This is a genomic window from Aquirufa sp. (assembly GCF_044239315.1).
Classification (GTDB): Bacteria; Bacteroidota; Bacteroidia; order Cytophagales; family Spirosomataceae; genus Aquirufa.
In genome coordinates this window covers 1-57,671 of the sequence record NZ_JBIIBQ010000009.1, presented here as the reverse complement: position 1 = coordinate 57,671, position 57,671 = coordinate 1, and the positions used below count along the sequence as shown (strand labels likewise).

Genomic DNA, 57,671 nt, shown 5'->3' with positions numbered 1-57,671 from the left:
TTTCTCTTGTACTTTAGTGACAACGCATGTTCCGTTAGAACGGAAAACGATGATATCATCGATATCCGAGCAATCCATTACGTATTCGTCTTTCTTTATACCATAACCAATGAAACCATCTTCGCGGTTAACGTATAATTTTTGATTAGCTGCAGCAACTACAGTGGCTGAGATAGTATTGAAATTTTTGATTTCTGTACGTCTCTCTCTTCCCTTGCCGTATTTAGCTAATAAGTTTTTGAAGTAATCAATCGCGTAGCGAATCAAATTAGCTAAATGGTCTTCCACTTCGGCTAACTCGTCTAGTAAACGCTTCATTAATTCGTCTGCCTTGAAGCTGTCGAATTTTGAAATACGCTTGATACGAATTTCTAATAACTTTAAAATATCCTCTTCTGTAATCTCGCGGTAGAAATCTTTCTTATAAGGTTCTAAGCCTTTATCAACCGTTTGAATGACTAATTCGAAAGTTTCGCATTCTTCGATGTCGCGGTAGATGCGGTTTTCGATGAATATTTTTTCCAAAGAGCTAAATAGCACCTTTTCCATCAACTCCCCTTTCCGGATCTCTAATTCTTGGCGAAGTAGATCGACTGTTTGATTCGTAGATACACGCAGAATTTCACCTACACCCATAAAATGTGGCTTATCTTCGATAATCACACAGGCATTCGGAGAAATAGATACTTCACAATCCGTAAAGGCGTAAAGCGCATCAATCGTCACGTCAGGGGAAATACCCGGAGCTAATTGGATTTGAATTTCTACGTCCTTCGCCGTATTATCAATCACCTTCTTAATCTTGATCTTACCCGTATCATTTGCTTTGATGATCGAATCAATCAAAGAGGTGGTGGTAGTCGTAAAAGGAATCTCGGTGATAACAAGCGTCTTCTTATCTAATTCATCGATTTTAGCGCGAATACGGATCTTTCCACCCCGTAAACCATCGTTATAATTCGACGCATCCATCATTCCGCCTAATAGGAAATCGGGATATAATTCTACTTTCTTGTTATTTAAAATATCAATGGAAGCCTGAATAATTTCACAGAAATTATGCGGCATAATTTTGGTTGCCAAACCTACGGCAATACCTTCTACACCTTGAGCAAGTAGTAGCGGGAATTTAATAGGAAGAGTAACGGGTTCACGCTTGCGACCATCGTAGGACATCTGCCATTCCGTGGTCTGGTTGTTAAATACAACATCACTGGCAAATTTAGATAAACGTACTTCGATATAACGGGCCGCCGCTGCGCTATCGCCTGTTCGGTTATCGCCCCAGTTACCTTGACAATCAAATAAAAGCTCTTTTTGGCCTAAATTAACAATCGCATCATTGATAGATGCATCCCCGTGTGGGTGGTATTGCATCGTCTGTCCAATCACATTAGCCACTTTATTGAAACGGCCATCGTCCATTTCCTTCAATGCGTGCAAAATACGACGCTGAACAGGCTTTAAACCGTCCTCCACGGCAGGAACCGCGCGCTCTAATATAACGTAAGAAGCATATTCTAAGAACCAATTCTCATACATCCCTGCTACCGCAATTTGATTCTGTAGTGCGCCGTCCGCTGTTTCACTCATAGTAATAATCGCTATTATTCTTCTCCGTGGAAGAGTTGGTACATAATTAACGCTGTGGCTCCCCAAATTAAGTTCCCTTCATACACAAAGGAAGGACTCAGGATTTTATTTCCATCGTAGCTAACTTCATAAGGTTGTAGATTAGCCGGATCTTGAAAGAAAGACACAGGTATTTCAAAAATACGATTAATTTCTCTTTTATTTAAATCGTAGCTCAGCTTTTTATTGATGCGCACAGAAAAGGCAGTAATCCAATAATTAGAGACGTTTATCCAATGTTCTGTCACATAGTTTAGAGAAGCAGAATCGATCTCCACTCCTATTTCTTCCCAAACTTCCCGTGCTGCTGTCTCACGTAAATTCATATCCGTGGGATCCATCTTTCCGCCTGGGAATGCCATTTGGCCACTGTGGTGTCCGTCATATTGATTTCGTTCGATTAAAACAAGGTGTTGTGGCTCTAGTTCATCTTCTACAATGATGATAACGATTGCCGCTGGTTTTGCCTTTTCTTTTATTTCAGGACGATTCAGGACTTCTTGCTGTAACTGTTTGAAATGTTTGTAATCCATCATGATTAGAATGAATTAGCAATGGCTTCCGCACAACGAATGCCATCTAAGGCGGCTGACATGATTCCTCCGGCATAACCGCCTCCTTCTCCACAAGGGTACAAGCCCTTAATCTGTGGATGCTCTAAGCTTTCTTTATCCCGTGGTATTTTAACCGGTGACGAGGTACGACTCTCTAATCCAATGATCTGGCCTAAATTAGAGGAAAACCCAGGTATTTTCTTGTTGAAGTCCTGAAATCCTTGAGCTAAAGGTTCAGATATATAATCCGGTAAGAATTCCCGCATCTCGCCTGGCTCTAATCCTGGAACATAGCTAGTCGGATGAGCAGAATTACTCGCTTTTCCCTGTATAAAATCGAGGGTATATTGGGAGATGGCTTTTTGGGACCCTCCTACTAAAGTTCCTGCTTTTTGTTCAATCTCTTCCTGCATTTGCATACCTGCCAAAGCACCGAATTCCTTGTATCTCGATAAATCTTGCTCTACAATGCTTACCACAATTCCCGAATTAGCATACTTAGAATCTCGTCTTGAAGGCGACATTCCATTCACCACCACTTGATTTGGCGAAGTGGCTGAAGGTACAATAAAGCCACCTGGACACATACAGAAGGAGAAAACACCTCGTTGTATACCTTCGAAATTACTTTGAGTTACTAGACTAAAACTGGCTGGTGGTAAATACTCTGGGCGTTTTTTTACTTTGTATTGTGCTTGATCAATAAAGGATTGCTGGTGTTCAATTCTGACCCCTATGGCGAAAGGTTTAGCCTCGATAGCCACCCCTTTGTCTTGCAATAATTGGAAAATATCACGTGCAGAATGGCCTGTAGCTAATAATAATCGATCTGCCTGAAATTCTTCCTCATTCTTGCAAATAACTCCTTTGATAGATTTTTTCTCAATGATGAAATCAATTACCCGGTGATTAAAATGTACTTCACCACCTGCAGCAATCACTGCGTCGCGCATCGATGCAATAATACCTGGTAATTTATTCGTACCGATGTGTGGATGTGCTTCAAATAAGATATCGCTATTGGCACCATGGGCCACAAAGGTTTCTAAAACTCCTTTGATGTCCCCTCTCTTCGTACTTCTCGTATATAATTTACCATCCGAATAGGTTCCTGCTCCCCCTTCTCCAAAACAATAATTGGAATCAGGGTCCACTAAATTGAAGCGGTTAATAGCAGCAAGATCTCTTCTACGTTCTCTGACGTCCTTGCCTCGTTCGATGACGATGGGTTTGATTCCTTTTTTTACTAAGTCTATCGCGGCAAATAATCCAGCCGGTCCTGAACCGATAATCAATACTTTTTTAGCTGATTTGGGTAAGGATGGCAATTGAGCAGAAAGACTAAAATCGTAGTCTTTTTCGTAGAAACCTATGCGAAGGTTTACTTTGATTTGTCTGCTTCTAGCGTCGATTGACCTTTTTTCAATACGATATTTCGTTGATTCTAAAAATGCCGCACCCATTTCAGCTGTCAGAAACTCAGCTAATTTTTCAGGCGAATGGGCAATTTCTGGGCTAAGAACGAAATCTCTTTGGTCAATCATACAAGTATTTTGTGCAAATTTACGAATCTATTTTTACTATTTCGGATGAATAAGCTCGGCTCAGAAGTTTCCCCCTATTTATTGCAACATAAAAACAATCCAGTTCATTGGGAACCCTGGGGTCCTGAGGCTTTAGAACGCGCTAAAAAGGAGGATAAACCCATTTTAGTTAGTATTGGGTACGCCGCTTGTCATTGGTGTCATGTGATGGAGCACGAATCATTTGAAAATGAAGAGGTTGCTTCTATCATGAATGCGTATTTTGTCAATATCAAGGTAGATCGGGAGGAACGCCCAGATGTGGATATGGTATACATGGAGGCTTTGCATCAGATGGGATTAAATGGAGGATGGCCTTTAAATGTTTTTCTAATGCCTGATCAAAAACCATTTTATGGGGGCACCTATTTTAAACGCGATAATTGGATTCAATTATTGCATTCGATACATAATGCTTTCAAGAATAACCGGGAAGAATTAGCTAAATCTGCTGATGGATTTGCCGATAGCTTATCTGAGAACGCCACTTTCTTCGCTCATACGGATTTGAACGAGGTTTCACTCGTCATTCCAGCTGCAGTCAATAAAATTAAGATTGCATTGGATCCCATATTCGGCGGTATTAACAAAGCACCTAAATTCCCTCTTCCCTCATTAATTCAGTTTTTATATACGCTGCCATCTAGTCTTTCAGTAGAATTAGGAGTGCCTGTTTTAACCCAAACTTGGTTAGAAAAAATGGCACAAGGTGGTATTTATGACGCAGTTGGCGGAGGTTTTTCGCGCTATTCAGTCGATTCAGAGTGGTTTTGCCCTCATTTTGAAAAGATGTTATATGATAATGCACAGCTGTTAATGGCTTATACAAAAGCTTATAAACGGGAAAAGAATCCGCTTTATCAAGAAGTGATTTTTGATACCATTTTATTTATAAAACGCGAATTACAATCCCCTAAAGGACTATATTATTCTTCTTTAGACGCTGATTCAGAAGGTGTAGAAGGTTTATTTTATACCTGGACTTATAAGGAATTAGCTGCATTAAATAATGAAGAGTTTTTGAAGACTTACGCTATATCAAAACACGGCAATTGGGAAGAAGGACGTAATATTTTGTTTAAATCGAGCCCTGTTTTGAATGCGTATTTTAAGAAAGAGATGGCGCAATTATTGGATTGGAGAAAATTAAGAGTACGTCCAGGAACGGATACCAAAGAGATACTAGTATGGAATGCGCAGTTAGTGAGCGCTTTTTTAGAGGTTTATCAAGTATTTGGTCGCCAAGAGGATTTGACCTCAGCTTTAGAATTATTACATGCCATCGAAATAGAATATAAGTCTGGTTCTATTTGGCTTCACCAAGCCACCTATTCGAGAGAACCTATTTATGCCTTTTTGGATGATTTATCTGCTTTGTGCCTAGTCTATATTCAAACCTATCTTCAATATAAGGATTCCGCCTATTTAGCGAAAGCGGAAGCTATTTTAGGGAAAATTCAACAAGATTTTAGACATAACGAATTAGCTTTGTATGTTTATCGGTCGAAGAAAGCGGATTATTTAATTGCAGAAAAGGTGGAGGTGATGGATTCGGTAATGCCATCCTCTAATTCAATGTTATGCGAATCTTTTTTATGGATGGGAATTTTAACGAATAATACTGAATTTACCTTGGAAGGTCGTGATATGTTATCTCAAATCTTAGATAGAGCTATCGCTCATCCCGCCTATTTTGCCAATTGGTTACGCATCTATTCGGATTGGGTGGAACATCCAAAAGCTCTGCTGAAATATGGGAGTGCCGCTGATGGTTTAGCCGAATTTGATTGGTGTATTGATAAAGACCAGATCGTTTTTATTCCTTACGAAGGTATTGTGGGCTATTTATTGTGTATCAGAGATTATTGCTTCTCCCCTGTTAAATCTTTGGAAGAAGTGGATAAACAATTAGCAACACTTATTTAATTCGATTTGGATTCTCAGTGACAAAGGCTCCCCAGCCCTTCTTCGTCCCTTTGATTGTTGAGCTTATGTTTTTGTTGTGAAAATGATGGCAGATGGCGATACCGAGCGCATCGGTGGCATCATGTAATTTGGCATCTAATTTAATATTGCCAATGATTTCGACCATTTTAGCCACTTGCTCCTTCGAGGCATTCCCATTTCCGGTAACTGATTGTTTGATTTTTTTAGGTTCGTATTCGGCTATGGGTATCGATTTAGAGAAGGCCAAAGACATGACCATTCCTTGAACACGGCCTAATTTGAGCATTGACTGCACATTTTTGCCAAAGAAAGGTGATTCAATTGCTATCTCATCCGGCAAAAACTCTTCAATGATTCCCAGAACACGCTCATGAATCTTTAAAAATTTAGCTCCCTGTGTCGTGTATTTAGTCAAGTTTAATACACCATATTGTAAAATGGTCACCTTGTCCTGATTAATGCGCAATAAACCATAACCTAGGAATCGCGTCCCTGGATCTATCCCTAAGATTATTTTTTCTGAAGTGGAAGTGTTAATTTGCGTCATTAAATCAGCTCATGTTTATTCATCAAATTCCGTCGTTTATTCCTTCTCTTTTTCCCCGTTTTACGTGGTCAAAGGATTCTGAACGTGAGATCTATTTAACCTTTGATGATGGACCAACTCCTGAAATTACGGATTTTGTGTTAAAATGCTTAGCAGAATACAATTCGAAAGCTACTTTTTTCTGTATTGGCAAGAACGCAGCGGCGCATCCTACCATAATGGATCGAATTAAATCGGAAGGCCATAGTATTGGAAATCACACGATGAACCATCTAAATGCTTGGACTGTTGATTTTGCTGCCTATCAAGTAGATATGGAAGCATGTGATGTTGTTTTCAATAAACAAGGCATCCACTCCATCGGTTTTCGTCCCCCATATGGTCGTATTACAAGAAAAATGTACAAAGGCCTACCAAACGTAATTTTGTGGTCTGTCTTAACAGGTGATTATAATTCCTCACTGAGCTCAGAAGCTATACTTCATTCCGTTTTACCTTTATTAAAACCTGGGGCTATTGTTGTTATGCATGATAGTATTAAAGCGGCTCCTCATCTGAAAAATATTTTACCCGCTATTTTAGCGTATTGCGTGTCTCAAAATTTATCCTGTTCCGCCTTATGATCGATACGCACGCTCATCTGTATGATGTTCATTTTCAAGAAGATATAACCTTACATATAAAGGAAATTCAAGAGGAAGGTGTAACCGAAGTTTGGTTGCCTAATTGTGATCTTGAATCCTGGACTGACGTAAAGAATTTAAGTACAGCCTATCCTGATTTTGTACTCCCAATGATCGGATTGCACCCTACCTATGTAAAAGAAAATTATCTTGAAGAATTAGCTGCTCTTAAAGTAGAATTAAATCGAAATAAAGTGGTAGCTATCGGTGAGATAGGTCTGGATTATTATTGGGATACCGCATTTGCTGAACATCAAATGGATGCTTTCAAGCAGCAATGTCACTGGGCTTTAGAAAAAGGATTATGGGTTGATATTCATTGCCGTAAAGCGTATGCGGACTTGATAAAGACTTTTAAATTGCCTGAATTTAAAGAATTAAGGGGTATTATTCATTGCTTTTCAGGAGATGCTAGAGAAGCTAAGGTTTTGACTGATTTAGGCTTTTTATTAGGCATTGGTGGAGTTATTACGTATAAAAACACCACCCTATTTCAAGATATCAAAGATATACCTCTTAGCCATATTGTATTAGAAACAGATGCACCTTATTTAAGCCCGGTGCCTTTTCGGGGTAAACCTAATTCCCCTAAAAATATCCCACTCATAGCCCAAAAATTGGCTGATTTATTCGAAATATCTTTAAAAGAATTGGTTCAACAAACAAATCAAAATGCAAATAAATTAAAGGCTATCTCAGGTTATTAATTAGGACTTTCATCTGATCATCCCAAGAAAGAATCGCTTTTTTTAATCTAATAACAACCGAGTTAGGCGAAGTTTTAAACTTTTCCCAAGATCCTTGAAAGACCAATTTTCCTTTTTCCATGATGCCTACACGTTGACTTAATTGAAGTATATCGGTTAAATCATGGCTAATAAGTACACATGGAATAGCTCTTTCTGCAACCACTGAGGCTATTATTTGTGAAAACTCTAGTTTTTGTTCGGTATCTAATTGACTAAATGGTTCATCTAATACTAAATAAGAAATAGGCTGACTTATCGCTTCTAACAAGGCTAGTTTTTGTCGTTCTCCTCCTGATAGAGAGGCAACTTTTGTGTCTTTTTGTTTAATTAAATAGAAATGCTTTAAATACTTCGTTATAACTGAATCTTGCTGATTACTAGGTAAGTACTGAAACAATATCTGAGCGTAATCGTATACCGTATGATAGGGTTTTAGATGTAAAGTTTGGGGAACGTATCCTGCTTGCTTGAATTGGGGGATTAAGCGTTCTATTCCATCATTAAGTTCTTTGGAATTAATTTTTACGGAGTAGTCCGAGTCGATACTTAAGCCGACTAATAGTTTCGCGATAGTACTTTTTCCAGAACCACTTTTGCCGATTAATGCGTAGATTTCACCTGATTTTACCTTTATTTGAATATTGGATAAAGCAAAATGACTAGTAACTTGGTGTTTCTTTATGCCGATTGTTAACATTAAACCTATTTAAAATGATTCTGTGCGGAATTGATGTCGGAACTTCTTCCATTAAAGTTAGTATTGTGAATGCTGCAAACCAACAATTAATTTATTCATGCTCTTTTCCTGAGATTGAAAATGAAATATCTTCCCCTCAGCCCGGATTTGCTGAGCAAGATCCTGAGCATTGGTGGTACTGCGTTAAGCAAGGTATTTTAAAAGCTAATTCGACAGGATTATACGATCCTAAAAGAATAGGTGCCATCGGTATTTCGTATCAAATGCATGGCCTCGTGGTGGTAGACAAAGAAGCAAAAGTGTTGCGTCCGTCCATTATTTGGTGTGATTCTAGAGCTACACCATATGGAGATAAAGCGTATGCAGGCCTTGGGGAGTCATTTTGCCAAACTCATTACCTCAATTCCCCTGGTAATTTCACAGCTGCTAAGTTAGCATGGGTTAAAGAAAATCAACCTAATGTTTTCGAGAAAGTTGCTCAAGTATTATTGCCTGGGGATTTTATCGCAGGTAGATTCACGTCTCAATTTACAACAACAGCTTCTGCCCTATCAGAAGGTATTTTGTGGGATTTTAAAGAGAATCATCCTGCTAAAAATCTGATGGAGTTTTATGGATTTCCTGCTGAGATATTCCCGCCTGTTCATGATTTATTTTCTGATCATGGTACGGTAACATCAACGGTTGCGCAGGAATTAGGATTAAATAATAATGTAAAGGTTACTTACAAAGCTGGAGATCAACCAAATAATGCCTATTCATTAGGTGTTTTACATCCTGGTGATATTGCCACTACCGCAGGCACTTCTGGTGTAGTGTATGGTATTTCAGATGAATTAAAATTTGATAAAGAGAATCGAGTTAATTCATTCGCTCACGTGAATCATAAGGCGTCTAAAGCAAGTATAGGTGTTTTAATGTGCATTAATGGAACGGGGATTTTAAACCGCTGGGTGAAGCAGAATTTCTTCACGACTATGTCCTATACCCAAATGAATGGGCTAGGTGCTAAAGCAGCTATTGGTTCTAGCGGATTAGTATGCATGCCATTCGGAAATGGTGCTGAGCGTATTTTTCAGAATAAAACAATAGGGGGTAGTTTCCTTCACCTTGATTTTAATCGCCATCAGTCAGCTGAAATAATTCGGGCTGCTCAAGAAGGTATCGCCTTCTCCATGGTTTATGGAATTGAATTGTTAGGCAATGTAGGTGTTCGACCTAAAAAATTAAAAGCGGGTTTAGCGAATATGTATTTGAGTGATTTGTTTACTCAGGCCATCGTCAATGCCTCTGGCGCTTCTGTTGAGTTATTAGAATCAGATGGAGCGTTTGGCGCTGCTTTAGGAGCAGGTGCTGGTGTAGGGTATTATGCAAATGAAGATGAAGCTGTTGCTAACATTAAGCTGTTAAAAACAATCGAACCATCCGCTGCTTTGCGAAGAGAATACGAAGAGGCTTACGGGATTTGGAAAAATAATCTAGCCCACTAGAAAAGGCAAAGCCTCTCAATTGCTTGAGAGGCTTGTACCCAGAGCCGGAGTCGAACCGGCACGGGCTTGCACCCACGGGTGTTTGAGACCAGCGCGTCTACCAATTCCGCCATCTGGGCAATTCAAAATTGCATTGCAAAACTAGGCTAAATCATTCGCTTTCGCAAGAGTGCCTTGAATAAATTCTGTTTTACTCGTAGCGTAAAGCCTCAACTGGATCCATTTTGGAGGCCTTAAATGCAGGATAAATTCCTGAAAATAAGCCTACTAAAATGCAAATAATGATACCAGTCATCATCCAAAGCCAAGGAATAATAAAGCTGGCCGCTCCCGAACTAATGCCCTGTGCAATTAAGTTTCCAATCGGTATAGCTAACATAATCCCACCAATTCCACCTAACAAGCAAATAACAATAGCTTCAATCAAGAATTGCTGTAAAATTCTACCAGGTGTAGCACCCAATGATTTCCTAATACCTATTTCACGCGTCCTCTCGCTCACAGAAACCATCATAATATTCATCAAAGCGATTGCAGCACCCAATAAAGTGATAAAACCTATGACAAATCCTCCAATTCGTAGTGAACCTGTAATACTCTCAAAACTCTTAGCTATAGAATCCGATCGATCAATACTAAAGGAATCTTCCGTTCCTATTGGATCCATACGTACTTTACGCATCACACCTCTCGCTTCTTCCATAAAGTCATCTAGGTTATTAATCTTGGCGGCAGAGGTGGTAATGTCAAAAGTTAAATTTCTTCCCACGGCCATTTTTCGACCTGTCTCTAATGGTACAATCACTACGCGGTCATCACCACCACCCATCATGTTTCCTTTCTTTTCGAGTACTCCAATGACTTTTAATTTTATACCAGATACGATAATTTCCGTACCTATGGGGCTTTGTTTCTCATACAATTGATCAATAACATCTACTCCGAGAATACAGACATTAATAGCATTCATTTGTTCATTCGCTGAGAAATTACGTCCGGCTCCTACTTTGTAACCTTTCAATTCCATAAAGTTATCATCGATACCTAAAACGCGCGTATTCGGATTTGTTTTCTTTGAGGCGAATTTTGCAATGGCATTATTATTGACATTGGTTTTTAAGGAAACCTTTCCTTTGGCAGTAAATAAATACTTATAATATGAAGCTTGTCGGTAATCAATGTTTTTGAATCTTTTTTCCTTTTGTCCTTCTCTTCTTACTTGCATCATCGGTCTATTTCGAATATCAAAAGAATTCGCACCTAAACCGGAGAAAGAGTTATCAACAGAACTCTGTATTCCATCAATCGCAGTTAATATACCGACTAAAGAGGTGATACCAAGAGATATAATTAGCGCGGTTAAAACCGTTCTTAACAAATTCCCTTTGATGGATCGAAGACCCTCTAAAACGTTTTCTTTTAAATTCATATGCCCTTTTGACTAAGCCGGAATATTCCGGAGACTTTTTTGACTACGTCATGCAGTGACGACTATCGCAACGCGATGACAAAGTCACGCAGTGACGACTGCCAGAAAGCAACCGCAAGTTATCTTCTTTTTTACAGCATTAAAAACCAATGAAATAGGCTTTTAATCCGCTAGTCCTTTTTTTACCTGATTAATTCAATCCGTCCTCTTTCTTAAACGCAAAATCTTTGATAATTTAGTGTAAAATTATGTCAGTGGAAGAAAATCAACAAAACGCACCTATTTATAACGACGATAGTATTCGTTCCCTTGATTGGAAAGAACATATTCGGTTACGTCCGGGTATGTATATTGGTAAATTAGGCGATGGCTCGTCAGTGGATGATGGTATCTATGTACTCGTAAAGGAAATCATGGATAACTCAATCGATGAGCACATGATGGGAAACGGTAAGTCGATTGATGTGAAGATATCTGATCATAAAGTAGAGGTACGTGATTATGGCCGTGGTATTCCGCTAGGAAAAGTAATTGATTGCGTTTCTAAGATCAATACAGGTGGTAAATATGATTCAGGTGCTTTCCAAAAGTCCGTAGGTTTGAATGGTGTGGGAACGAAGGCGACTAATGCCCTTTCAAATTATTTTAAGGTACAATCCTACCGAGATGGTCAGACGAAATGGGCTGAGTTTTGTAAAGGTGAATTAACTGCAGAGTCGAAGGGAATTGAGGCGTCTAACGCTAAAAGTGGTACTCATGTTCAGTTTGAACCCGATAATACTATTTTCAAAAACTACCACTTTATCCCTCAGTATTTAGATTCTCTGTTTTGGAATTATGCCTATCTAAATGCTGGATTGACGATTAATTTCAACGGTGAAAAGTATTTTTCCCAAAATGGACTTTTCGACTTACTTTCAAAAAAGACCAACGCGGAAGAAAATCGTTACCCTATCGTTCATTTAAAGGGAAATGATATAGAATTAGCCATTACTCATAATAACCAATACGGAGAAGAATACTATTCTTTTGTGAATGGTCAAAATACAACGCAAGGCGGAACGCACCTAGCAGCTTTTAGAGAAGCGATTGTTCGAACCGTTCGTGAATTCTTTAAGAAGGATTTTGATCCATCTGATGTGCGCGCTTCAATCGTAGGAGCTATTGCTATTCGTGTGCAAGAACCTGTTTTTGAGTCCCAAACAAAGACTAAACTAGGTAGTACCACGATTTCACCTGATTCCAATTCTACCTCCATACGTACCTTTATAGGTGATTTTGTAAAAACGGAACTAGATAATTATTTACACCAAAATCCAGCTTCGGCCGATGCCTTATTAAAACGTATTCTGCAGTCAGAACGTGAACGTAAGGATATTGCGGGTATTAAGAAGTTAGCAAATGAGCGTGCAAAAAAAGCGAATCTTCATAACAAGAAATTACGTGATTGCCGTGTCCATTTATCAGATGAGAAGTCTGAAACACGTCATGATACAACGCTATTTATTACGGAGGGTGATTCTGCTTCTGGAAGTATTACTAAATCTCGCGATGTACAATTGCAAGCGGTTTTTAGTTTGAGAGGTAAGCCTTTGAATAGTTTTGGCCTAACTAAGAAAATTGTTTATGAAAATGAAGAATTTAATCTTTTGCAGCACGCTTTAGATATTGAGGATTCATTAGATAATCTTCGATACAATAAAATTGTAATTGCAACCGATGCTGATGTCGATGGGATGCACATTCGTTTATTGATACTTACTTTCTTCCTACAGTTCTTCCCTGATTTAGTTCGAAATGGTCACTTATATATTTTAGAGACTCCCCTCTTTAGAGTTAGAAATAAAAAAGAGACGCGATACTGCTATTCGGATGAGGAGCGTCGCAATGCTATAGAGGCGCTTGGACCTAAGCCTGAAATTACGCGCTTTAAGGGTTTAGGTGAGATTTCACCAGAGGAATTTGGGAACTTTATTGGTGAGGATATCAAGTTAGAACCAGTGATTCTTGAAAAAGATTTTACGATTCCTCAATTGCTTACCTATTATATGGGTAAGAATACTCCTGAGCGCCAAAAGTTCATTATAGATAATTTGGTCGTCGAAAAAGACTTAGAAGAAGTTTTATTAGGCTAATTAAAAATTCAATTCAAGGAGTTGCTTCAGTTCTTTCAAGGCTTTAGCATCTCCTTTTTTTTCTGCCATTTCAATTCCCTGTTTGATTATTTCTTCAGCCTTCTTCTCCTGCTCTTCTTCTAAAAGTGCGTTTGCATAGGTGTAATAGGAAGCAATATAATCTGGAAAATCAGTTAACAATTTAGTATACAGGCCAAAAGCTTCTTCTATCGCCCCCTCTTTTTGACATTCAATAGCCAATAAATAGTAATTAAACGGATCTTCTGGATCTAAATTAATCTCTTTTTTTATAAATTCTTTGCGATCCATTTTGCTAAATTAAAAACAAATTAGTATGCTTGCATAACAATTTTAATCTGCCATGAAAATACTAGTCTGTATCTCTTGTGTCCCTGACACTACCTCAAAAATAGCAATAGATCCGTTAACCTCCCAAATAAGTAGTCAGGGTTTAACATTTATTGTAGGTCCTTATGATGATTATGCGCTTTCTAGAGCTATCGAAATAAAAGAAAGCTCTGGGGCCGAAGTGATTGTTTTGCACGTAGGTGGCTCTGATTCAGAAGCGCTTATACGTAAATGTTTAGCCTTGGGAGCTGATTCTGCCGTCCGTATCGATGGCAATCCGACAAGTTCTTCCCAAATAGCTTCAGCCATTGTAGCTTATGTAGAGCAAAATCCGATGGATTTAATATTGATGGGAAAAGAATCCATTGATTATAATTCTGGGATCATTCATGGATTAGTGGCTGGTGGCTTAGGATATACGCATTTCAATCCGGTAATGCATTTAGATATTGAAGGTGAAGGTCTAAATTTGGAGGTTGAAATGGATGGTGGCAAAATGGAGGTTTATTGTCCCCTGCCAGCTGTATTAGGATGCCAAGAGCCAATTGCAGAATGGAAAATACCCTCGATGCGTGGTATAATGACAGCGCGTACAAAAGAAATAGTGGTTTTAACTTTAAATTCAGATAACCACATTCAACTTGTCAAAGCAGACATTGCCGAAACAGCGCGCAAGCATACGATGATACCCGCTGAAAATGCTGAGCAATTAATTGATTTATTAAGAACCGAGACAAACGTATTATAAGATGAATAAGGTAGCCATTATTGCACAAACAAAGGAAGGTCAATTATCAGATACTTCAAAACAACTGATTTCATTTTTATCTTCTTTTAAGCCTGAATCCATACTAATTTTAGCTATTGGTGATGTTAAGTTTACCTCTACTGCTTCTTCAAGGCCTGTGGATGTTATTCATTTAGCAGAGGGTCTTTGGTCAGACTCATCTACCGTTCAACCTTTATTGTCTGTATTGGATGGTTTTCATGTTTTTGGCATAAAATCAATACAAATAGACAATTTGCTCTCTTTATTAGCGGCGAGCGCTAAGAAAGAGATGGTATCCGGTATACAGCAACTCCAATTTTCAAACGGTACCTTTATTATAAGTAAATCTATTTTTTCAGGAAAAGCATCGCTTTCTTTAACTTCTCAATCAGCTACCTACTTTAGCTTAAATCGTAATTTCGATTTTAGTGGCAGTGTAGAATTATCAGAACAAAATGTAGGAACATCCACTTCATTAATACAATCAACTACTAGTGAGGCATCCATCAAAACATTAAAACCTATTACAGGCTCCATTCCTCTTCCAGAAGCTACTCTGGTGGTAGGAGCCGGTCGTGGTTTTAAGGATCCAGGTAATTGGACTATAGTTGAGGATTTAGCTAAAGCATTAGGTGCCGCTACAGCCTGCTCTAAGCCTGTATCTGATTTAAACTGGCGTCCACACCACGAACATGTAGGCCAAACCGGTGTAAAAATCTCTCCAAATCTCTATATTGCTTGTGGCATTTCTGGAGCTATTCAGCATTTAGCTGGTGTCAACGGTTCACGCATAGTCGTTGTAATAAATAATGACCCTGAAGCACCATTTTTCAAACATGCAGACTATGGAATAGTAGGAGATGTTAATGATATCTTACCAAGATTAACAAAAAAGCTTCAATCTCATTAAAATTAGCGGTCTAATTGGTACATTTGTATTTTACTATAGGCCTTTGAAAGAGTTTGTACCTTTGCGTATTCTATCTGTGAATCCTAGTTCTGCAGGAGCTAGTTCCTATATTCTATTATTAGAATCTGACAATTCACAGGCTATGCGATTTCCCATAGTCATTGGAAGCCAAGAAGCTCAATCTATCTCTGTTTATTTAGAGAATATACAGACCAGCAGGCCATTAACGCATGATTTATGCGTTAATCTTCTTTCCCATTCAAACGTTACTCTTCAGAGAGTCATAATTACTGACTTTAAGGATGGTATATTTTATGCGAATTTAGAGGTAAACAAGGATGGTGAAATCTTAGTTATAGACGCTAGACCATCTGATTCTATAGCATTAGCTATTCGTTTAGCTATTCCTATTTTGATTTCCAATAAACTATTAAGTGACATTTGTATTCCTGAAGAAGAGTTCTTAGATGAACTAGAAGATGATATGTTACTTCAGGAAAAAGTGCCAGTTATGCGATCTAAGTCCGAACTAGAAGATTTATTAAATAAAGCTTTATTAGAAGAGAACTATGAAGAAGCGGCCAAAATTAGAGATGAAATTGATAAATTATAGGTATGAAATATTCTAAAAGTCGTCCACAATCAACTCAATTGACATTGGTTATTTCCATGGCGAGTTTGGCCTTTATACTTGCTTTGTTCTTTCAATTATTTGTAAGTGTTAAATCTTGGGGTGATGAGATTAAATCTCAAATGAAGGTTTATGTATATTTAAGTGATTCACTTGAAACCTCTGATTTTGCTTCAGCGATTACTTATTTTAAATCTCGTCCGTATATAGGGATAAAATATTTAAAGCCAGATTTAGAATTTAAATCCAAAGCACAAATAGCTTCTGAATTTCTAAAATCCTCGCAGGAAGATTATAAAAGCCTTTTAGGGGAGGAAAATCCTTTTAAAAATTGCTTGATTTTAGGCATAAAGGAAGAGTACAAGAATGAAGCTTCATTTAAACAAATCGTTGCAGAGATTCAAACCAGGCCTGAAGTATATGAGGTGACTTACCCCAATACATTTATTGGGACCATATTAGGGAAAATGAAAGCAGTGGGATATGTTGGTCTTGTTTTAATCATCATTTTAGTTCTTTTCGTATACATTCAATTAGCCAATAATATTCGTTTACATATTCATGGAAACCGCGTTTTAATTAAGACGATGCAGCTACTAGGAAGTACAAATGGCTTTATTCAAAAGCCCTATTTGTTGAATTCTTTATTTGTAGGTTTCATGGGCGGTCTAATAGGATTTATTTTAGCTGATGCAGCCTTCTATTATTTTTCTACTTCAATTCCAGAGATATCTTCTTTGTTTTTTGAAGTTAGCAATCAAGTGCAGTTAGTCTTAGTATGTGTCGGTTTTTGCTCACTATTCAGTTTAATCGCTTCTTTCTTTTCAATTTCAAAGTATTTAAAAATTCAACATACAAACCTATTTTAATATGAGTCAATCGAATATGCCATTAGGTGCTAAAGACATTAAAATTCTTTTACTAGGTATTGTAATTATGTTAATTGGTTTTTTTGTGATGACCTTAGATAAAGAAGAATTTGGTTTCGGATTTTTAGGGCTAACTTTAGGCCCCATTCTTGTTTTAACTGGAATCATTATTCCTGTGTTCTCACTTTTTAAGTGGAAGCGTTAATGACAGAGATTCTTAAAACAATTATACTAGGATTAGTAGAGGGTTTAACTGAGTTTTTACCTGTCTCGTCTACGGCTCATTTAATTGTTTCTGAAAATTTATTAGGCATTGAAAATTCCAAGTTTCTTAATTTTTTCACTGTCTTTGTACAATTGGGTGCAATTGCCGCTGTCCCCTTTCTTTACTTCAAAAGGTTATTCGCCTCAGGATTATCCATTTACTATACCATTATAGCCTCATTTATCCCAGCTGTTATTTTGGGTGTTTTATTAGATGATTTATTGGAAGCCTTATTTCAAGGATACTGGTTTATTGCTGGATCATGGATTGTAGGAGGAATTATATTGATTCGGATTGATAAGTGGTTACCTACTAAGGTTGATTCGATTGAAATTCAATCAATTTCGTATTTTAACGCATTCAAAATAGGTTTATTTCAGTGTATTGCTATGATTCCAGGTGTTTCACGCTCTGGGGCAACTATTGTAGGTGGTCGAGTTTTGGGACTTAGTCATTCCGCCGCTGTGGAATATTCATTTTTATTAGGGATTCCAACTATTTTAGGTGCTTGCGCCAAAAAATTATTAGACTACCGAAATGACTTAGATGTCTTATTTACGAAGGAACACATTCAATTTTTGAGTATCGGGACAGTGATTAGTTTCATTGTTGCCTTGTTAACCATTAAGTGGATGGTGGGTTTTGTTAAGCAACATGGATTCGCTTGGTTTGGATACTATCGCATAATTATCGGGCTTTTATTAAGTATATACTTGTGGAAGAATTAACAGCCGTTCAAGATAAGTTTTATGTGATTAATAAGCCTAAAGAATGGTCTTCCTTTGATGTAGTTAAGAAGATTCGTAATCTGGGGCGATTTAAAAAGATCGGCCATGCAGGTACATTAGATCCATTAGCCACGGGAATACTTATTATGTGTGTAGGTAAATACACAAAGAAGATTGATTATTTTCAATCGCTATCTAAAACCTATAAAGGCAAACTAGTATTAGGCAAAACAACTCCTTCGATTGATTTAGAAACGGATTTTGATGGTGAATATCCGATTGATCACATTGATTCGACGCTAATGGAAGAAGTTCGTAAAACTTTTATAGGGACGATACAACAGGTCCCTCCTATTTACTCAGCAATCAAATTAAATGGTCAACGTTTGTTTACCCATGCTAGAAATGGAGTGAGTGCCGAGGAACTAAACATTAAAATTAGAGAAGTAGAAGTATATTCGATGGAAATTGATGTGACTCATTTTCCGGAGATAAGCTTTGAAATTGAATGTAGTAAAGGCACTTATATACGAAGTATAGTACGTGATTTTGGAATTAAATGTCAATCAGGCGCATTTATGAGTGAATTAGTACGAACAAAAATTGGTGATTGGGGTTTAGATAAGGCCCAAGAGGTGGCCACTTTTAATAGCGATTTACATGAAGTGCTTTTATAGTTTTGATTCAGTACAGATTGAATCCGCTACAGCGGTCACAATAGGTATGTTTGATGGATTACATGTAGGTCATTTGAAGGTTATTCAAGGATGTTTAGGTATTGCTAAATCCAACGGCCTCAAAACCTGTATCATCACTTTTTCGAATCACCCTGCTGATTATTTTACGGGAAAGCGAAATGAATTATTAATGCCAAATCAGGAAAAAACGGAGGCATTAGAAGCTCTGGGGATTGATTATGCAGTAATACTTCCTTTTGATTCTTTTATTGTCGAATTACCTGCTAGAAAGTTTATTCAAGATTTACTTATTAAACGAGTTAAAGCGACTAAGGTCGTTTTAGGTTATGACAATCATTTTGGAAAGAATAGAGAAGGGTCTGTTTCTTTTATTCAAAAAGAATTTTCTAAACAATTAGAGGCTATTTCAATTGATGTAGCTAAGGTAGAAGATGTAATTGTAAGTTCATCACAAATAAAGAAATACCTTTCAGAAGGAGAAGTGGCTAAGGCCAATGCCATGTTAGGTCAAAAATTTGCTGTTTCAGGTAAGGTCGTTCACGGAAATCAAAATGGACGTAAGATTGGATTTCCTACGGCAAATATGTCACTACATGCAGATAACAAATTTATTCCCCAACTGGGCGTGTATTTATGCGAAGTGCATATTAAAGCTGGAATTTATTATGGTTTAACAAATATGGGGTACCGTCCTACTTTAAATAAAGATGAAGGAATTCACATCGAAACGCATATTTTAGGTTTTGATGAAGATATTTACGGCCAAAGAATTAAGATCAAATTTATGGAGAAGATTCGATCAGAAAAACGATTTGATTCCTTTGATGAACTAAAGAACCAAATCTCTGCCGATTTAGCTTGGGCTAAACTGTATTTAGCACAAGTTCATATAACTTCCCAAGAAAACTAATTCGTCCCCTCTCTTAGTCAACAATTCTTCAATCTTTTGATCTAATTTGTTGCCTTCAATATCTATAAAGAACCAAAATTTAAATTCATTGGTGTCTTTCTGAGGCCTAGATTCAATTTTCAATAAGTTGATTCCTCTTAATTCGAAGTCCTGCAAAAGGGATAAAAGCGCCCCAGGCTTATCATCGTTCTTTAATTTTACCGCTAAGCTAGTTTTATCCTTATCCGTCTTCTTCAAATTCTCCACTTTAGATATAATGAAAAAGCGAGTTTGATTCGAATCATTATCTTGAATGTTATCAAACAAAATGGGTAAGGAATATATCTTGGCAGCAATATGTGAACATAAGGCTGCCCCATCCTCCTCCTCAACAGCTAATTTAGCCGCACGTGAGGTTGAATCTACTTGAATAAAAAAATCTTCCTCCTGTCCAGAGAAATAATCGTTTAAAAATCCTTTACACTGTTGAAAAGCAATATCCTTTGAATAGATTCTTTTAATTCCTTGTACGCCATTATGCTTAGAAGCTAAACAAAAGTTTACTGGAATAATTATTTCAGAAATGACATATAACTTTTTTTCATTTAAAAGATCCATCGTCTCTTTTACCATTCCCTCTTGATTGTTCTCAATAGGTACCACACCGTATTTTGCTCGGCCTGTTTCAACAGACTCAAAAACAGATTTAATGGATGGTAAAGATATATAATCAGCGACAGCTCCAAATCGATTTTCAGCAGCCTGATGTGTAAAGCTACCTTCTGGGCCTAAATAACAAATAATTTCAGGCAACTCTAAATTACGCGAAACTCCAAATATCTCCAGAAAAATAGCTTCAATAGCTTCCTTCTTAAGTTTACCTATATACTGACTAGCTAAACGGTCGATAATTTCCTTCTCCCGATCGGGATGATAAATAACAGCGTTTGATGCACGTTTTAATTTGCCAATCTCCTCAACAAATTCCATTCGTTTTACTAACAATGAAAGAATGGAATCGTCTATGTGATCAATCTTGTTTCTTAATTCAGGTATATTCATGCGTAAGAATCTGCTTATTAGCTCAATTTACGAATTTAAGAAGATTTAAGGAAAGGAAATAAAAAAAGGATTTGAATAAATCCTTTTAATGTAACATGTAATTTGTGTGATTCCGTTTGGATTCGAACCAAAGACCTACTGCTTAGAAGGCAGTTGCTCTATCCAACTGAGCTACGGAACCTTAATCAACATAAAAGTCAATTTATAATTGGTGTAAAACACTTCCTCATAAATTGACTTTTGTCGGGGTGGCAGGATTCGAACCTACGACCTCTTGGTCCCAAACCAAGCGCGATACCGGGCTACGCTACACCCCGAAAATTGACTGCGGAGAGAGAGGGATTCGAACCCTCGGTACCGTTACCAGTACGCATGTTTAGCAAACATGTCCTTTCGGCCTCTCAGGCATCTCTCCTAGCATTTAAGAGAGCACAAATGTAGTAAATATATTTAGTAAATGAAATATATGGCTAAAAATTATTTGGCCAATACATCAAAACTAGATACAGATTTGCCCTCTAGACTTGTTTTACCCATTAGATATAAATCTATATTCCTTGCAGCTTCACGTCCCTCAGAAATAGCCCAAACCACAAGTGATTGACCACGTCTTGCGTCACCTGCAATGAAAACTTTCTCATTATCAGATTGATATGAAGAGTTTGCTACCAAATTACCACGTTCATCTGATTTAACGCCTACAGATATTAATTGATCAAATAAACTGTCGTGATCAGTATGTATAAAACCTGCAGCTACAAGGGCGAGGTCACATGGGATTTTTCTGCTATTAATAACCTCCTGTTCTATTTTCCCATCCTTCATATTGTAAACGATGTCACCAATAAGCAAGGCTTCTAGCTCCCCTCTATCATTTTTTATAAATTCTTGTAAAGAAATAGACCAAAGGCGCTCAACTCCTTCATCATGAGAGGTAGAGGTTCGTAACATATTTGGCCAATTAGGCCATGGTGTGTTCGAAGCTCTATCTACTGGAGGTTTAGGCATAACTTCAATTTGTGTAATTGAAGCAGCTCTGTGACGATTAGAAGTTCCTACACAATCAGAACCTGTGTCGCCCCCACCGATTATAACCACATGTTTTCCTTCAGCATAAATATTTGTATTGTGGTATTTTTCACCTTTGTGATTTACTTCTAAATTAATAGATGCATTACGCTTATTTTGTTGCGATAAAAATTCCATGGCAGGATAAATACCAAGTGCATCATTTCCTTTTGCTAAAATAACACGAGGAGTTGTGCTTCCTGTGGCTACTAAAACCGCATCAAAGTCATTAGTTAAATTAGCTAATTTATCTGCAGTCCCCACATTCGAATTTGTAACAAAAATTATCCCTTCTTGCTTCATTATCTCTACCCGACGCGTGACAACTGACTTATCTAATTTAAAATCTGGAATACCATAACGCAATAAACCGCCTATTTGATCAGCACGTTCATAGACCGTGACAAAGTGCCCTGCCTTATTCAATTGGGCAGCAGCAGCTAAACCTGCAGGTCCAGAGCCGATGATTGCAATTTTCTTGTCTGTACGCACTTTAGGCACAAATGGAATAACCCAACCCTCAGCATATGCTTTCTCTATAATTGATTTCTCAATTAACTCGATGGCCACAGCAGGCTTATTAATACCTAATACACAGGAGGACTCACATGGTGCGGGACAAATTCGACCCGTAAACTCAGGAAAGTTATTTGTTGTACTTAAAATATCATAGGCATACTTCCAATTTTGCTCATAAACAGCATCATTAAATTCAGGGATAACATTTCCAAGCGGACAACCATTATGACAAAATGGTGTGCCACAATCCATACAACGACTCGCTTGCGCTTCTGTGTCAGCTGTAGAATTTAGTATTTCTATTTCTTTGTAATCATTCACACGCTCAGATACAGCTCTTTTAGGAGCTAATTTGCGGTCAATTTCCAAAAATCCTGTAGGCTTACCCATTCTTTCTTATTTTAAATCTACTCTAATATCTTGATACACTCTGTCTTTATCTGCTAGTACATCAGAAATACTTAACTTTCTTGTACTTAATGCATTCTTATAATCTACTGGCAACACTTTTTTAAATTGACTTGATAAGGCATTGAAATTATCAAATACTAATTTTCCTTTCACTGAATTAGTTAGTGAAACGTGTTTTTCCAAATACATTAAAATGATGTTTTTATCTTCTGGAGTTAACTCAGTGATTTCTACCATCTCCCGATTCACTTTTGCGTCAAACGTATTTTGTTCATCTAAAACATAAGCAACACCACCAGACATTCCTGCGCCAAAGTTCCTTCCTGTATTACCTAAAATAATAACTAAACCTCCCGTCATGTACTCACAACCGTGATCACCAATTCCTTCAACAACTACTTTCGCACCAGAATTTCTAACGCAAAAACGCTCACCAGCCATACCCGCTAAATAAGCTTCACCTGAAGTAGCTCCATAGAATGAAACATTACCTACAATAGAGTTTTCTGATGCTTTAAACGTTGCTTGTGGAGATGGATAAGCTACGAGAGTTGCTCCGCACAGACCTTTTCCAATATAGTCATTTGAATCTCCTTCTATTTCAAAATGGATTCCCCTCACTGCAAATGCACCAAAAGATTGACCTGCTGTACCTGTAAACTTAATCTTGATCGTATCAGCTGGCAAGCCTTTTTCACCATATTTCTTTGTTATTTCATTCGATAAGATAGTACCTACCGAACGGTTTACATTAATAATATTAAGTTCAGAACTTACTTTCTCTCCTTTATCAATTGCCGGTTTAGCTATTTTTAATAACTCCCAATCTAGTTGATCATCTAATCCATGATCTTGCTCTTCTGATTTAAATACAGCAACTCCTTCTGTTAAAGCTGCAGGCGCTAAAATTGGATTTAAGTCTAAATTTTTGAATTTCCAATGTCCAGATAAATCTTTCATTTCTAAGAGATCCACTCGGCCTACCATTTCTTCTAATTTGCGGAAACCTAGCTCAGCCATTATCTCTCTTAATTCTTGAGCTAAAAAGTGGAATAAATTCACCACATGATCTGCTTGACCTGTATACAATGCTCTTAATTCAGGATTTTGTGTAGCCACTCCTACTGGACAAGTATTCAAGTGGCATTTACGCATCATGATACACCCTGCAGTAACGAGTGCAGCTGTTGCGACACCAAATTCCTCTGCTCCTAACATAGCAGCGACTGCAATATCTTTACCTGTTTTAATTTGACCATCGGCTTGAATGGTAACACGCCCACGAAGTTTGTTCTTTACTAAAGTTTGGTGAGTTTCTGCTAACCCAAGCTCCCAAGGCAAACCAGCATGACGAATAGATGATAAGGGGGATGCTCCTGTACCCCCATCATAACCAGCTATCAAAATGTGATCAGCATGTGCTTTTGCGACACCTGCTGCAATGGTTCCTACACCAGCTTCAGAAACTAACTTAACAGAAATTCTTGCTGCTCTATTCGCATTTTTTAAATCAAAAATTAATTGAGCTAAATCTTCAATTGAATAGATATCATGGTGAGGCGGTGGAGAAATTAAACCTACTCCAGGCGTGCTGTGACGTGTTTTACCAATCCAGTCATCTACCTTATGCCCTGGAAGTTGACCTCCTTCACCTGGTTTTGCACCCTGAGCCATTTTAATTTGAAGCTCAGTAGCATTCGTTAAATAATTAGCTGTCACACCAAAACGTCCAGAAGCAACTTGCTTAATGGCGGAATTCATTGAATCTCCATTAGCCATCTTTTCAAAACGAATAGGATCTTCACCCCCTTCGCCCGTGTTAGATTTACCACCAATACGGTTCATCGCAATAGCTAAAGTAGTATGAGCTTCATAAGAAATGGAACCAAATGACATGGCACCAGTCGCAAACCGCGCTAATATATTTTCAACCGGTTCCACTTCATCAATCGATATCGCCTTACTTGATTTAAATTTCAATAAACCGCGAAGTGTAATCGTCTTTTTAGTCTGATCATCAATTAATTGAGCATACTTTTTATAAACGGAATAGTCATTCTGCCTAGTCGCCTGCTGCAATAAGTGGATAGTAGCAGGATTAAATAAGTGTTCCTCGCCCCGCTGTTTCCACTGGTAAATACCACCAACTTCTAATTTAGGGGAATCTTGCTTTCTTAATAAATAACCGGAGGAATGCTTGATTAGCGCTTCTTTGGCAATGATATCTAAATTAATTCCACCAATTCGAGAAATCGAACCACTGAAATAAGTATCTACCACTTCTTTACCTAAACCTAGAATTTCAAAAATCTGAGCACCCTGATAGGATTGTAATGTTGAGATACCCATTTTAGAGAAAATCTTTAATAATTCTCCATTAACGGCTTTGATATAATTGTATTCTAACTTATCATAACTCAAATCTTTATTAACAAAGCCTTGTTCTTTCATAGCTTTGATGGTTTCAAATGCCATATATGGATTAATGGCACTGGCCCCGTAACCAATTAAAGTAGCGAAATGATGGGTCTCCCATACGTCTCCAGCTTCAATGATAATACCCACTTTTGCCCTTTTCTTCGTACGAATCAAATGATTATGCACAGAAGCCAAAGCTAATAAGGAAGGAATGGGTGCATGAGAACTATCTATTCCACGATCAGTCAATAAAATGATAGAATACCCATCATCGACCGCATCTTCAGCGTAATGATTAATTCGATCTAAAGCCTTTTTAAGTACACCTTCTTCTTCTGAGGCGCGAAAAGTCATGTGAATCGACTTCGTTTGAAAATTCTCATGATCAATCCAACGTATCTTCTCCACCTCCTTGTTGCGCAATACGGGTTGTTGAATCTCAATTTGACGACAATGTGTTGGACTCTCCTCTAATAAATTAGACAATCCACCAATATCAGATAAAAGAGACATAACCATCCTTTCCCGAATAGGGTCAATAGGTGGATTAGTCACTTGAGCAAACAATTGCTTGAAATAAGAGGATAAATGCTGCGCTTTTTCAGATAATACAGCTAAAGGAGTGTCAATACCCATTGAACCTAATGCTTCCTTACCTGTTTCAGCCATTTGTGCTAACACAACTCGGATATCTTCAGTCGTAAACCCAAAGATTTGCTGTCTAGACACTAATTCGATTGCTTTAGGTTGTCTGTACTCAGACCCAGCTTCTGGTAAATCTTCTACGCGAATCTTATTTTTCAATAGCCACTCACCATAAGGTTGTTGTTGACAAATTACCTCCTTTAATTCTTCGTCCGGTATTATGCGCCCTTGTTCCATATCCACTACGAACATTTTACCTGGCTGCAAACGACCTTTTGAAACGATTGTAGCAGGATCTAAATCAAGTACACCAGCCTCAGAGGCCATAATTACATGGTCATCAGATGTCACCCAGTAACGTGAGGGACGCAAACCGTTTCTATCTAAAGTGGCACCAATCATTTTTCCATCGGTAAACGAGATACTAGCAGGGCCATCCCAAGGCTCCATCATCGCCGCATGGTATTCGTAGAAATCCTTCTTGTATTTCTTCATGCTCTCATTACCATCCCATGCTTCTGGTATTAACATCATCATGACATGTGGCAAAGAACGACCTGTTAGATATAATAATTCAATTGCGTTATCTAAAATCGCAGAATCTGATTGCCCTAAACTACATACGGGAAGAATCATATCTAATTCTTCTTGCGTAAAGTATTTACTTGAAAACAAAGCGGACTGAGCTTGCATCCAGGATGAATTACCTTTTACAGTATTAATTTCTCCATTATGTGCAATGAATCGAAAAGGCTGTGCTAGCTTCCACTCCGGAAAAGTATTCGTTGAGAAACGCGAGTGTACGATTGCCAGAGCAGAAGTAAAATTCTCTTGAAAAAGGTCCAGAAAATAGCCGGGAACCTGCATCGTTGTCAACATACCCTTGTATATAATAGTGCGGCATGACAAAGAAGCAAAGTAAAATTTATTATTTAATCCAGTAATCGTTTCATTTAACAACTTGGAAACATACTGTCTAAAAACATAAAGCTTTCTCTCAAAATCAATTTCAGAAGCACAATCAGCTGGTCTTTCAATAAATAATTGCTGAATTGATGGTTCTGCATTACCTGATTCCGCTCCAGTTATTTCCGAATTATTTACTGGTACTATTCTATAGCCTAAAACACGCAAACCCAATTTCTTAGATTTACGCTCAATAACCTCTTTACACTCCTTTATTAAAGTTTCATCGGTAGGGAAAAAGACCATTCCCACGCCATAGTTACCTAAAGAAGGTAAGGCAAAACCTAATGAACTAGTTTCTTCCAAAAAGAATTCATGTGGAAGCTGTACTAAGACACCTGCGCCATCGCCTGAATTAGGATCGCAGCCGCATGCCCCGCGGTGATCCATGCGAATCAGCATTTTAATGGAATCCTGAACAATCCGATGAGACTTAATGCCTTTCAAACTAGCTACAAAGCCGATTCCACATGCATCATGTTCAAATTCTTTTCTGTATAAACCTACCTCATTCGGATTTTTCATATGAAACTATAAATATTCTAATATTAATAATAATTAATCACAAGTAGCAAAATAGGAGTATTAATCTATTTATAATAGATAATACACCTATTTTCAAATTTAATTAAAAATAAATTTGGCAAATAGATAAAATAACAAAATATTCTTCGGAATATTAAATATCAAAAATGATGCACAAATAATCTCGAAATAATGCAATTTTAGTCGTAATCCTCTCCGTAGGATTCACCAAATTCACTCTCCCCCTCGGTATCATCCTCGTCTTGAAACTCATTCTCGAGATCATTTAAATAGATAGCATCAACTCCTTCTTGAACCGTATTTAGTAAGGTTAGGTTCTCTATTTTCGCCGTATCTAATCTTTCTGCAATGGATTCATTTTTAGTTACCACGACAAACAATCCACCCTCGTTCGTACAAATTTTAGTCCCTTTACGAATCGCAGAAACGCCATATCCATCTAAATCTAATGTCTTAGTGAGATTTAAAATAATATTAGCATAGTCTTTTTTAAACAAAAGACGAATAGCGTTTTCTAATTCTTCTGCATTTATGGCCGCTAATTGTTCAGCTTTCCAATCAATTACGGCATAACTTTCATTTTGTTCTAGTTGAAGTGAATTTACGTTAGACATTTTTTAAATACTGGATTGTGTTATTGTATATACGATTAGTTAAATCTTCTTGTGGCTCTTTCTTAAACTTTAAACCTGTTATTTCTTCATAAAGCAAAATATATCGCTCTGAAATTTGGTTAACAAAATCATCGGTTATGTGAGGTATGCTTTGTCCCTCTTTTCCTTGAAAGCCATTTGCTATAAGCCATTCTCTTACGAACTCCTTAGATAATTGCTTTTGTGGTAATCCCTTTTCCAGCAATTGTGCATAAGGCTCCTTATAAAAATAACGAGATGAATCAGGAGTATGGATTTCATCCATAAGCATAATTTCATTTTGGTATAGACCAAATTCATATTTAGTATCTACTAAAATTAAGCCCTTTTCAGAAGCCATTGCTTGCCCTCTTTGAAACAAACGATGCGTAATGGCACATAATTCTTCCATATGCTCTTTTGAAACAATTCCTTGTTCAATAATAGCTCCAACAGATATATCCTCATCATGTCCTTCGCTAGCCTTTGTTGTAGGAGTAATAATTGGCAAAGGTAATCGTTGATTTTCCACCAACCCATCTGGTAAGTCAACCCCACATACTTGACGTTTTCCTGCCTTATACTCTCTCCAAAGATGACCAACTAAGTAACCTCTAATAACCATTTCTATAGCAAATGGCTTACATTTTAAACCAAAAGCAGCGTTAGGGTCCGGTGTAGCTAATAGCCAATTAGGGACGATATCAGATGTGTTTTGAAGAAAATAACTAGCAATTTGATTTAAAACTTGACCTTTAAAGGGGATTAATTTAGGCAAGACCACATCAAAAGCTGATATGCGATCTGATGTGATCATTAATAAATTGTCTCCTATTCCATAAACATCACGTACTTTTCCTTTATAGAATGACGTTTGATTAGGGAATTGATAAGGTGTGATGTTCATGGTTTGGCTAATTAATAGATAAGATTTTTCTGCTTTTTCTTCATTAAATCAAGTAAAGATAAAGCTTCTTGTGTATTTATTTTTTGTGATTGGCTAATCACTTGAGAGGAATATGACTGCTTCTTCAATTTGTTTTGTGGAAAATTGATGGCGTACAATTCATAAGCCCTCACAAGTGTATCTATATTTCCATTTTTAATAATAGAATTATGTAGATCAGCTAAACCTTTTTTTGAATCACCATTTTGGGCTTCAATATGACTATATAAAATGTCATTGGCAATTGAATTATCATTTATAGCTAATTGAAATGACTTTTCATCTTTTAGATGTGTTTTTAATTCTAACACAGCAATTAATTTTTCAATTTCAATATTAACAAAAATAGAAGAGTGCTGAATCACTTTAGCAGATACCAGGGCTTCTTTGTACTTTTTATTAGCTACCAATGTATTTAATTGAGTTATTTGACCATTATATTCTTGTGATGATCTAGAGTATAAACCGTCATAAAATAGCATGAAAATATAAAACAGCGTAGAAAACATCTATATTTTAATGGCCTTTGTTGTAAAAACTATATCAATAAACAGTAATAATAATATGGTAATCACGATATAAATCTTTACAAAGGTATTACCAATCCAGGTAGATAATGTATTCTTAGATGAGAAAATAGAATTCCCCTGAAAGTCTTTTTTGATAAATTCCCATTCAGTTCCTTGAAATCGGTAAATTAAAAACTGTTCATCTGCTGGTTTAAATCGCAATTGATCCTGAAAAATATGCTTTTCGTGATTAAAGGAAGTGGCATGAGACTGTTCTAGTAGATTTTGAAATGATTCATAATTAGTGGAGGGTATGATTTGTTCAAAAAAATTACCTTTGGAATTATACAGTACCAACACATAATTACTGCTTTGAGGCCTTTGTTTAAAATCATCTAGTAGTTTATTCCAAGTTAAGCTAGAAGCATTACCTGAAATAACAAACATGATTGTTTCCACCTTCTCTCTAGATTTATCGCCTGAATTGGTTGCATCTAATGAATAAAAGCAAAGGGATAAAAATGAAATTAATAGAAGTAATCGAATAAAATACTTCAATAGAATCAATCTGGAAACCTTGAAAACCTTACCTCTTGCAATATAATATTTGTAACCTATCAATAATGTTGAAAAGAGAAAAATACATAACAATAGGGTTCCAATTTCTTTTAAATTCATAAATGGGGGGAATTCAATAGAATTTAATTGTTAATTTTACCATTCTTTCAAAATTAGCATGGATATATTAAAAAGTAAGCGATTAGATCACTTAAAATACGAAATTCGCGGACCTGTTTATGATAAAGCATTAGCTCTTCAGAATCAAGGGTATAAAATCACTTCCTTAAACATTGGTAATCCAGCTGCTTTTGGCTTTGAGACACCCGATGAAATAGTTCATGATATAATTGTAAATATACGAAATGCTCAGGGATATGTTGATTCACGTGGTCTATTTGCAGCGCGTAAAGCAGTAATGCAGTATTACCAAAATCAAGGAGTCAAGAATATATTGATTGAAGATATTTACATAGGAAATGGGGTTAGTGAGTTGATTTCTTTAGTGATGACTGCCTTGTTAAATACGGATGATGAAGTATTAATACCTGCTCCAGATTATCCTCTTTGGACGACAGTCGCTGGGCTAGCAGGAGGTAAAGCGATACATTATACGTGTGATGAAGCTAATGAGTGGGCACCAGATTTAGCAGATATGGAGGCTAAGATAAATAATAATACTAGAGCCATCGTATTAATTAACCCCAATAATCCAACCGGAGCAGTTTACAGTAAGGAAACAGTAAAACAAGTTGTTGCCCTAGCTGCGAAGTATCAATTAGTTTTATTTGCAGATGAAATTTATGATAAAATCTTGTATGATGGAACCACCCACCATACGGCTGCCGGATTATCAGATGATATATTAATTATCACTATGGGTGGATTATCAAAAAATTATCGAGCTGCTGGATTTAGAGGTGGATGGATGATTTTAACGGGTGCAAAACATAAGGCCAAATCTTATATTGAGGGTTTAAATTTTCTATTTTCTACACGTCTTTGTGCTAATGTCATTACGCAATATGGGATACAAACTGCTTTAGGAGGCTATCAGTCAATTAATGATTTAGTGGCTAAAGAGGGCAGATTAAATCGTCAAATGAACCTTGCCTACGAGCGAATGAATGCCATTGACGGCGTTAGTGTGGTTAAACCTAAAGGGGCGTTGTATTTATTTCCAAAGATTGACCTATCTAAATTCAATTTCGAAGATGATAATCATTTTGTTATGTCGTTGCTAGAAGAACAGAAGATACTGGTTGTGGGTGGTCAAGGATTTAATATAAAAGGAAATGATCATTTTAGAATTGTGTTTTTACCTCATGTAGAACAATTAGGTGTTGCTTTAGATAAAATCGCTCTTCACTTTGAAAATTACCGCAAATGATTTTTAATGAATTTTCTCGTAAACAAAAGCTGTTTATATTCCTGTTTGGAGTATTTTTAACAAATGCTATAGTAGCTGAGATAATTGGAGTTAAAATCGTAAGCATAGAGCGAACACTTGGGTTCTCACCCCTTCATTTGGAAACACCCTGGGGAGAGTTTTGGGACCTAAATCAAACAGCTGGGGCTTTGAATTGGCCAATTGTTTTTATTACATCAGACATTATTAATGACTATTTTGGAAAAAAAGGTGTGCGATTCATTTCATTCACTACTGCCCTATTTATAGCTTTTTCCTTTTTTATAATCTATATAGCTACCCTATTAGTTCCTGCCGATTTTTGGGTAGATGTAAACAAGGGTTCGGAGAGTTTTAATATCAATACGGCCTTCGCCCGAATTTTTCGTCAAGGTTTAGGAATTATTTTGGGGTCTTTATCAGCTTTTTTAGTGAGTCAGATTATCGACGCATTGGTTTTTGAGAAAATAAAATCACGCACCGGGTCGAAGCACATTTGGCTAAGAGCAACTGGTTCTACCTTAATTTCTCAATTAATCGATAGTGTATTAGTGATTGGAATCGCTTTCTATCTTTTCGGCAATTGGACTTTTGCTCAATGGATGAATGTTTCTTTAAATAATTACTTCTATAAATTCATCGTTGCAATTCTATTTACACCCTTACTTTACGCAGCGCATTGGATGATAGAAAGATATTTAAAGGAGGAGAAAACGCTTTAAATTATCAATAATGATAGCGGTAGAGATACCTACATTCAGGGATTCGGCGCTCCCAAATGAAGGAATTGTTATACGTTCGTCTAGATTTTCCAATAGTTCTTTCCGAATTCCATTTGATTCATTACCCAATATGATAAATCCCTTTTCAGGAAATTGATAATGATGAATATTTTCACCGTTCAAAACAGCGCCAATCGTTTTAATATCGGAATGTTCTTTAAAGAAAGAACCTAAATCTACATAAGTAAACTCGATTCGAGAAAAAGATCCCATTGTGGCACTAATCACCTTTGGATTATAAAATTCCGTACAATCCTCTGACAATACTAGTTGTTTAAAGCCATACCAGTCACAAATCCGAATAATGGTTCCTAGATTACCTGGGTCCCGAATTCCATCTAAAACGATGGTGTAACAATCATTGATCTTAAATGGCGAGAATTGCTTTTGCTGAACTACTGCTAAACCTATTTGGTTATTTACCAGTGTACTCAATTTTTGAATACTTTCTGTATCCAATAAATATACTGGCGCGTTTGTAGTAAGGCTGATTTGATCATTAAGTGCAACTTCTACTTCATTCAGAACAAAGAATTCAACTATAAAGTCTGATTTGATTAACTCAAGTAAGGACTTCTCCCCTTCTACTAAAAATAAATCATTCTCTTTTCTTCCTTTTTTAGAATGTAGGGAATTAATTAACTTTATTTGTTTATTAGTTAGCATCTCTTGAAAAATCAATCAATTATCGGTTTTATTGTACTAAGTTTTGGTCTCATATCTTGTGGACAATACCAATCTTTTAAAATTCCAAGTCCAATAATAAATCAAATAGACTTAGTAGGGAATCAGCAAATATCTAAAGCTGAATTACGAACCAATATACTAGGTTTAAAAAATTCATACCGTCGTTTACTGCCTGCAAAATTATACACTTATCTGGGCATAAAAAGGAAAAGAAAAGATTCTCTCGAAATTAAGCCTAGTTTTATTCAATTCTTCAAGTCTCCCAATCCAGACTTTAGTGCTATTTGGCTAACAACAAACACAGCTCAAATACAACGTTATTATCGAGAGAATGGCTTTTTGAATGCCAAAATTGAATCTAAATTAGATACAAATAACAATCTGGTTAATGTGATATTCGCCATTGATGAGGGGGAAGCTAGTTATTTTACTAAACAGGATTCAGTATCAGTTGATAATCCTATTTTGGCGGAACATGTTAACTCCTATTTGAAAGAAAATAGCATAATTAGACCAATGGGACGTTTGCAGTTATCTTTAATTAATAAAGAAAAGGAGCAATTAAGTCATCACCTTAGAAATGAGGGATATTATTATTTCTCTCCTGATGCTGTGGGTATTAGATTAAATGATTTTAAAGATTCGTCACTACAACGTATATCTTTATATTACAAGATCCCTGAGTTTAAGAATTATTCTACAATAACGAATTATGACAGACTTTACCGAATAGGATTGCCTAATTTTAGTATATCGGATCCTTATGGAAATCCTGCTGAACGCCCACCTTTAAAAAGTCTGGCTAAATTGATTAATCTCCATGAAGACGATTTGTATTCAGTAGATTTATTTAATCAAAGCTTAAAGAATATCTATCTAACAGATCAGTTTAAGACTGTTTCTATCCGTTTTGACACAACTAAAACTCGCTTATTTCCTAAGATTGAATTATTCCAAAATGAGAAATACAATTTTAGTTCTGAATTAGGCGGAAGTGTATTTAGAGGTATTCCTGGTCCATTTTTGACAAATTCATTGAAAATAAGGCGTCTTTTCTCCGGTTTAGATTATTTCGATTTTTCAACACGAATTGGATATGAGGCACAGTCCGGATTTATCAATACGACTGAAACACGTAATAACCTTGAGTTAAACTTATCAGCATCCATTAATTTTCCATTTCTTCACTTACCTAAAGTAATTGTAGGAAAACTCGGATCTTATTATGGGGCAAAAACCTCTGTTGGGGTTGGTTTTGACTTTATCAATCGTCCCGAATATCAAAGAACTAATCTAAACCTATTTCAAAGATATTCATGGCAAAAAAGTGAAAATAGCTTCTTCACTTTTTCTTTAATCGATCTTAACTTATTAAATACGTTATATCCAGAAACATCAACATCAGACTCATTTAAAGCATACCTCGAGGAATTGAAGGTGAAAGGAAATAACTTGTATCGAAGTTTCAATCCCAGTTTTGTAAGCAGCCTTTCCTTTCAATACGTGTACCGAGATTTATTACCAAGTAATGAACTTAAAAGTGGAAAAATTTTACAATTAGGACTGGAATCTGGCGGGACAACACTCAATTTTTTACCTAATTATAAGTTTAATTTTGTTACTGATTTATTAAATAATGGGCAAGAAATTCAGTTTTATAGATTTCTGCGAATAAATTTTGATTTCCGTAAATACAAAATGCTGGGCAGCAATCAAAAATCACAGATCGCCTTCAAACTGATTGGTGGAGTTGCCTATTCCTATGGCCAAGAAAATGATTTCCAATTACCATACGAAAAGAATTTCTTTATCGGTGGACCTTCGAGTGTTAGAGCCTGGAAACCTAGAAGATTAGGACCTGGGGCATATGTCTCTGCCTCAAATTTAGTGGAGCAGCCGGGAAGTATATTATTAGAATCCTCTATTGAATATCGGTTTAAATTATTTCAATTATTTGGTCAAATGAATGGAGCCTTCTTCATCGATGCTGGTAATGTTTGGAATATGACCCAAGGGAATACTGACCCTACTACTCAATTTCAATTGAGTGATTTTTATAATCAAATTGCGGTAGGAACTGGATTTGGACTTCGTTGGGACTTTAATTTCTTTTTGTTAAGACTTGATTTAGCTACGAAAGTCATCAATCCTGCAAATCCTGTAAATCAAAAATGGGTTCTGCCGCAAACCTCATTCGAAGCAGGACAAAACCCAATTGAATTTAATATTGGTATTGGCTATCCTTTTTAAGGATTATTTGCGCGCCATTACTTTCATTGCTTTCGCAACAATAGCTTCTGCATTTAAGCCGTATTTTTCCATCAGTTCAGCAGGTTTTCCAGATTCTCCGAAAGAATCATTCACTCCGACAAACTCCATCGGTGTCGGATGATTCATCGCTAGAAACTGAGCTACAGAATCGCCTAAACCACCATTGTACTGGTGCTCTTCAGCTGTAACTACACAACCAGTCTTCTTAACAGAAGCCAAAATAGCCTGAACGTCTAATGGTTTAATCGTGTGAATATTAATTACTTCTGCTTTAATTCCTTTTTCTAATAAAGCTTCGGCGGCTTGAATAGCTTCCCAAACGAGATGCCCTGTAGCTAAAATCGTAACATCTGTTCCATCTACAAGGTGAACTGCTTTACCAATTTCAAACTTCTGGTCCTCTGGAGTAAACACGGGAACTACAGGACGACCAAAACGAAGATATACTGGACCTTCATATTCAGCAATAGCAATAGTTGCCGCCTTTGTTTGATTGTAATCACATGGATTAATGACTACCATGCCTGGTAACATTTTCATCAAGCCAATATCTTCTAAAATTTGGTGGGTAGCTCCATCCTCTCCAAGTGTTAAACCCGCATGAGAACAACAGATCTTTACATTCTTGCCTGAATAAGCTACCGATTGACGAATTTGGTCATACACACGACCAGTTCCAAAATTTGCAAATGTCGTTGCAAAGGGAATAAAACCACCTAAAGTTAAACCTGCAGAGATACCAATCATGTTCGCTTCTGCAATACCTGTTTGGAAAAAACGCTCAGGGCTATTTTTTATAAAACCTTCTAATTTCAATGAACCGATCAAATCAGCACATAAAGCCACCACTTTAGGATTATGTTGACTTAAATACTCCATTCCTGCTCCAAAACCGGAACGTGTATCTTTTTTTGTTTCGTAGGTAAATAATGCCATTTCTATTTGATTAATAATCTCCTAAAGTTTCTTCTAATTGCGCTAATGCGTCTTGTAATTGTTGGTCGTTAGGTGCAACACCATGCCATTTATGAGAATACATCATAAAGTCAACACCAGCTCCCATTTCGGTCTTCATGATAATCATGATAGGGAAACCATTACCTAAAGCAGCTTTTGCCTTTATTAAGGTATTTTGAATATCCTCCGCATTATTACCATCCATGCGCATCACATTCCAGCCGAAGGCTTCATATTTTGCCTGTAAATCACGATTACTCATTACTTTCTCTGTAGGACCATCAATTTGCTGACCATTTTCATCAATGAAAGCAATCAAATTATCTACTTTATGATGAGGAGCATACATCGCTGCTTCCCAAACCTGTCCTTCATTCTGCTCTCCATCCCCCATTAGACAGTAAACAGTTGACTTATCTCCATTCAATTTCTTCGCTTGCGCAGCTCCAATCGCCACACTAAGTCCTTGTCCTAAAGAACCGGAAGCAATACGAATACCTTCTAAATGTTCATGCGGAGTCGGGTGTCCCTGCAAACGTGTATTAATCTTCCTGAAGCTAGCTAATTCAGACGTAGCGAAATAGCCACGACGAGCTAAAACACTATAAATTAAAGGAGAAATATGTCCATTAGAAAGGAAGAACAAGTCTTCATCTGTTCCATCCATATCAAACACAACTTTTCCCGTTGCATCTGTTTTCAGTTTCATAGTATTGAAGTATAGATCCACTAAAAGATCTGTACAACCTAAAGAACCACCTGGATGACCAGATTGGCAACTGTGAACCATTCTTAAAATATCTCTTCGAACCTGAGAGCTAATTTTTTGTATTTCTTGTGTTTGCATGTTAGGGTGATTAGTGAATTTGAGAACTGTGGTTCTTGGTATCCACTTTTTCAATAATGTCTGTAATAATTCCTTTATCGTCAATGATGAATGTAGTCCTAGCAACACCCATATAAGACTTACCATACATGGATTTCTCTACCCACACACCAAATGCTTCCGCAATTTGATGTTCTGGATCCGATAAAAGCGGAAATTGAAGATTGAATTTTGCTTTGAACTTCGTGTGAGAAGCATTGCTATCAATACTAACTCCTACTACCTGAAAACCTTTAGCTTTAAGAGCATCTAAATTTTCATTTAAATTACAAGCCTGTGCTGTACAACCAGGAGTATTATCTTTTGGATAAAAATAAAGAACAACTTTATTCCCAGATGGAATAGTAAAATTATTACCATCAGAATCCACCATTGAAATGGCAGGAGCTGCTTGACCAATTGTTAGTTTCATATTAGGAGATAGTTAATTCGAATAATTTTCGGCCTTCTAATGATCCTGTTAAGACATCACCTACAGCCACAGGGCCGACACCCGCAGGAGTACCTGTAAAAATGTAATCCCCTGTTTTTAATGTAAAGTACTTCGATACATCTTCAATCAATTCAGCTACATTCCAAATCATTAATCCAGAATTTCCATCCTGAACTAAGGTTTCATTTTTATGTAAACTGAAATGAATAGGGCTATCTAAAAGACTCGCTTCAAAAGGTAACATAGTGCTTACAAAAGCTGAGCCATTAAATGCCTTTGCCTTCTCCCATGGTAAACCCTTATCTTTTAATTTGCTCTGAACATCACGTGCGGTGAAATCAATACCTAATCCGTAAGAATCAATGTATTTATGCGCAAATTTTGCTTCTATATTTTTGCCCACTTTGCCTATCCTAAATACTAACTCTAATTCATAATGAACATCAGAGGAGAATTTAGGATAGTAAAAGTGACTATTTGCATCTAACAAAGCCGTATCAGGCTTTAAGAAGACTACAGGTTCTGTAGGCCTCTCATTCGATAATTCGGTGATGTGATCTACATAATTACGACCGATGCAAATAATTTTCATAGCTTATTTTAAAACTTCTGATACTAAACGAGCTGCATCTTTCAATAAAACGGCAGAGAATACTTTCAAGCCTGAGTTATTAATAATCGCTGCACCCTCTTCTGCATTTGTACCTTGAAGACGTACAATGATTGGTATATTAATTTCACCAATATTTTTGTATGCTTCCACAACTCCGTTTGCAACACGATCACAACGAACGATACCCCCAAAAATATTGATAAGGATTGCTTTCACGTTGGGATCCTGTAAAATGATACGGAAACCTGCTTCTACTGTTTTTGCATTAGCTCCACCCCCTACATCAAGGAAGTTAGCGGGATCTCCGCCTGATAATTTGATAATATCCATGGTTGCCATCGCTAAACCAGCTCCGTTCACCATACATCCTACGTTACCATCTAATTTAACGTAGTTCAAATCATTTTCAGATGCTTCCACTTCTAATGGATCCTCTTCTTCGATATCACGTAAAACAGCTAAGTCTTTGTGACGGAATAAAGCGTTATCATCTAAGTTCACTTTCGCATCTACAGCTAAAATTTTATCATCTGAAGTCTTCAACACTGGGTTGATTTCAAACATAGATGAATCAGTCTCTACATAGGCACGGTAAAGTGATTGGATAAATTTAACCATCTCTTTCAGAGCAGCTCCGCTCAATCCTAAAGCAAAAGCTACTTTACGAGCTTGGAAGTCTTGAAGGCCTACCCGAGGATCAATCCACTCTTTAATGATTTTTTCTGGGCTATGCTCAGCTACTTCTTCGATATCCATTCCGCCTTCTGTACTTGCCATGATTACATTACAAGCCTTAGCACGGTCTAATAAAATCGATAAATAGTATTCTTTAGGTTCAGAATCACCTGGATAGTACACATCCTCAGAGATCAAAACCTTATTAACTTTCTTTCCTTCAGGACCAGTTTGATGTGTAATTAATTGCATTCCCAAAATTTGAGAGACACGCTCTTTTACTTCATCTAAATTTTTAGCTAGTTTGACGCCGCCCCCTTTTCCACGGCCACCCGCATGAATCTGAGCTTTAACAACAAACCATCCTGTGCCAGTTTGAGCTTTTAATTGCTCTGCTGCAGAAATAGCGTGGTCCAATGAGTCAACGACAATTCCTTCTTGAATGCGCACTCCATAACCTTTTAAGATTTCTTTCGCTTGATATTCGTGAATATTCATTTAGTAAAATTTTATTTCCGTGAAATTACTATTTATTTGCGTAAATATTAAATAAGGATTCATTCAATCGTATTTTCTAAAAAAAAGACAAAAAAATGTTAGAATTAAAAAATATTTCCAAAAGTTATGGAACACAATTAATTCTAGATAATATCTCTCTACAAGTTAGAGAATCAGAAATGGTCAGTATTTTAGGACCATCTGGTTCAGGAAAAAGTACCTTGTTGCAGATAATGGGTTTACTTTCGAAAGCCGACTTTGGGCAAATTTATTTAGATGGTATTGCTTATGAGTCATTGTCTGAGAAAGATCAAGCTGTTTTTAGAAATCAAAAATTGGGATTCGTTTTTCAATTTCATAATCTACTAGGTGAATTTAGCTGTGAAGAAAACATCAAATTCCCTTTATTTATCAAAGGAGAGACTTTAAATGAATCAGATCATGAATTGTTTGATAAAATAGTTCAAACATTAGGTATACAGCCTATTTTGAATAAATTGCCTTCACAAATTTCAGGTGGCGAACAACAGCGAGTTGCAGTGGCAAGAGCGTTAATTAATCGACCTACCCTCTTATTAGCTGATGAACCTACGGGAAATTTAGATAACAAGAATGCGGAAACTTTATATGAATTGTTTGTCGAGTTAAAAGCTGTTTGGCAACAACGAATTATTATGGTAACTCACAATGAAAAACTTACCACGCAGTCTGATCAGGTTATTTATCTAAATTCAGGTCGAATCGAATAGAATTACTGCCAAAATGTCATAAATTTGCAATCTAAATTTCAGTGATTGTAAAATGCAAGATTTAAAAGTATTGACGAAAGAAGAGAAAGATGGATTAGATGTTCCAAGAATATCGGAGGATCAAGTCGCAGAGAACTCTTTTGGAAAAAAAGTCTATATCGAAAGTTATGGCTGTCAAATGAATTTTGCAGACTCCGAAGTCGTAACCTCCATCCTACAAGAAAACGGATATGTTACGACATCTAACGTAAAAGAAGCTAACACCATTCTTCTAAATACCTGTGCCATTCGTGAAAACGCAGAGCACAAAATCCGTCATCGATTACAACTATTCACTCATTTGAAAGCCAAGAATCCAGCTTTAACGGTAGGAATTCTCGGTTGTATGGCTGAACGCCTGAAGACCAAGTTGATCGATGAGGAAAAGATCGTGGATTTAGTGGCAGGACCAGATGCATATCGCGACTTACCCTCCTTATTGGAGGAAGTTTCAGATGGCCAAAAAGCAATCAATGTATTTCTATCACGTGAAGAAACCTATGGAAATATCGAACCGGTTCGTTTAAATTCGAACGGCGTTACTGCCATGGTGAGTATTATGCGAGGTTGTGATAATATGTGTACCTTCTGTGTAGTTCCCTACACACGAGGTCGGGAACGTTCTCGTGATTTGCCATCCATTATTTTAGAGTGTGAAAAGTTAGTTCAACAAGGATACAGAGAAGTAACCTTATTAGGCCAAAATGTTGATTCTTATAAATGGACATCAGAATCAGGTTCCTTAGTCAATTTTGCTCAATTGCTAGAAGCCGTAGCCCAAGTTAATCCTCTATTGCGCGTTCGATTCTCCACTTCACATCCAAAAGATATAACCGATGAGGTTTTATATACGATGAAGAATTACGATAACATTTGCAAGAATATTCATTTGCCAGCTCAAAGTGGAAGCAATCGAATTTTACAATTGATGAAACGCTCCTATACACGTGAATGGTATTTAGAAAGAATAAAGTCAATTCGTGCCATTCTAGGTGAAGAATGTGGGGTTTCACAAGATATGATTGCTGGATTTTGTTCTGAAACTGAAGAAGATCATCAAGATACATTATCCTTATTAGCTGAAGTAGAATATGATTTTGGTTATATGTTCGCATACTCAGAACGTCCAGGGACTCCAGCAGAAAAGAAATTAATAGACGATGTGCCTGAAGAGGTTAAAATGCGACGTCTACAAGAAATAATCGATTTGCAACGTATTCATTCTGCCAAACGCAATGAAATGTGGGTAGGTAGAAAAGTTCAAGTTTTAGTAGAGGGCGATTCGAAAAAATCAAGTTTACATCATTACGGTAAAATAGATTCAAATAAAGTCGTCGTTTTTCCAAAAGGAAGCGAAGTTAAAGGAGATTATGTGTTTGTAAACGTAACACATTGTACATCAGGAACTTTATTAGGTGAATTATGTTAGACAACAATCATCTTTCTAATATTAAAGCGCGTTTCGGTATCATTGGAAACGCTTCTGCCCTTTTGCGTGCTATATCTGTAGCTGAGCAAGTAGCTGCTACAGATATGACCGTATTAATTACTGGAGAAAGTGGATCGGGTAAAGAGTCGTTTTCAAAAATCATACATTCTCTATCGAAACGCAAGCATGGCGCATTTATCGCTGTAAACTGTGGGGCGATCCCAGAGGGTACTATTGATTCTGAATTATTTGGCCATGAAAAAGGATCATTTACAGGTGCAATTGAAGCTCGAAAAGGCTATTTTGAAGTAACTGATGGAGGTACTATTTTCCTTGATGAGATTGCGGAAATGCCATTAGGAACACAAGCTCGTTTATTGCGTGTATTAGAAAATGGCGAATTTTATCGTGTAGGATCATCCAAAGTACAAAAAACCAATGCTCGGGTTGTCGCTGCCACAAACCTGAATCTACAACAGGCGATTGAGAAGGGAAAGTTTAGAGAAGATTTGTACTACCGGTTAAGTACAGTACCTATTTATGTTCCACCGCTACGCGAGCGTGGTGATGATATTGAATTATTGTTTAGAAAATTCACAACAGATTTTTCAGAATCACATCGAGTTAAACCGATTATGTTAACGAAGGAAGCTAAAGAGCTGCTTCAAAAACAGCGCTTCCCTGGGAATATACGTCAATTAAAGAATCTTGCAGAACAAATATCTGTACTCGAATTAGGGGATAGAATCATTGATGAATTACAATTGCAGTATTATTTGGAATTTAATGAGCCTAAATTAGGTAATTCAGTAGTCAAGTCAGATGCATTCTCAGGTCCGGAAGGAATGAATGAAAGAGAGATTTTATATAAGATTCTATTTGATTTAAAGCGCGATGTAACGGAACTAAAGAAAATATTATTGAAGGTTGTTGAATCCGATCAATCTAAAGCTTATGAAATACTACATGATAACATGGCTGTCTTTGAAGATGTGAGGAATCATACAGAGGTAAGTAACCCGAACCCTGGGTTATCTTTACCCATTCATGAGCAAGAAGAAACTAAATTTACAGAAGAGCCCATTGATTCCATCTTTGAGGAGATAATCTTGCCGGCTAATGATGTGACCTTATCTTTAGAAAAACAGGAAAAAGAAATTATCATTCGCGCTTTAAAGAAAAATAAAAATAAACGAAAATATGCAGCAAAAGACCTAGGTATTTCAGAACGCACATTATACCGTAAAATAAAGCAATATGATTTGGAAGAACTGGATTAATCTTTGCCTTTCTTTAGGAATATTATTTTTACTATCCTCATGCTACAGTTTTAAAGGGGCTAGTTTGGATCCTAATTTAAAAACGATAGAAATTAGTAATATCCGTATGGAAACTGCGGGAGGTCCTGCTAACTTAAGTTTGGAAATTAATGAAAAATTAAAGGAATATTTTCAACGTAATACTTCTCTAAAAATAACCAATAAGAATCCTGATCTGCAAATTGAAGGATCTATCATAGGCTATGAATTAACGCCTCAGGCTCCTACAGGCGACGATAAAGCAGGCTTGAATCGATTAACTTTAACCATACAATTTCGATTAATAAATCGACTAGATGAGGATAAAAACTTCGAACAAGAATTCTCTTTTTATCAGGATTTCCCACAAAATCAGACCCTACCACAAGTAGAAAAAGAAATTATCCCGAAATTAGTAGATCAAATTATTCTTGATTTGTTTAATAAAATTGCCGGGGATTGGTAATATATATATGTCTAACGCGCAAAAACTTTGGTTTTTATTAAATAAACTTGATCGGTCAGATCAAAGTGAACTAAGTCAGGATAAATTGCTTTATCCCTATTTCTATTTATTGCATTGGAATGAACGCTATTCAATACTAAAACAACAAAGAATAGCCTTACAATCATCTCAACGAAAACAATACTTTCAATCCATCCATGATATTCAAGGTGAATTAGTTGAAGTAGCTGAGCCTATCCCAGCCGAAGAGATAAAAGCATTACAGGTCGCTTTAATTGATCAATTTATTTTGAATCAACCAACCTTAGCTAAACCCAAGAGATCAGAAATAGAGGACTTCCCTCAAGAAGACCTATCTGCTACTGAATTTAGTCTGCCTATATCTGAAACGGTAGCTATTCTTCTCACTAAGCAAGGTAAATATTTACAAGCGATTGAATTATATGAGAAGTTAAGTTTGATTAAACCTGAAAAAAGACTTTACTTTGCATCTCGAATTTCAGAATTAAAAAATTTACTAACTGAATAAATATGTTTACTTTATTGATTTCATTGATTATTATCTTCTCAGCATTATTAGTCGTGCTTATTTTAGTACAAAATCCTAAAGGCGGCGGAATTAGTGGAGAATTTTCATCTTCTGGTGCAACCCAAATGTTTGGCGTTCAAAAGACAGGTGATTTAGTTGAACAATTAACTTGGGGATTTTCAATTGCTATTTTAGTATTGGTATTAGCTACTAATTTCAGCTTATCAGATACGAAGGAAACAAGCACCTCAGTAAACGTAGAAAAAGCAGCTACTAAAACGGTACCTGTTGCTCCCGCTCCAGTAGCACCCAAGCAATAGTTAGTACCTTCTATATTTTTTCTGATACTGCCAAAATTTCAGCAATGAGTTTTGGCATTATTATTGTATAACCATTTCTGCCATGTTCGCATGGATGTATAATCTCTAATTTAAAATTAAATTTATAACACATGTCAAATTTAAGTATTAAGCCCTTAGCGGATCGGGTTGTTGTAGAACCAGCTCAAGCTGAAGAGAAAACAGCATTTGGTATTATTATTCCTGACACAGCGAAAGAGAAACCACAAAAAGGAACAATCGTAGCGGTAGGAAATGGGAAGAAAGACGAGCCTATTACTGTTAAAGTAGGTGATTCTGTATTGTATGGTAAATACTCAGGAACGGAAATCACTATCGACGGTAAAGATTATCTAATCATGCGTGAGTCTGACATTTTTGCAGTTTTATAATTTTAACACAACATTAATTACAAAATCATATGGCAAAGGAACTATTTTTCGATAGCGAAGCGCGCGAAAAAATGAAGAGAGGGGTTGATACCCTTGCAAATGCAGTTAAAGTAACTTTAGGACCTAAAGGTCGTAACGTTATTATTGATAAGAAATTCGGATCTCCATCCATTACGAAAGATGGTGTATCTGTAGCAAAAGAAATTGAATTAGAAGACGCTGTGGAAAACATGGGCGCACAATTAGTAAAAGAAGTAGCTTCTAAAACAGCAGATCAAGCGGGTGATGGAACTACAACAGCTACTGTTTTAGCTCAATCAATCTATACAATCGGTTCTAAGAACGTAGCGGCTGGTGCTAATCCAATGGATTTAAAGCGTGGTATTGAGAAAGCTGTTGATGCAATCGTTTCTGATTTGAAGAAACAATCTCGCGCGATCACTACTTCAAAAGAAATCGCTCAGGTAGCTACCATATCAGCGAACAATGATTCTGAAATCGGAACGATGATTTCTTCAGCAATGGAGAAAGTAGGTCGTGAAGGTGTTATCACGGTTGAAGAAGCTCGTGGAACAGAGACTGAAGTGAAGACGGTAGAAGGTATGCAGTTCGATCGCGGATATTTATCTGCTTATTTCGTAACGAATACAGATAAAATGGAGGTTGAATTAGAGAAACCATTCATTTTAATTTCAGAGAAGAAAGTATCTTCTATGAAGGAATTACTTCCTGTATTAGAAGCAGTAGCTCAAACAGGTCGTCCTCTATTGATCATTTCTGAAGATGTAGATGGAGAGGCATTAGCTACGTTAGTAGTAAATAAAATGCGTGGTGCATTGAAAGTGGCTGCTGTTAAAGCTCCAGGTTTCGGTGATCGTCGCAAAGCAATGCTTGAAGATATTGCAATCTTAACGGGTGGAACTGTTATCGCTGAAGAGCGTGGATTCAAATTAGAGAATGCTACAATCGAATATTTAGGTCAAGCAGAGAAAGTAATCATTGACAAAGACAATACGACTATTGTAAATGGTGCAGGATCGAAAGACAATATCGAAAATCGCGTAAACCAGATCAAAGCTCAAATCGAGAATACTACCTCTGATTACGATCGTGAGAAATTACAAGAGCGTTTAGCTAAATTATCAGGTGGTGTTGCTATCCTTTATATCGGTGCTGCTACGGAAGTGGAGATGAAAGAGAAGAAAGACCGCGTTGATGATGCTTTACACGCAACTCGCGCTGCTGTAGAAGAAGGTATCGTAGCAGGTGGTGGTGTCGCACTTATTCGCGCTATCCAAGCTTTAGATAAATTAAAAGGTGAGAATGAAGATCAATTAACTGGTATCAACATTATTCGCCAAGCAGTAGAATCCCCATTACGTACTATAGTAGCGAATGCAGGTGGTGAAGGTTCGGTCGTAATCAACGCGGTAAAAGCAGGAAAAGATGACTTCGGTTACAATGCACGCGAAGATAAGTATGAAAATATGATCGCGGCAGGTATTATCGACCCTACTAAGGTTACTCGTTTAGCTTTGGAAAACGCAGCTTCTATCGCAGGATTATTGTTAACAACAGAGTGTGTAATTGCTGACAAACCAGCGAACGAACCTGCTCATGGACATGGCCAAGGTGGCGGTGGAATGGGTGGAATGATGTAATTTTAATTAGATTAATACTTGAAAACTCCCCATATTTGGGGAGTTTTTTTTTGAACATTACATTATGAAAAGAATCGCTATCGATATGGACGATGTTTTAGAAAAAACAACCCATATTATTATTGAAAGCATTAACTCTATCACATCTAATTCTTATACTTATACGGAATTGTTATCAGGTTCGGATAATTATAAAAGACAATTCTATAATCATTATTTAGAGCATAACTCATTTTTGTGGGAGCCAGGATTCTTCGAAAATATACCCGTGAATGAAGACGCCATTGATGTGGTAAAAAAATTATCAGAACAATATGAGATATTTATTGTGTCAGCAGCTACAGAATTCCCCAATTCATTAAAAGAGAAACTTATTTGGATGGAAAAGCATTTTCCATTTATAACTTGGAAACATATTGTTTTTTGTGGTCACAAGTACATGATACAAGCCGATTATCTTATCGATGATCATGAGAAAAATTTACATACTTTTACTGGCACCCCACTCCTATTTACTGCTCCTCATAATTTACATATAAATGATTTTCAGCGGGTTAACAACTGGAAAGAGGTAGAATTATTGTTATTGGATTAATGAAGAAAGCACGATTTAGTATTGGTATCTTATTTTTTATTTGTGGATTAAATTTTGCTACGTGGGCAACACGTATACCAGATTTTAAAGCGTATTTGAATTTATCTGATGCACAATTAGGTACGGTCTTGATGGGATTACCTATCGGCTCATTAGTATCATTACCCATTGCCGGTTGGCTTTTAACTAAATATGCTTCTCGCTGGATATGCTTAATGGCTTTGGCTATGTATGTAATCATTATTCCTGGACTAAGTTTAATGAGTTCTGCTGTAGCTTTGTTTGTTGGTCTATTTTTCTTCGGCATGGCAGGTGATATAATGAATATAGCCATGAATACACAGGTAGTTAGCTTAGAGGCCAAAATGAACAAAACAATCATGTCTTCCTTTCATGCTGTTTTTTCATTAGGATTAATGGCGGGAGCCTTTGTAGGAGGAATACTAGAGAAAGAGCAATTTACACCTTTAGCGCATTTTATAAACATAGCCATCACAAATATAATTCTAATCTTATTCAGCTTTGGTAATTTATTAAAAGACAAGCCAGTTCATGATGAAAGTAATCCCAAGACTTCTATTTTAAATCTTGGACCTTATCTAATTATATTGTCAATTATTGCCTTTTGTGGTATGTTATGTGAAGGGGCAATGGCCGATTGGATCTCCTTGTATTTTAAAGAATATGTTACTAACTCACCTTTTCCAATAACTATTGGGTTTTCATTCTTTGCGGCTGCGATGGTGTTCGGTAGATTTCTAGGTGATAGAATTTCAATGACCTATGGATTGAGTACTATTCTTACCCTAAATGGCATTTTAGTAGGGATAGGGATGTTAATTACCCTTTTATTATCATCCACATATATGAAAGTATTTGGTTGTTTTACGGTTGGCATTGGAATTTCTACTATTGTACCTTTGATCTATTCACAAGCAGGGAATCAAAAAGAAATTATGCCATCCATTGCCATAGCAGGTGTATCTACAATAGCTTACATTGGATTTTTATTAGGCCCCGTTTTAATAGGATATTTATCTGATTTTATGGGCTTGGACAAAGCTCTTTATTTAATTGTTATATTAGGGTTTTTAGCGGCCATTATTTCAAAAACTTGGGTAAAAGTTAAATGATTATAGAGTACAGGAAACCTTCAGAGGAATTAGCTCCTTTTGTAGACCATCTTTGGGAAAAGAAGGTGGATGAATCTGGTATTATACCCTATGATATCGAGACAATATTTCCAGAAGATCAGACCGTGCTTACTTACTCATTTGGAAAAGAATATTATAGATCTCACGCTAATACAGACAATTTTAATGTTATAAAGGGGATTCAATTAGAGGGATTACATCTGTCACCTAATTTTTATAAACATTATCCTGGACTACATATTTTTGGAGTTAAATTCAAGGCAGGTGGCTTATTCTCATTTGTAAATTCAGCTGTTAACACTACTAATAATCTTAGTTTAGACGCTAATAATCTATTTATTGGACTTCCTGACCTAAATGCAACGTTGAATTTCAATGAAAGATGTAGCCAGATAGAAAATTACTTATTAAATCAAATTATTGATAAGAGAGCGAAGAAATATAGTAAGTTATGGTTGATGTTAGATCAGCTAGGTTCAGATACCAGCTTTCATACTAATTCCTATAAAACAATCACTCGTTTATTTCAGGAAGTAATTGGTATCAGTCCTAAAGAATACGTGCAGATCAAACGAATTAATCAATCTTTGGCATTATTTGCCTCTAAAAAGAACATAAGAAGCCAAGATTTAGCTAATCAATTAGGCTACTATGATTCAGCGCATTTTATTAATGAGTTTAAAAAGTATACGGGAAAAACACCAAAAGGTTTAAAGAATACACTCTTTGAAATGAAAAAGTCTGACTTTGTTGATGAATTTAAACAATACATTTCCCCTGAGCATTTATTGCATTACACCTCCATATTCCATAAGATTTCATAATTGTCCTATTTTTACAATTTTTATCAGGTGAAATTTCTGATTTTTGTAATTAACATTGAATATTATGAATAAGCACGTTATTTTTTGGTCTATTACCGTTGGTCTAGGTGGCCTATTATTTGGTATGGACGTTGCAGTTATATCAGGCGCCGAATTAGCCATTCAACAATTATGGAAGCTCGACTCTTTTACTCATGGGTTAGCCATAGCTGCAGCCTTGTATGGTACGGTTATTGGAGCTGCTTTAGGGGGGATTCCGGCTGATTTATATGGTCGCAAGAAAACCTTATTTTGGATTGGATTAAGTTTCTTTATTTCTTCTATTGGGGCAGCTATTGCACCTGATGTAAATTCATTCATGTTATTCCGTTTCTTAGGTGGCCTCGGAATAGGTGCCTCATCTGTCGTAGCCCCCATTTATATTTCAGAAATAGCACCCGCTAAGCACAGGGGGAAATTGGTAATTTCATTCCAACTAAACATCGTTTTGGGTATTTTAATCGCTTACGTTTCAAATTACTTAATACAAGGAATGGAGAATGATTGGCGAATTATGTTAGGAGTCGTATCACTCCCATCCCTTCTCTTTTCCATTTTAATTCTATTAACTCCTGAAACTCCCCAGTTTTTATTGTTAAAAAGGAATGATTTAGCTGGTGCTCGCAAGGTATTAGAATTAGCTGATCCTAATCCCGAGGAAACTATTGAACGTATTCAAAGTAATGCAAGTAAGAATACAACGATAGAGAGCTTGTTTTCAGGTAAATTTGTTTGGCCTTTAACTTTAGCTTTTTTGTTCGCCTTCTTTAATCAGATGTCAGGTATCAATGCCATTATTTATTACGCACCTAGAATATATGAACTTACAGGTTTAGGAAAAGAGTCGGCTCTTTTATCTAACGCAGGAATCGGAATCGCTAATTTACTATTCACATTGTTAGGTTGGTATTTAATTGATCGCGTGGGTCGTCGTATTTTGATGTTTATAGGCTCAATTGGATATATTATAACCTTAAGTTTAATCGCTTATGCGTTTTACACGGAGTCGTATACCTATGTGCCTATTTACATTTTTGCCTTTATTGCGTCACATGCCATCGGTCAAGGATCGGTTATTTGGGTATTTATTTCAGAAATATTCCCTAACTCGGTAAGAGCTTCCGGAATGGCCTGGGGTTCATTGACTCACTGGGTATTTGCCGCATTAGTTGCCAACTTCTTTCCTCTATTTACAGAATCCTATGGCGGGACACTAATATTCGGTTTCTTTGCAGTTATGATGGTAGCCCAATTAGCTTATGTGGCCTTTATGATGCCTGAGACCAAAGGTGAAAATTTAGAAGATATTGAAAAGCAGGTAATCATGCATTAATCTTGTCCTTATGATATATTTCGATCCTAACAGCAGCAAACCTAAATATCAACAATTAATTGATGGTATAATTGATGGAATTAATTCCGGCTTACTAGAACATGGGAAGCAGTTGCCGTCTATTAATAAGGTAGCTAGTGAATTTAATATGGCTCGAATGACCGTGACTAAGGCATATGATGACCTGAGAGAAAAAGGATTAATTAGTTCACATCACGGAAAAGGTTTCTACATATCCAGTACAAATACAAAAAATGCTTTGCGCGTTTTTATATTAATGGATGCGTTAACTCCTTACAAAGAGACATTGTATGAGAGTATCATACAAAATTTAGGTGATGACGTAAGTCATAATCTATTTTTTCATTACCATGATATCGAATTATTTGAAGAGTTAATCACAAATAATCTCGGTAAATACAATCATTACATCATATTGCCTCACTTTAATAAAAGTGTGGCTAGGATTGTATCTAAAATTCCGAAAGACAAACTTTTGGTATTAGATATTGATATCAAGGAGTTTAGTGATGATTATTCTATTTTGTACCAAAACTTTGAAACCAATATCCACCAAGGGTTGACTCAGTCCCTGGAAAAGGTTAAAAAGTATGGACAAATCAACCTTGTTCTTAGTTCCAAAAGCTTCCAATATACACCTGACGGTATTATACAAGGATTTACTAATTTCTGTACAAAAAATGGTCTAGAATTTGATATTATACCTGATTTAGATGACGATTACGAGTTGCAATGCAATCAGGCTTATATTGTTTTTAGGGAGTACGATTTGATCAAAATGATCAACTGGACAACTAAAAACAAACTAAAACCAGGGAAGGATATTGGGATCATCTCCTACGATGATACTCCGCTAAAAGAAATCATCGCAGAGGGTATCTCGGTTATATCCAATAACTTCAACAAAATGGGAGAAAGGGCAGCCCAAATGATCATTAACCGCGAAAAAGGCCGAGAATCGAATGAGTTTTACTTTATTGATCGAGGATCACTATAAATCCAAATGGACATTTAACCAGCCGGCATCCATTTTTACTCCTAAGGTATTATAAAAATCAATGGCAGGTTGATTCCAGTCTAATACTTGCCACATCATACCTGTACATTTCATTCTTTTCGCTTCTTCGATCGCTTCATTAATTAAATACTTACCTAAGCCTTTTCCTCTGTAAGCTTCTTTGATATACAAATCTTCTAAATAGAAACGTCTCCCCTTCCAGGTAGAAAAACGGTAATACCATAAGGAAAAGCCAGCTAATTTATCATTCAAATAAATCAAATTAGCGGAGAATAAAGGATTATCAGAAAAACCCTCTTGAATGTAATCATCTAAACTAGAAGTTACTTCTTCTGGGGCCCTCTCAAAAATGGCTAATTCCATCACTAAATCACGAACTAGGCCAATATCTTCTTTAGTTGCTCTGCGTATAATTATCTTATCCATTGATAGCTCTTAATTTAGTTAATAAGGTTAAAAAGTCTTCTGGGAACTCTTGCTCAAATTGCATGAATTCATGGCTAATGGGGTGAATGAAACCTAATGAATAGGCATGCAATGCTTGCCTTGGACAAATTTTAAAGGAATTGTCAATAAAGGACTTAAAACTTGCCATGGAAGACATGTACCTAATTTTATCTCCACCATACGTACTATCTGAAAACAAGGGGTGTCCAATCGATTGAAAATGGGCTCTAATTTGATGTGTTCGACCCGTCTCTAATTTAAACTTTACAAAAGAGGCAAAACCAAAGGTTTCCATCACCTCATAATGGGTGATGGCTATTCTTCCATATTCAGAGTCTTCAGGAAAAATAGCTTGTATCTTTCGGTCCTTCGGACTTCTGCCTATTTTACTTCGTATAGTTCCCTTCAACTCTTTAGGTACGCCCCAGCAAATGGCGTAATACGTTCTTTCAATACTATGTTCGAAGAATTGTTGTCCTAGAAAATTCAAAGCAAATTCGGTTTTACCAATGACTAAAATGCCAGAGGTATCCTTATCGATACGATGCACAAGTCCTGGTCTGATATCTTTTTGTCCGGGAAGATTTTGGCAATGAAATAATAACCCGTTCACTAATGTCCCTGACCAATTACCCTGAGCAGGATGTACCACCATCCCAGGCGATTTATTCACTAGAATTATTTGATCATCCTCGTAAATAATATCAATCGGAATATCTTCTGGATATACTTCTTTGTCTCTCGGAGGCGTCGCAAAAGAAACTGATATATTATCTAAAGGCTTTACACGGTAATTAGACTTGATTAATCCACCATTCACCTTCACCGATCCCGCGTCAATGCCTACCTGAATCTTATTGCGGCTTGTACCAGCAATTTTAATCATCAAATATTTGTCGATTCTTAGTAATTGCTGACCTTTGTCTACAGTGAAATTAAAATGCTCAAACAAGTCATCTTCCTCTTCGGAATCTGAAGCATTCATTTCTGGATCGATGGACATAACAAATTTTGAATTTAACGCGTTAAACCTACCTTCACCGATGGAAGAGATTTTTGATGAATGCTGGAATTCAAAAGGAATTCAAGTGTTTGTCAAACGAGATGACCACATTCATCCCATCATTTCGGGAAATAAGTGGCGCAAATTAAAAAATTATATCCAAACCTTCTCATTAAACGAACATTCTGGGATACTAAGTTTTGGCGGTGCCTATTCAAATCACTTATTTGCTCTTGCCTTTGCTGGACATGCATTAGGTATTCCTACGGTTGGAATCGTGAGAGGTGAAGAATTAAATGTCAGTAGCAACCCCTATTTAAAACAAATAAACGAATGGGGCATGAAATTACATTTCGAGACTAGAACACGCTATCGAGAGAAAAAAATTCCTCTAGAGTATGAGAATTACCTGTGTATACCAGAGGGAGGATATGGCCCACAGGCAATAGATGGAATGAATACATTAGTCAATGAATTGCCTTCCTGCGACGCCATTTATTGCGCTATGGGAACAGGAGCAACGGCGATAGGTATAGCACGATTCTCGAATGTGCCGGTTACAGGTATTCTAACTTTAAACAATCAAGCAGAAATAGAGGATCATTTAAACGATTTTCCAACTAATAATTTAACATTAGACGATAACTATATATTTGGGAAATATGCGAAATCAAATACCGATTTAGAGCTCTTCTGTAAAGAATTCAATGAAAAACATCAAATACCTATTGAACCCATTTACACAGGACGTTTATTTTATGCCTTAATAGATCACATAAAAAATGGCCACATAGCTCCTGATTCGAAACTAGTGGCCATCCATACCGGAGGAATAAAATAGCTTACCCTACCGAACCTTCTAGTGAAATAGCTAATAGCTTTTGCGCTTCTACTGCAAATTCCATCGGCAATTGTTTCAAAACTTCTTTGGCATATCCATTAACAATCAAGGCAACAGCAGTTTCAGTACTCAATCCGCGCTGATTGCAATAGAAAATTTGATCTTCACCAATTTTAGATGTCGTAGCCTCATGCTCAACAGAAGCCGTATTATTTTTTACTTCTAAATAGGGAAAAGTATGAGCACCACATTTATCTCCTAATAATAAAGAGTCGCATTGAGAGAAATTCTTAGATCCATCAGCCTTCCGAGCTATTTGAACAAGGCCACGGTATGAATTTTGAGAGAAACCCGCCGAAATCCCTTTAGAAACTATACGAGACTTAGAATGCTTTCCTAAGTGTATCATTTTTGTCCCTGTATCCGCTTGTTGGTAATTGTTAGTTACCGCCACCGAATAAAATTCTCCTATTGAATAATCACCTTTAAGGATTACGGATGGGTACTTCCAAGTAACTGCCGAACCTGTCTCCACCTGAGTCCAAGATAATTTAGAATGCGCTCCATCACAAATACCACGCTTCGTAACAAAATTGTAAATACCCCCTTTCCCTTCTTTATCTCCAGGATACCAGTTTTGAACAGTTGAATACTTCACTTCTGCCCCAGCGTGTACATAAATTTCTACGACCGCTGCATGTAATTGGTTCTCGTCGCGCATGGGTGCGGTACAACCCTCTAAATAAGACACATACGATTCATCTTCAGCAACAATCAACGTACGTTCAAATTGACCTGTACCTGACGCATTAATACGGAAGTAAGTTGATAATTCCATAGGGCAACGAACACCCTTGGGAATATAACAGAAGGAGCCATCGGAAAATACGGCACTATTTAAAGCCGCGAAGTAATTATCTTTTACGGGAACTACAGATCCCAAGTATTTTTTGATCAATTCAGGATATTCTTTAATAGCTTCTGAAATGGAGCAAAAAATCACTCCTTTCTCCATTAAAGTATCTTTAAATGTAGTAGCAACCGAAACTGAATCAATAACTGCATCGACTGCCACATTAGAAAGACGTTTTTGTTCGTCTAAAGAAATTCCTAATTTCTCAAACGTACGACGTAATTCCGGATCAATTTCATCTAAGGAATTTAATTGCTTCTTTTGAACCGGAGCTGAATAATATTTCAACTCATCGTATTTAGCAGGAGTATATAAAACATTCGCCCAATCAGGCTCCTGTAATGTTCTCCAGTAGCGATAAGCGGATAAACGCCACTCACGCATCCAATCTGGTTCATTCTTTTTATCAGAGATAAAATGAATAATGGATTCACTAAGACCTATAGGAGCTTCATCTGTCTCGAAATGAGACTCAAATCCGTATTTATAATCGGAAGTGGTTACTTCTTGTAAAATGTCATCTACCTTCTCTGCCATAATTTTGCATTTAGAATACAAAATTACAAAAGGAAATTGGAGAAAAACAGACTTTGTTTAGAATAATTCTAAACAATTAAAATAAAGGCGTATTTCTAATAAGGCTTTCTTCTAAGGAAATAAACGTTTCTGTACGCTGAATACCCGTAACTCGCTGAATCTTATCGTGTAAGACTTCACGCAAGTGCTGCGTGTCTCTACATATTATTTTGGCAAAAATAGAATAAATACCAGTCGTGTAATGAATATTAACAACTTCAGGGATTTGCTCTAGCTGCTTTGCTACATCTTCATAAAGACTACTTTTGTCTAAGTAAATACCTAGAAAAGCAGTTATATCCCAGCCTATTTTAGAATAATCAATTAATAATTGAGCCCCTTTTACAATACCCATGGATTCCATCTTTTTCATCCGCACATGAACTGTACCGCCCGAAACATCTAAACGAGTTCCTATCTCAGTATAGGGCAGATTCGCATCTTTGACTAGAATTTCTAAAATTTTATAGTCCAAAGGATCAAGTTCAAACTTCTTTTCCATTTAATATTTGTAATAATTTAAGCTTTGAATTAAAAATTACGCAAAAAAAGACATTTTTTTTTGAAATATTTTGAAAATTACAAAATCTCCTTTTATATTTGTCCTACTAATTATTGCAAAGGTAATAATTTTCACTGTAGGGTGATGAAATTGGCAGACGTGCCCTCCTGTCTCGGGGGTGGTGAGTTCAGGATAAACACGGCATAATGGGTTGACCACTAAATCGCTTCTGTGTCGAGGCTAACTGCACCTTGGAGGTTCGAATCCTTCTCCTACAGCATTTTAATTAGTTTGATTTTTAGTTTGTTGATGAAGTGTAATGTGAAAAGCAATCTTATTTTAGGATTGCTTTTTTTAGTTTATATTAATCTATATATTTGATAGACAAACTAGTTTTCATTAATTAAACCCCTACCCATTATGTCATTAAGATTAGGAGACATCGCACCCGACTTTAGTGCGGATACGACATTAGGTCACATTAACTTTCACGAGTTTATTGGTGATTCTTGGGTATTGTTGTTTAGCCACCCGGCTGACTTTACGCCTGTTTGTACAACAGAATTAGGCAAAACCGCCTTGTTAAATGGTGAGTTTCAAAAAAGAAATGTAAAAACTATCGCCATTTCGGTAGATAGCTTAGAATCACATAATAAATGGGTTCCAGATATTGAGGAAGTAAATGCTGTAAAAATGAACTTCCCTATTATCGCTGATCCGGAGAAGACGGTTGCACTTCTTTACGATATGATTCATCCAAATGCGTCAGAAAAAGCAACTGTGCGTTCTGTATTTGTGATAGGACCAGATAAGAAAATCAAATTAACACTTACCTACCCTGCTTCTACTGGACGAAATTTCACAGAAATCCTACGTGTGATCGATTCGTTACAATTGACGGCTAATTACCAAGTAGCTACACCAGCCGATTGGGTAAATGGAGATGATGTAATTATTGTTCCAGCGGTATCAAACGAAGATGCAGTGGCTAAATTCCCTAAAGGATTTACTTCCGTGAAACCTTATTTACGAAAAACACCACAACCGAATCTATAATTCTTCAAGATTTTTTGAAATGCCAAAATTCATTCAGCGTGGATTTTGGCATTTTTATGTTTAAAACCGTATTTTTGTAGCTCATTAATATCATCCGCATGTTATCTACGATTAATTTCACAAGTACTTCCGCTTATAAAGCACTGCAATTAGATCAATCTCGCCTAGCATCAACTACAATAGCTCAGTTATTTAAAGAAGATGCAGCTAGACAGAAAAAATATAGCCAAACCTTCAATTCCATTTTCTTCGATTACTCAAAGAATCTACTTGATGAGAAAAGTTTCCAATCGCTTATTCATTTAGCGAAAGAATGTGGCTTAGAAGAGGCAATTAAAGCACAATTCAAAGGTGATAAGATTAATCAAACTGAAGGCCGCTCTGTATTGCATACAGCACTGAGAGCAAAAGCATCTGCCACTGTTTTAGTTGATGGAGAAAATATAATCCCTAAAATTCAAGCAGTAAAGGCTCAAATGAAGGAATTTTCTAATCGCGTCATTTCAGGCGATTGGAAAGGATACTCTGGCAAACAAATTACAGATGTGGTTAACATCGGTATCGGTGGTTCTGACTTAGGTCCCGTGATGGTGACGGAGGCCTTAAAACCGTATAAAACGCGTTTGAATGTTCACTTCGTAAGTAATGTGGACGGTACGCATATCGCGGAGACATTAAAAAAGGTCAATCCTGAAACAACTTTATTTTTAATTGCCTCTAAAACGTTCACTACGCAGGAAACCATGGCTAATGCCTTCTCGGCTAGAGATTGGTTCTTGACGGCTGCGATAAATAATGCTGCAGTGGCAAAGCATTTTGTGGCCTTATCCACGAATACAAAGGCCGTGGCTGAATTTGGCATAGATACAGCGAATATGTTCGTCTTCTGGGATTGGGTAGGTGGTCGTTATTCTTTATGGTCTGCTATTGGTTTGTCTATTTGCCTTTCCGTAGGGTACGATCATTTTGAGGCCTTATTAGCGGGTGCTGAGGCGATGGACTATCATTTTGCTTCAGCATCATTCGAGAATAATATTCCTGTGATTTTAGGTTTGTTAGGTATTTGGTATGTAAATTTCTTTAATGCTCCTACACACGCCATTCTACCTTATGATCAATATATGCACCGTTTTGCTGCCTATTTCCAACAAGGTGATATGGAATCCAATGGTAAAACAGTAGATCGTTCAGGGAAACGAGTTAATTATGCGACTGGTCCTGTTATTTGGGGGGAGCCAGGAACAAATGGTCAACACGCCTTCTATCAATTAATCCACCAAGGAACTCAATTAATTCCTGCCGACTTTATTGCACCGGCTGTGACACACAATAAAATAGGAAATCACCATACGCTTTTAATGTCTAATTTCTTCGCTCAGACGGAGGCATTAATGAATGGGAAATC

56 protein-coding genes and 4 tRNA genes (1 of these 60 running past the window's edge) are annotated in these 57,671 nt (G+C 36.7%); 32 read left to right on the top strand and 28 right to left on the bottom strand.

Annotation, left to right across the window (positions count from 1 at the left end):
- The 3 genes in view from ACILP5_RS04960 to ACILP5_RS04950 are tightly spaced (at most 14 nt apart) and all read right to left on the bottom strand, a layout consistent with a single transcriptional unit that may run on beyond the window.
- Nucleotides 1-1,593, bottom strand: partial view of a DNA gyrase/topoisomerase IV subunit A gene (locus ACILP5_RS04960; protein WP_395617548.1) — the 5' portion only. Its footprint begins 1,137 nt before the window's first position; 1,593 of the gene's 2,730 nt are visible here — the first part of the coding sequence; the start codon lies at nt 1,591-1,593; its stop codon lies off the left edge, out of view.
- Between the two features lie 14 nt (nt 1,594-1,607).
- Nucleotides 1,608-2,168 (bottom strand): NUDIX hydrolase, encoded by a 561-nt coding sequence (locus ACILP5_RS04955; protein ID WP_395617547.1) that lies wholly within the window; start codon nt 2,166-2,168, stop codon nt 1,608-1,610.
- 2 nt (nt 2,169-2,170) lie between these two features.
- Nucleotides 2,171-3,730 carry an NAD(P)/FAD-dependent oxidoreductase gene (locus ACILP5_RS04950; RefSeq protein WP_395617546.1) on the bottom strand — a complete coding sequence of 520 codons (1,560 nt, stop codon included), beginning with the start codon at nt 3,728-3,730 and terminating at the stop codon, nt 2,171-2,173.
- A gap of 45 nt (nt 3,731-3,775) precedes the next feature.
- Between ACILP5_RS04950 and ACILP5_RS04945 the strand changes: the two genes are divergently transcribed.
- A complete protein-coding gene (locus ACILP5_RS04945) occupies nt 3,776-5,695 on the top strand; it encodes a thioredoxin domain-containing protein (protein WP_395617545.1) in 1,920 nt (639 codons plus the stop codon).
- Here the strand turns inward: ACILP5_RS04945 and ruvC are convergent.
- On the bottom strand, nt 5,688-6,263 hold the full coding sequence (gene ruvC, locus ACILP5_RS04940; protein WP_395617544.1) for a crossover junction endodeoxyribonuclease RuvC: 576 nt from the start codon (nt 6,261-6,263) through the stop codon (nt 5,688-5,690). The genes ACILP5_RS04945 and ruvC overlap by 8 nt on opposite strands.
- Before the next feature lie 11 nt (nt 6,264-6,274).
- Between ruvC and ACILP5_RS04935 the strand changes: the two genes are divergently transcribed.
- Together ACILP5_RS04935 and ACILP5_RS04930 are read left to right on the top strand one after the other, a co-directional pair.
- A complete protein-coding gene (locus ACILP5_RS04935) occupies nt 6,275-6,886 on the top strand; it encodes a polysaccharide deacetylase family protein (RefSeq protein ID WP_395617543.1) in 612 nt (203 codons plus the stop codon).
- Nucleotides 6,883-7,653 carry a TatD family hydrolase gene (locus ACILP5_RS04930; protein WP_395617542.1) on the top strand — a complete coding sequence of 257 codons (771 nt, stop codon included), beginning with the start codon at nt 6,883-6,885 and terminating at the stop codon, nt 7,651-7,653. Before ACILP5_RS04935 ends, ACILP5_RS04930 begins: the two co-directional genes overlap by 4 nt.
- Here ACILP5_RS04930 and ACILP5_RS04925 read toward each other — a convergent pair.
- Nucleotides 7,637-8,392 carry an ATP-binding cassette domain-containing protein gene (locus ACILP5_RS04925; protein WP_395617541.1) on the bottom strand — a complete coding sequence of 252 codons (756 nt, stop codon included), beginning with the start codon at nt 8,390-8,392 and terminating at the stop codon, nt 7,637-7,639. The two genes, ACILP5_RS04930 and ACILP5_RS04925, sit on opposite strands and share 17 nt — an antisense overlap.
- A 14-nt stretch (nt 8,393-8,406) precedes the next feature.
- Between ACILP5_RS04925 and ACILP5_RS04920 the strand changes: the two genes are divergently transcribed.
- Nucleotides 8,407-9,882, top strand: coding sequence for a xylulokinase (locus tag ACILP5_RS04920; RefSeq protein WP_395617540.1), 1,476 nt, complete (start codon nt 8,407-8,409; stop codon nt 9,880-9,882).
- A 35-nt stretch (nt 9,883-9,917) separates the two neighbouring features.
- Here the strand turns inward: ACILP5_RS04920 and ACILP5_RS04915 are convergent.
- A tRNA-Leu gene (locus tag ACILP5_RS04915) sits at nt 9,918-10,001 on the bottom strand.
- Between the two features lie 71 nt (nt 10,002-10,072).
- Complete coding sequence (locus ACILP5_RS04910) at nt 10,073-11,311, bottom strand: ABC transporter permease (protein ID WP_395617539.1); 1,239 nt, start codon at nt 11,309-11,311, stop codon at nt 10,073-10,075.
- 248 nt (nt 11,312-11,559) lie between these two features.
- Here ACILP5_RS04910 and ACILP5_RS04905 point away from each other — a divergent pair, with 248 nt between their 5' ends.
- Entirely contained in the window at nt 11,560-13,446 is a 1,887-nt protein-coding gene (locus ACILP5_RS04905) for a DNA topoisomerase IV subunit B (RefSeq protein WP_395617538.1), read from the top strand.
- Here ACILP5_RS04905 and ACILP5_RS04900 read toward each other — a convergent pair whose 3' ends face one another.
- A complete protein-coding gene (locus tag ACILP5_RS04900; protein WP_395617537.1) occupies nt 13,447-13,755 on the bottom strand; it encodes a tetratricopeptide repeat protein in 309 nt (102 codons plus the stop codon).
- A gap of 52 nt (nt 13,756-13,807) precedes the next feature.
- On the opposite strand from ACILP5_RS04900, the gene ACILP5_RS04895 reads away from it, so the two are divergent.
- From ACILP5_RS04895 to ACILP5_RS04860, 8 genes are read left to right on the top strand one after another with little or no spacing between them, the layout of a single operon-like run.
- Nucleotides 13,808-14,542 carry an electron transfer flavoprotein subunit beta/FixA family protein gene (locus ACILP5_RS04895; RefSeq protein ID WP_395617536.1) on the top strand — a complete coding sequence of 245 codons (735 nt, stop codon included), beginning with the start codon at nt 13,808-13,810 and terminating at the stop codon, nt 14,540-14,542.
- A 1-nt stretch (nt 14,543) separates the two neighbouring features.
- A complete protein-coding gene (locus tag ACILP5_RS04890; protein WP_395617535.1) occupies nt 14,544-15,473 on the top strand; it encodes an electron transfer flavoprotein subunit alpha/FixB family protein in 930 nt (309 codons plus the stop codon).
- A 43-nt stretch (nt 15,474-15,516) separates the two neighbouring features.
- Nucleotides 15,517-16,086, top strand: coding sequence for a bifunctional nuclease domain-containing protein (locus ACILP5_RS04885; protein WP_395617534.1), 570 nt, complete (start codon nt 15,517-15,519; stop codon nt 16,084-16,086).
- 2 nt (nt 16,087-16,088) lie between these two features.
- Complete coding sequence (locus ACILP5_RS04880) at nt 16,089-16,973, top strand: cell division protein FtsX (protein WP_395617533.1); 885 nt, start codon at nt 16,089-16,091, stop codon at nt 16,971-16,973.
- Nucleotide 16,974: 1 nt separating this feature from the next.
- Entirely contained in the window at nt 16,975-17,178 is a 204-nt protein-coding gene (locus tag ACILP5_RS04875; RefSeq protein ID WP_395617532.1) for a DUF3098 domain-containing protein, read from the top strand.
- Complete coding sequence (locus tag ACILP5_RS04870) at nt 17,178-17,966, top strand: undecaprenyl-diphosphate phosphatase (protein WP_395617531.1); 789 nt, start codon at nt 17,178-17,180, stop codon at nt 17,964-17,966. Before ACILP5_RS04875 ends, ACILP5_RS04870 begins: the two co-directional genes overlap by 1 nt.
- On the top strand, nt 17,954-18,643 hold the full coding sequence (truB, locus tag ACILP5_RS04865; protein ID WP_395617530.1) for a tRNA pseudouridine(55) synthase TruB: 690 nt from the start codon (nt 17,954-17,956) through the stop codon (nt 18,641-18,643). The genes ACILP5_RS04870 and truB overlap by 13 nt, the downstream gene beginning before the upstream one ends.
- Nucleotides 18,627-19,574, top strand: coding sequence for a bifunctional riboflavin kinase/FAD synthetase (locus ACILP5_RS04860; RefSeq protein ID WP_395617529.1), 948 nt, complete (start codon nt 18,627-18,629; stop codon nt 19,572-19,574). Before truB ends, ACILP5_RS04860 begins: the two co-directional genes overlap by 17 nt.
- Here the strand turns inward: ACILP5_RS04860 and pheA are convergent.
- The 10 genes from pheA to ACILP5_RS04810 form a co-directional block, all read right to left on the bottom strand.
- Nucleotides 19,539-20,615: a prephenate dehydratase gene (gene pheA / locus ACILP5_RS04855; RefSeq protein ID WP_395617528.1), complete on the bottom strand. Its 1,077-nt coding sequence runs from the start codon at nt 20,613-20,615 to the stop codon at nt 19,539-19,541. The genes ACILP5_RS04860 and pheA overlap by 36 nt on opposite strands.
- A gap of 107 nt (nt 20,616-20,722) precedes the next feature.
- Nucleotides 20,723-20,796 (bottom strand) — tRNA-Arg (locus ACILP5_RS04850).
- Nucleotides 20,797-20,858: 62 nt separating this feature from the next.
- A tRNA-Pro gene (locus ACILP5_RS04845) sits at nt 20,859-20,932 on the bottom strand.
- Nucleotides 20,933-20,943: 11 nt separating this feature from the next.
- Nucleotides 20,944-21,030: transfer RNA gene (locus ACILP5_RS04840), tRNA-Ser, on the bottom strand.
- Between the two features lie 62 nt (nt 21,031-21,092).
- Entirely contained in the window at nt 21,093-22,592 is a 1,500-nt protein-coding gene (locus ACILP5_RS04835; RefSeq protein ID WP_395617527.1) for a glutamate synthase subunit beta, read from the bottom strand.
- Nucleotides 22,593-22,598: 6 nt separating this feature from the next.
- Complete coding sequence (gltB, locus tag ACILP5_RS04830; RefSeq protein ID WP_395617526.1) at nt 22,599-27,167, bottom strand: glutamate synthase large subunit; 4,569 nt, start codon at nt 27,165-27,167, stop codon at nt 22,599-22,601.
- A 200-nt stretch (nt 27,168-27,367) separates the two neighbouring features.
- Nucleotides 27,368-27,802: an STAS domain-containing protein gene (locus ACILP5_RS04825; RefSeq protein ID WP_395617525.1), complete on the bottom strand. Its 435-nt coding sequence runs from the start codon at nt 27,800-27,802 to the stop codon at nt 27,368-27,370.
- Nucleotides 27,795-28,727, bottom strand: coding sequence for a phosphoribosylaminoimidazolesuccinocarboxamide synthase (locus ACILP5_RS04820; protein ID WP_395617524.1), 933 nt, complete (start codon nt 28,725-28,727; stop codon nt 27,795-27,797). The genes ACILP5_RS04825 and ACILP5_RS04820 overlap by 8 nt, the downstream gene beginning before the upstream one ends.
- A gap of 11 nt (nt 28,728-28,738) precedes the next feature.
- Entirely contained in the window at nt 28,739-29,275 is a 537-nt protein-coding gene (locus ACILP5_RS04815) for a hypothetical protein (protein WP_395617523.1), read from the bottom strand.
- Entirely contained in the window at nt 29,276-29,953 is a 678-nt protein-coding gene (locus ACILP5_RS04810) for a hypothetical protein (protein WP_395617522.1), read from the bottom strand. It lies immediately after the preceding gene.
- Between the two features lie 58 nt (nt 29,954-30,011).
- Between ACILP5_RS04810 and ACILP5_RS04805 the strand changes: the two genes are divergently transcribed.
- On the top strand, nt 30,012-31,223 hold the full coding sequence (locus ACILP5_RS04805; RefSeq protein WP_395617521.1) for a pyridoxal phosphate-dependent aminotransferase: 1,212 nt from the start codon (nt 30,012-30,014) through the stop codon (nt 31,221-31,223).
- On the top strand, nt 31,220-31,963 hold the full coding sequence (locus ACILP5_RS04800; RefSeq protein WP_395617520.1) for a queuosine precursor transporter: 744 nt from the start codon (nt 31,220-31,222) through the stop codon (nt 31,961-31,963). Before ACILP5_RS04805 ends, ACILP5_RS04800 begins: the two co-directional genes overlap by 4 nt.
- Here the strand turns inward: ACILP5_RS04800 and ACILP5_RS04795 are convergent.
- On the bottom strand, nt 31,940-32,689 hold the full coding sequence (locus tag ACILP5_RS04795) for a TrmH family RNA methyltransferase (protein WP_395617519.1): 750 nt from the start codon (nt 32,687-32,689) through the stop codon (nt 31,940-31,942). The genes ACILP5_RS04800 and ACILP5_RS04795 overlap by 24 nt on opposite strands.
- A 3-nt stretch (nt 32,690-32,692) precedes the next feature.
- Between ACILP5_RS04795 and ACILP5_RS04790 the strand changes: the two genes are divergently transcribed.
- Nucleotides 32,693-34,960, top strand: coding sequence for a BamA/TamA family outer membrane protein (locus tag ACILP5_RS04790; RefSeq protein ID WP_395617518.1), 2,268 nt, complete (start codon nt 32,693-32,695; stop codon nt 34,958-34,960).
- Between the two features lie 3 nt (nt 34,961-34,963).
- Here the strand turns inward: ACILP5_RS04790 and ACILP5_RS04785 are convergent, their stop codons facing one another.
- From ACILP5_RS04785 to sucC, 5 genes are read right to left on the bottom strand one after another with little or no spacing between them, the layout of a single operon-like run.
- Nucleotides 34,964-35,917: a transketolase family protein gene (locus tag ACILP5_RS04785; RefSeq protein ID WP_395617517.1), complete on the bottom strand. Its 954-nt coding sequence runs from the start codon at nt 35,915-35,917 to the stop codon at nt 34,964-34,966.
- Between the two features lie 10 nt (nt 35,918-35,927).
- A complete protein-coding gene (locus ACILP5_RS04780; protein WP_395617516.1) occupies nt 35,928-36,785 on the bottom strand; it encodes a transketolase in 858 nt (285 codons plus the stop codon).
- Between the two features lie 10 nt (nt 36,786-36,795).
- Nucleotides 36,796-37,236 carry a thioredoxin-dependent thiol peroxidase gene (gene bcp, locus ACILP5_RS04775; protein ID WP_395617515.1) on the bottom strand — a complete coding sequence of 147 codons (441 nt, stop codon included), beginning with the start codon at nt 37,234-37,236 and terminating at the stop codon, nt 36,796-36,798.
- Between the two features lies 1 nt (nt 37,237).
- Nucleotides 37,238-37,849 (bottom strand): fumarylacetoacetate hydrolase family protein, encoded by a 612-nt coding sequence (locus ACILP5_RS04770; RefSeq protein ID WP_395617514.1) that lies wholly within the window; start codon nt 37,847-37,849, stop codon nt 37,238-37,240.
- A 3-nt stretch (nt 37,850-37,852) separates the two neighbouring features.
- On the bottom strand, nt 37,853-39,043 hold the full coding sequence (sucC, locus tag ACILP5_RS04765) for an ADP-forming succinate--CoA ligase subunit beta (protein ID WP_395617513.1): 1,191 nt from the start codon (nt 39,041-39,043) through the stop codon (nt 37,853-37,855).
- A gap of 95 nt (nt 39,044-39,138) precedes the next feature.
- On the opposite strand from sucC, the gene ACILP5_RS04760 reads away from it, so the two are divergent.
- The 13 genes from ACILP5_RS04760 to ACILP5_RS04700 all read left to right on the top strand — a co-directional run bounded on the left by ACILP5_RS04760 (nt 39,139) and on the right by ACILP5_RS04700 (nt 50,907).
- Entirely contained in the window at nt 39,139-39,792 is a 654-nt protein-coding gene (locus tag ACILP5_RS04760) for an ABC transporter ATP-binding protein (protein WP_395617512.1), read from the top strand.
- Between the two features lie 52 nt (nt 39,793-39,844).
- Nucleotides 39,845-41,260 carry a tRNA (N6-isopentenyl adenosine(37)-C2)-methylthiotransferase MiaB gene (gene miaB, locus ACILP5_RS04755; RefSeq protein ID WP_395617511.1) on the top strand — a complete coding sequence of 472 codons (1,416 nt, stop codon included), beginning with the start codon at nt 39,845-39,847 and terminating at the stop codon, nt 41,258-41,260.
- A complete protein-coding gene (locus ACILP5_RS04750) occupies nt 41,254-42,540 on the top strand; it encodes a sigma-54 interaction domain-containing protein (RefSeq protein ID WP_395617510.1) in 1,287 nt (428 codons plus the stop codon). Before miaB ends, ACILP5_RS04750 begins: the two co-directional genes overlap by 7 nt.
- Entirely contained in the window at nt 42,518-43,024 is a 507-nt protein-coding gene (locus ACILP5_RS04745) for an LptE family protein (protein WP_395617509.1), read from the top strand. The genes ACILP5_RS04750 and ACILP5_RS04745 overlap by 23 nt, the downstream gene beginning before the upstream one ends.
- 7 nt (nt 43,025-43,031) lie before the next feature.
- A complete protein-coding gene (locus ACILP5_RS04740) occupies nt 43,032-43,553 on the top strand; it encodes a hypothetical protein (RefSeq protein WP_395617508.1) in 522 nt (173 codons plus the stop codon).
- A 2-nt stretch (nt 43,554-43,555) separates the two neighbouring features.
- Nucleotides 43,556-43,873, top strand: a complete 318-nt coding sequence (gene secG, locus ACILP5_RS04735) for a preprotein translocase subunit SecG (protein WP_395617507.1) — start codon at nt 43,556-43,558, stop codon at nt 43,871-43,873.
- Nucleotides 43,874-44,004: 131 nt separating this feature from the next.
- The gene (gene groES / locus ACILP5_RS04730; protein WP_223130676.1) at nt 44,005-44,283 is read left to right on the top strand and encodes a co-chaperone GroES; all 279 of its coding nucleotides are present in this window, start codon (nt 44,005-44,007) and stop codon (nt 44,281-44,283) included.
- Between the two features lie 29 nt (nt 44,284-44,312).
- Entirely contained in the window at nt 44,313-45,944 is a 1,632-nt protein-coding gene (gene groL / locus ACILP5_RS04725) for a chaperonin GroEL (RefSeq protein WP_395617506.1), read from the top strand.
- A 64-nt stretch (nt 45,945-46,008) separates the two neighbouring features.
- Nucleotides 46,009-46,539 (top strand): 5'-3'-deoxyribonucleotidase, encoded by a 531-nt coding sequence (locus tag ACILP5_RS04720; RefSeq protein WP_395617505.1) that lies wholly within the window; start codon nt 46,009-46,011, stop codon nt 46,537-46,539.
- Nucleotides 46,539-47,672, top strand: coding sequence for an MFS transporter (locus tag ACILP5_RS04715; RefSeq protein ID WP_395617504.1), 1,134 nt, complete (start codon nt 46,539-46,541; stop codon nt 47,670-47,672). The genes ACILP5_RS04720 and ACILP5_RS04715 overlap by 1 nt, the downstream gene beginning before the upstream one ends.
- Nucleotides 47,669-48,517 carry a helix-turn-helix domain-containing protein gene (locus ACILP5_RS04710; protein WP_395617503.1) on the top strand — a complete coding sequence of 283 codons (849 nt, stop codon included), beginning with the start codon at nt 47,669-47,671 and terminating at the stop codon, nt 48,515-48,517. Before ACILP5_RS04715 ends, ACILP5_RS04710 begins: the two co-directional genes overlap by 4 nt.
- A 64-nt stretch (nt 48,518-48,581) precedes the next feature.
- Nucleotides 48,582-49,889: a sugar porter family MFS transporter gene (locus tag ACILP5_RS04705; protein ID WP_395617502.1), complete on the top strand. Its 1,308-nt coding sequence runs from the start codon at nt 48,582-48,584 to the stop codon at nt 49,887-49,889.
- Between the two features lie 10 nt (nt 49,890-49,899).
- Complete coding sequence (locus ACILP5_RS04700; RefSeq protein WP_395617501.1) at nt 49,900-50,907, top strand: GntR family transcriptional regulator; 1,008 nt, start codon at nt 49,900-49,902, stop codon at nt 50,905-50,907.
- Here the strand turns inward: ACILP5_RS04700 and ACILP5_RS04695 are convergent.
- Nucleotides 50,902-51,354 carry a GNAT family N-acetyltransferase gene (locus ACILP5_RS04695; RefSeq protein WP_395617500.1) on the bottom strand — a complete coding sequence of 151 codons (453 nt, stop codon included), beginning with the start codon at nt 51,352-51,354 and terminating at the stop codon, nt 50,902-50,904. The genes ACILP5_RS04700 and ACILP5_RS04695 overlap by 6 nt on opposite strands.
- Nucleotides 51,347-52,378 (bottom strand): RluA family pseudouridine synthase, encoded by a 1,032-nt coding sequence (locus tag ACILP5_RS04690; RefSeq protein ID WP_395617499.1) that lies wholly within the window; start codon nt 52,376-52,378, stop codon nt 51,347-51,349. The genes ACILP5_RS04695 and ACILP5_RS04690 overlap by 8 nt, the downstream gene beginning before the upstream one ends.
- Here ACILP5_RS04690 and ACILP5_RS04685 point away from each other — a divergent pair.
- The gene (locus tag ACILP5_RS04685) at nt 52,371-53,219 is read left to right on the top strand and encodes a 1-aminocyclopropane-1-carboxylate deaminase/D-cysteine desulfhydrase (protein WP_395617498.1); all 849 of its coding nucleotides are present in this window, start codon (nt 52,371-52,373) and stop codon (nt 53,217-53,219) included. The genes ACILP5_RS04690 and ACILP5_RS04685 overlap by 8 nt on opposite strands.
- Nucleotide 53,220: 1 nt before the next feature.
- Here the strand turns inward: ACILP5_RS04685 and sufB are convergent, their stop codons facing one another.
- A complete protein-coding gene (gene sufB / locus ACILP5_RS04680) occupies nt 53,221-54,669 on the bottom strand; it encodes a Fe-S cluster assembly protein SufB (protein WP_395617497.1) in 1,449 nt (482 codons plus the stop codon).
- A 76-nt stretch (nt 54,670-54,745) separates the two neighbouring features.
- Nucleotides 54,746-55,210 carry an Lrp/AsnC ligand binding domain-containing protein gene (locus ACILP5_RS04675; RefSeq protein ID WP_395617496.1) on the bottom strand — a complete coding sequence of 155 codons (465 nt, stop codon included), beginning with the start codon at nt 55,208-55,210 and terminating at the stop codon, nt 54,746-54,748.
- Between the two features lie 420 nt (nt 55,211-55,630).
- Between ACILP5_RS04675 and ACILP5_RS04670 the strand changes: the two genes are divergently transcribed.
- Both ACILP5_RS04670 and pgi read left to right on the top strand, forming a co-directional pair.
- The gene (locus ACILP5_RS04670; protein WP_395617495.1) at nt 55,631-56,266 is read left to right on the top strand and encodes a peroxiredoxin; all 636 of its coding nucleotides are present in this window, start codon (nt 55,631-55,633) and stop codon (nt 56,264-56,266) included.
- A gap of 98 nt (nt 56,267-56,364) precedes the next feature.
- Nucleotides 56,365-57,671: glucose-6-phosphate isomerase (pgi, locus tag ACILP5_RS04665; protein ID WP_395617494.1), on the top strand; the 1,307-nt coding region annotated here is incomplete at its 3' end.

Excerpts from the sequence above, each read along its gene's own strand:
- ACILP5_RS04955 (WP_395617547.1), bottom strand. The coding sequence starts at position 2,168 with ATGATGGATTACAAACATTTCAAACAGTTACAGCAAGAAGTCCTGAAT.
- ACILP5_RS04950 (WP_395617546.1), bottom strand. The coding sequence starts at position 3,730 with ATGATTGACCAAAGAGATTTCGTTCTTAGCCCAGAAATTGCCCATTCG.
- ACILP5_RS04945 (WP_395617545.1), top strand. The coding sequence starts at position 3,776 with ATGAATAAGCTCGGCTCAGAAGTTTCCCCCTATTTATTGCAACATAAA.
- ruvC (WP_395617544.1), bottom strand. The coding sequence starts at position 6,263 with ATGACGCAAATTAACACTTCCACTTCAGAAAAAATAATCTTAGGGATA.
- ACILP5_RS04935 (WP_395617543.1), top strand. The coding sequence starts at position 6,275 with ATGTTTATTCATCAAATTCCGTCGTTTATTCCTTCTCTTTTTCCCCGT.
- ACILP5_RS04930 (WP_395617542.1), top strand. The coding sequence starts at position 6,883 with ATGATCGATACGCACGCTCATCTGTATGATGTTCATTTTCAAGAAGAT.
- ACILP5_RS04925 (WP_395617541.1), bottom strand. The coding sequence starts at position 8,392 with ATGTTAACAATCGGCATAAAGAAACACCAAGTTACTAGTCATTTTGCT.
- ACILP5_RS04920 (WP_395617540.1), top strand. The coding sequence starts at position 8,407 with ATGATTCTGTGCGGAATTGATGTCGGAACTTCTTCCATTAAAGTTAGT.
- ACILP5_RS04910 (WP_395617539.1), bottom strand. The coding sequence starts at position 11,311 with ATGAATTTAAAAGAAAACGTTTTAGAGGGTCTTCGATCCATCAAAGGG.
- ACILP5_RS04905 (WP_395617538.1), top strand. The coding sequence starts at position 11,560 with ATGTCAGTGGAAGAAAATCAACAAAACGCACCTATTTATAACGACGAT.
- ACILP5_RS04900 (WP_395617537.1), bottom strand. The coding sequence starts at position 13,755 with ATGGATCGCAAAGAATTTATAAAAAAAGAGATTAATTTAGATCCAGAA.
- ACILP5_RS04895 (WP_395617536.1), top strand. The coding sequence starts at position 13,808 with ATGAAAATACTAGTCTGTATCTCTTGTGTCCCTGACACTACCTCAAAA.
- ACILP5_RS04890 (WP_395617535.1), top strand. The coding sequence starts at position 14,544 with ATGAATAAGGTAGCCATTATTGCACAAACAAAGGAAGGTCAATTATCA.
- ACILP5_RS04880 (WP_395617533.1), top strand. The coding sequence starts at position 16,089 with ATGAAATATTCTAAAAGTCGTCCACAATCAACTCAATTGACATTGGTT.
- ACILP5_RS04875 (WP_395617532.1), top strand. The coding sequence starts at position 16,975 with ATGAGTCAATCGAATATGCCATTAGGTGCTAAAGACATTAAAATTCTT.
- ACILP5_RS04870 (WP_395617531.1), top strand. The coding sequence starts at position 17,178 with ATGACAGAGATTCTTAAAACAATTATACTAGGATTAGTAGAGGGTTTA.
- ACILP5_RS04860 (WP_395617529.1), top strand. The coding sequence starts at position 18,627 with ATGAAGTGCTTTTATAGTTTTGATTCAGTACAGATTGAATCCGCTACA.
- pheA (WP_395617528.1), bottom strand. The coding sequence starts at position 20,615 with ATGAATATACCTGAATTAAGAAACAAGATTGATCACATAGACGATTCC.
- ACILP5_RS04835 (WP_395617527.1), bottom strand. The coding sequence starts at position 22,592 with ATGGGTAAGCCTACAGGATTTTTGGAAATTGACCGCAAATTAGCTCCT.
- gltB (WP_395617526.1), bottom strand. The coding sequence starts at position 27,167 with ATGAAAAATCCGAATGAGGTAGGTTTATACAGAAAAGAATTTGAACAT.
- ACILP5_RS04825 (WP_395617525.1), bottom strand. The coding sequence starts at position 27,802 with ATGTCTAACGTAAATTCACTTCAACTAGAACAAAATGAAAGTTATGCC.
- ACILP5_RS04820 (WP_395617524.1), bottom strand. The coding sequence starts at position 28,727 with ATGAACATCACACCTTATCAATTCCCTAATCAAACGTCATTCTATAAA.
- ACILP5_RS04815 (WP_395617523.1), bottom strand. The coding sequence starts at position 29,275 with ATGTTTTCTACGCTGTTTTATATTTTCATGCTATTTTATGACGGTTTA.
- ACILP5_RS04810 (WP_395617522.1), bottom strand. The coding sequence starts at position 29,953 with ATGAATTTAAAAGAAATTGGAACCCTATTGTTATGTATTTTTCTCTTT.
- ACILP5_RS04805 (WP_395617521.1), top strand. The coding sequence starts at position 30,012 with ATGGATATATTAAAAAGTAAGCGATTAGATCACTTAAAATACGAAATT.
- ACILP5_RS04800 (WP_395617520.1), top strand. The coding sequence starts at position 31,220 with ATGATTTTTAATGAATTTTCTCGTAAACAAAAGCTGTTTATATTCCTG.
- ACILP5_RS04795 (WP_395617519.1), bottom strand. The coding sequence starts at position 32,689 with ATGCTAACTAATAAACAAATAAAGTTAATTAATTCCCTACATTCTAAA.
- ACILP5_RS04785 (WP_395617517.1), bottom strand. The coding sequence starts at position 35,917 with ATGGCATTATTTACCTACGAAACAAAAAAAGATACACGTTCCGGTTTT.
- ACILP5_RS04780 (WP_395617516.1), bottom strand. The coding sequence starts at position 36,785 with ATGCAAACACAAGAAATACAAAAAATTAGCTCTCAGGTTCGAAGAGAT.
- bcp (WP_395617515.1), bottom strand. The coding sequence starts at position 37,236 with ATGAAACTAACAATTGGTCAAGCAGCTCCTGCCATTTCAATGGTGGAT.
- ACILP5_RS04770 (WP_395617514.1), bottom strand. The coding sequence starts at position 37,849 with ATGAAAATTATTTGCATCGGTCGTAATTATGTAGATCACATCACCGAA.
- sucC (WP_395617513.1), bottom strand. The coding sequence starts at position 39,043 with ATGAATATTCACGAATATCAAGCGAAAGAAATCTTAAAAGGTTATGGA.
- ACILP5_RS04760 (WP_395617512.1), top strand. The coding sequence starts at position 39,139 with ATGTTAGAATTAAAAAATATTTCCAAAAGTTATGGAACACAATTAATT.
- miaB (WP_395617511.1), top strand. The coding sequence starts at position 39,845 with ATGCAAGATTTAAAAGTATTGACGAAAGAAGAGAAAGATGGATTAGAT.
- ACILP5_RS04750 (WP_395617510.1), top strand. The coding sequence starts at position 41,254 with ATGTTAGACAACAATCATCTTTCTAATATTAAAGCGCGTTTCGGTATC.
- ACILP5_RS04745 (WP_395617509.1), top strand. The coding sequence starts at position 42,518 with ATGATTTGGAAGAACTGGATTAATCTTTGCCTTTCTTTAGGAATATTA.
- ACILP5_RS04740 (WP_395617508.1), top strand. The coding sequence starts at position 43,032 with ATGTCTAACGCGCAAAAACTTTGGTTTTTATTAAATAAACTTGATCGG.
- secG (WP_395617507.1), top strand. The coding sequence starts at position 43,556 with ATGTTTACTTTATTGATTTCATTGATTATTATCTTCTCAGCATTATTA.
- groES (WP_223130676.1), top strand. The coding sequence starts at position 44,005 with ATGTCAAATTTAAGTATTAAGCCCTTAGCGGATCGGGTTGTTGTAGAA.
- groL (WP_395617506.1), top strand. The coding sequence starts at position 44,313 with ATGGCAAAGGAACTATTTTTCGATAGCGAAGCGCGCGAAAAAATGAAG.
- ACILP5_RS04720 (WP_395617505.1), top strand. The coding sequence starts at position 46,009 with ATGAAAAGAATCGCTATCGATATGGACGATGTTTTAGAAAAAACAACC.
- ACILP5_RS04715 (WP_395617504.1), top strand. The coding sequence starts at position 46,539 with ATGAAGAAAGCACGATTTAGTATTGGTATCTTATTTTTTATTTGTGGA.
- ACILP5_RS04710 (WP_395617503.1), top strand. The coding sequence starts at position 47,669 with ATGATTATAGAGTACAGGAAACCTTCAGAGGAATTAGCTCCTTTTGTA.
- ACILP5_RS04705 (WP_395617502.1), top strand. The coding sequence starts at position 48,582 with ATGAATAAGCACGTTATTTTTTGGTCTATTACCGTTGGTCTAGGTGGC.
- ACILP5_RS04700 (WP_395617501.1), top strand. The coding sequence starts at position 49,900 with ATGATATATTTCGATCCTAACAGCAGCAAACCTAAATATCAACAATTA.
- ACILP5_RS04695 (WP_395617500.1), bottom strand. The coding sequence starts at position 51,354 with ATGGATAAGATAATTATACGCAGAGCAACTAAAGAAGATATTGGCCTA.
- ACILP5_RS04685 (WP_395617498.1), top strand. The coding sequence starts at position 52,371 with ATGGACATAACAAATTTTGAATTTAACGCGTTAAACCTACCTTCACCG.
- ACILP5_RS04690 (WP_395617499.1), bottom strand. The coding sequence starts at position 52,378 with ATGTCCATCGATCCAGAAATGAATGCTTCAGATTCCGAAGAGGAAGAT.
- sufB (WP_395617497.1), bottom strand. The coding sequence starts at position 54,669 with ATGGCAGAGAAGGTAGATGACATTTTACAAGAAGTAACCACTTCCGAT.
- ACILP5_RS04675 (WP_395617496.1), bottom strand. The coding sequence starts at position 55,210 with ATGGAAAAGAAGTTTGAACTTGATCCTTTGGACTATAAAATTTTAGAA.
- ACILP5_RS04670 (WP_395617495.1), top strand. The coding sequence starts at position 55,631 with ATGTCATTAAGATTAGGAGACATCGCACCCGACTTTAGTGCGGATACG.